This is a genomic window from Limnohabitans sp. MMS-10A-178, from assembly GCF_003063375.1.
Lineage (GTDB): Bacteria > Pseudomonadota > Gammaproteobacteria > Burkholderiales > Burkholderiaceae_C > Limnohabitans_A.
This window is the reverse complement of the sequence record NZ_NERY01000002.1, coordinates 287,205-344,875: the sequence shown is the minus strand read 5'-3', so window position 1 is coordinate 344,875 and position 57,671 is coordinate 287,205. Positions and strand designations below refer to the sequence as shown.

Here is a 57,671-nt window from a genome sequence, read left to right as displayed (position 1 = left end):
TCGCCCACAGCCACGATTTCGCCCGCAGCTTCCATGCCGATGGCCTTGGCCCCTTGGCTGCCATGAAGACCGTGGCCTTTGATGAACTCACCTCGGTTCAAGCCTGCAGCATGAACCTTGACCAAGGCTTGAGTAGGCCCCGCAACAGGCATGGGAGCGTCGCGCAATTCGATGGGGTTTGGCACATCGTCGATGTGCATCCAGTAGGATTTCATTTTCAGATGCCTTTGAAAATAGGTTTGCGTTTTTCCATGAAGGCTTTTCGACCCTCGGCGTAATCGGCAGATTCAAAACAGTTGCGAATGAGTTGTTGACAAAGCGCCATGTCCAATTCTGGAGAAGGTTTCAGAATTTCTTTGGTAATGGCTTTGGCGGCTGCGATGGTGATTGGCGCATTGGCAGCCAAGGCCGAGGTGTATTCGGACAACAACGCTGGCAATTTTTCTGTTTCACACACCCGACTGATCAAGCCCAATTGAAGAGCTTCTTGGGCGTCTAATCGCCTTGCCGTGAAAAACAGATCTTTGGCCGCGCCCGGGCCGATTAAATCCACCAAATTCTTCATGGCGGAATAGCGATAGCCTAGGCCAAGTTTGGCCGCTGGCACTGAAAAAACAGCATCACTGGCCGCAATGCGCATATCGCAACTGATGGCCACATTGACGCCTCCGCCAATGCAATAACCTCGGATACAAGCCAGTGTGGGTTTTGGAAAATTGTAAATACTCATGAGAGCTGTTTCGGCCATCTGCTCGTAGCGGGTGACGGCTTCTTTGGCCGCTCTCATGTCTTCAAACTGAGAAATGTCTGCGCCTGAAACAAAGGCTTTTTCGCCTGCTCCTGAAAAAACAACCAAGCGCACACGCATGTCTTGTTCAGCCTGCGATAAAAGCACTGGAACAGCCTCCCACATGTCGACCGACAAAGCGTTGTGCCGCGCCACATTGTTGAATCGAATGTGCAGGGTGGTTTGATCTAACCATGTTTCAACACGGTCGGTGGGGGAAAGATAGACAAAGTCGCTCATCAATAAACTCCAGTCGATTTGAGGCGCGGTAAGTCCTCAGCTTGCACGCCAATTTCTTTGAGTATTTCTTCTGTGTGCTCACCACGTCGTGGTGCGGCGCGTGCAATGCTGCTGGGTGTTCGTTCAAGCTGCACCGGCTGCCCAACCATGCGCTGAGGTCCTTGGTGGACTGACACCACATCTTTGACCATGTTCAGATGTTTAATTTGAGGTTCTTCAAACACTTGGTCCATGCTGTTGATCAAACCGCAAGCCACGCCTCCTTCGTTCAGCTTTTCGATCCAATAGGAACAATCTTTTTTCGCCAAGCGCTCATTGATTTCTTGATTCAATGCGTCTCGGTTCACGGAACGACTGGGCTTGTCGTGATAACGCGGATCTGTGACCCACTGAGGCGCTTCCAAAATGTCGCAAAAACGTTCCCAAATTTTTGAGCCAAAGACTGCGATGTTCATGTAGCCGTCGCGCGCTTTGTAGACGCCAGTGGGAATGCTGGTGGGATGAAAGTTGCCGGCTTGGGTGGCTACTTCTTGGTCAATGAGCCATCTGGAAGTTTGAAAGTCCATCATGTAAACCATGGACTCCAACAAAGATGTGTGAAGCCATTGTCCTTGGCCTGACTTTTCTCGCTCAAGCAAAGCGACCAAAATGCCTTGGGCTGCAAAGATGCCTGCACACAAGTCGGCAATAGGGATGCCAACGCGCATAGGGCCTTGCTCTGCCATTCCTGTGACAGACATCAAGCCGCCCATGCCTTGTGCAATCTGATCGAACCCTGGCCTGTTGGCCAAAGGACCAGTTTGTCCAAAGCCCGAAATGCTGGCATAGACCAATCCAGGATTGCTGACTTTCAAACTCTCATAGTCAATGCCCAAACGAAACTTCACATCGGGCCTGAAGTTTTCAACCACCACATCGGCTTGGTCGATGAGCTTTTTCAGCAGTTGAATACCTTCTGGCTCTTTCAAGTTGAGGGTGATCGAGCGCTTGTTTCTGTGGGTGTATTGGTAGTCAGAACCCTCTTGGCCGCCCAAAGTATCGTCGCCGCGCATGTGCTCTGGCATTTGAACTTGAACGACATCGGCGCCCCAGTCGGCCAATTGGCGGCATGCTGTGGGGCCAGCTCTGACTTGTGTGAGGTCAATCACTCGAAATCTGGACAGAGCAGAGGAGGCTGGTTGGTGTGGCATTTTGAAGAATTTTCAATGAATCAGGCGAGATTATCCGAAGAAATGCTTGAGAAAATCTCTCGCCTACTTGTTAGGAGAAATGCCGATAGCTTGAATTTGCTGGTGCATGGAACAGGTCATGAACCAAGAATTTCTTGCGCCATCAAAGTAAGGCATTCATGTGTTCTGTTTTTTGCATGAAGTGTTTGAGCACTTTGTATGTGTTCAAAGTTTCGCTTCATCGAAGCAAAATAGCTTGGATCGTAGTGCAGTGTGAGAAGATCTTTGACCACCAAATCAATTTGATCATTTTGAATTTGATTTTGCCAAGCCTCAACAACTTGCTTGCCGCGAATAGGCACCAGTGCATCTAGACGCCTAGAGAAAAGCTCAGGATCTTTGACAAAAAAATCGTAGTCTTCTAGCAAGAGCTTAACCCGTTCCTCGTCCGAGAGCTCAAGTTGATAGCACTTTCCCGAACGGATAGCCAAGATCAAAGACTCAGGGATGGCCAAATTTCCGACTTTCCGACTTTCCGATTCGACATAAACAGGCTTTGAGCTGTCCATTTGTCGCAAGGCGTCCCATAGGAGAGTGTCAAAGTTTTTCTGGCTAGGCTGGGGCTCACCTGGAATGAATCCAAGCACTGAACTGCGGTGATTGGCAAGGCCCTCTAAATCCAAAACCTGCGCTCCTTGAGCTTTCAAGCAATGTAAGAGCCTTGTTTTTCCAGAGCCTGTGGGGCCGCAAATGACGCGCCAGCGAAGGCGCTCAGCCAGGGGCGGGATGGCATTGATCAACTCACTCCGAAAGGCTTTGTAGCCGCCTTCGATGAGGGTTACCTTGAAGCCAATTTGTCCCAAGATGAGTGCCAAAGAGCCGCTGCGTTTTCCACCGCGCCAGCAGTAGACCAAGGGTTGCCAGTCTTTGGGCATTTCAATGACATGCTTTTGAATGTGCTTTGCAATATTGGCGGCCACCAAGCCTGCGCCTTTTTTCTTGGCCTCGAAAGGGCCTACTTGTTTGTAAAGTGTGCCAATGACAATGCGTTCTTCGTTGTTCAAAGAAGGCCAATTGACTGACCCTGGCAAATGATCTAGGGCATATTCATCTTCACTTCTGGCGTCAATGATGGCACTGTAGCCACCAGATTGGCCCATGGGAATGGACATCCGCTCCATGGCTTCTTTGGCGCTCACTGGATTCACACTCACAAAAGACCCTTCGTGCTGATTTTCAGGCCTTGTAAAAGGTTGGTGAGTTGGGGAGTGGTGAGCAATGGCGTGGTCATGTAGTGGTCAGCGCTCTTTGCGCGAAAGATCTCATAGAAAGTGTTGTCTGGCTTGATTATGGCAAACCCGACTTGGAGAAGTTTTGATTTCTAGGAACAATGTGAATGTTTTAAATTTTTAAAGGTTGGCCATGACTGATCGCAGATCCGCAATTTTGAAAATGACGCTATTGAGTTTGGGTATGTCTTTCACAGCACAAGCCATTGCGCAAGACAAATTTCCTTCTAGACCGGTCACTGTAGTGGTGCCTCAAGCGGCTGGTGGTGCCAATGACGCCATTGCTCGCGTCATTGCGCAAAAGCTATCGGAACTATGGGGTCAAACGGTGCTGGTTGAAAATCGGCCAGGTGCAGGCGGCAATGTTGGCACAGCATTTGCCGCCAAAGCCAAAAATGACGGTTACACCCTGTTGGTGAACGCAGACAGCGCGCAAGTGATCAATCCTTCTTTGTACGCCAAAACTGGATTCGATCCCATTAAAGATTTTGACCCCATCGCACCCTTGGCCAAAGCAGGTTATGTTTTGGTGGCCAACCCCAGTGTGCCAGCCAACAATGTGGCTGAGCTCATTGCCTTGGCCAAATCGAAGCCTGGTTCTTTGTCCATCGCCTCTGCAGGCAACGGCACATTGAACCATCTGATTGGTGAAATGCTCCAAAAGGCTACCGATATTCAGCTGCAGCACATTCCTTACAAAGCCGCCGCCGCAGCCGCCACCGATGTTGCGGGTGGGCAGGTTCCTTTGTCGGTTCAAAGCATGCCATCCTCCATTGCCTTGATTCGATCTGGCAAGCTCAAAGTATTGGGTGTTGTGAATGAAAAACGCCTTGCGGCCTTGCCAGATTCGCCCACCATTGGAGAGACCGTGCCTGGTTTTGGTGCAACCCCTTGGTATGGCATGTTTGCCCCAACTGGCACACCGAAAAACATTTTGGTTCAAATTCAGAATGATTTGGCCAAGGTGCTAGATGCCAAGGAAGTTCAAGATCGTTTGGCGACCTTAGGTTGCGAGCCCTTCAAAGGCACATCCGATCAGCTTGCACAAATTGTGAGAACTGATTTGGTGCGTTGGGCCAAAATTGTGAAAGATTCTGGCGCCAAGATCGACTGATTTTGATTAAACCCCGCCGTGTGGATGGGTGGGGTCAATCCACAGCACCTGCTCAGGTTTTTCGATAGGCTCAATGTCGAGGTTGACCGAGACTGCCTGTCCGTCACTCCTGCACAGCACGCATTCCAATACTTCTGTAGGGCTGGCGTTGATTTCTTGATGAGGCACAAAGGGTGGCACATAAATGAAATCGCCGGGGCCTGCTTCGGCAGTGAACTCCAAACGATCACCCCATCGCATGCGGGCGCGTCCCTTGATCACATAAATCACGCTTTCTAGTGGGCCATGATTGTGAGCACCCGTTTTGGCATTGGCTGAATGGTGACGGTGCCAGCCCAGAGCTTTTCTGCGCCAACCCTGGCAAAGTTGATTGCCGCTTTTCTGTCCATGCCTGGGGTAGAGGGAACATTCCCGTCCAATTGATTGCCAGGCACCACACGCACGCCGTCGTGTTTCCATGCAGCTGTTTCTGCTTTGTCTGAGTCTGAATGATGATGGTTTGTCATGGCAACTACCTGTTATTTAACATATTGTTTGTCAACTATAGGTTTTTAAGCAATATGTTGTTTGAATTGAAATGGTTTTGGTGTGAAATCTGTGCCTATTTTGCTTCAGCCATTGCATGTTTGTACAGTTTTATCGCACCAAGATAGGCATTTTGGGTTAGTCTGACATTTTCTAAAAACATCTTGAAAATGACCAGACAAGCTGCCATCGATCGAGCGTCCGAAGAATTTGACAATGGTTCCTTTCGTTCAACTCTTCAGAAAAGAATTTCTAGGCCCACGGAGAGCCAAAATCCAGCCAGATCTGCCGAACTTCTGGCTTATTTAACTGAGGAACTCCAGCCCGCTTTGCTAGACATGGGTTTTGAGTGTCGCCTCATTGAACACCCAAAAGCAAAAGCGCCATTTTTGTATGCCGAGCGCTTGGAAGACCAAGCTTTGCCAACCGTTTTGGGCTATGGCCATGGTGATGTCATTCGCGGGCTAGAGTCTGAATGGCGAGAAGGTGTTTCACCTTGGACCTTGACTGATTTAGAAGGGCGCTGGTATGGCCGTGGCATTGCAGATAACAAGGGCCAGCATTCTGTTAATTTAAAGGCGATGGCCTGCGTGCTGGCTGAGCGGGGTTGCTTGGGCTTCAATGCCAAATTCATCATTGAAATGGGCGAAGAAACAGGTTCTCCCGGTTTGAGAGACGTCTGCGCGGAGTATGCAGATTTACTTAAAGCAGACTTGTTGGTGGCGTCCGATGGGCCTCGGCTTAGAGCAGACCGACCCACTATCTTCTTGGGATCGCGCGGTTGTATCAATTTTGACCTCAGCATCGATGCCAGATCGGGTGCTCATCACTCGGGCAATTGGGGCGGACTGATCTCCAACCCAGGCATCCAACTGGCCCATGCCATAGCCTGTTTGGTCACAGACCATGGTGAGATCTTGGTGCCCGAATGGAAGCCAAAGTCATTGCCCGATGCGGTGAGGCGCGTATTGGCTGACTGCGAAGTCGATGGCGGCGCCAATGGCCCTCAAATTGAGCCTGATTGGGGGCAACCAGGCCTGAGTCCAGCCGAGCGCGTCTTTGGCTGGTGTTCGTTCGAAGTGTTGGCCTTCAAAACTGGCAACCCTGACAATCCTGTGAACGCCATTCCGCCCAGAGCCAAAGCCACGTGCCAGTTGCGGTTTGTGGTGGGCATCGACAGCACAGACATATTGGATGCTTTGCGCAGGCATTTAGACCAGCATGGTTTTTCTTATGTGCAAATTACGGCAGCGCGCGATGAAATTTTCAAAGCAACACGCATTGACCCAGACGATGCTTGGGTGACATGGGCCGCCAATTCATTACAACAGACCACCCACAAAACGCCTGCTATTTTGCCTAATTTAGGGGGCTCCTTGCCAAACGATATCTTCACAGAGGTGTTGGGCTTGAAGACCATTTGGGTGCCCCATTCGTATCCTGGCTGCTCTCAACATGCTCCCAATGAGCACCTTCCTCCGGAGCTTTTGAAAGAAGCTCTCCAGGTCATGACTGGTCTTTATTGGGATTTGGGTGCAGGCAACACCCCTCATGCCAATTAAACTGGTGGAATGGTTTCAAACTAGAGTTTCAAAGGACACACCATGAACGCTCGTTACGATTGTTTTTGTAAATTGACAGATCTGCTTGATGCCCAAGAGTCCTTGAGTGAAGCCAGGCGCCATTTGCACAGATACCCTGAACTTTCATTTCAAGAAAAATCAACGGCACAGTGGGTGGCTGACAAGCTCCAGGCTTGGGGTTATGACGTCACTCGCAATGTTGGCGGCCATGGCTTGGTGGCCACTTTAAAAAATGGTGAGGGCAAAGGGATTGCATTGCGTGCAGACATGGACGCGCTCCCCATACAGGAGGAGACGCAAAAGCCCTATGCCAGTGAACACACCGGCACCATGCATGCTTGTGGTCACGATGGCCACACGACCATGTTGTTGGGCGCTGCTCAGCAATTGGCCAAAACGCGTCAATTCAAGGGCACCGTGCACTTGGTTTTTCAACCGGCAGAAGAGGCCGGTAAAAACAGTGGCGCACAACAAATGATTGCCGACGGCTTGTTTGAACGTTTCCCTTGTGATGCTATTTTTGGCCTTCACAACCATCCAGGCGTAGACGTTGGCACTTTCATGTTTGGCACAGGCCCTTTCATGTCTGCCTCCGATACCTGCAAAATCAAAGTCAAGGGCAAGGGTGGGCATGCCGCCCGTCCGCACCAGACGGTCGACCCTGTTGTCATCATGGGCAGCTTGATCATGGCCATGCAATCCGTGGTGTCTCGCAACATTGATCCCCTGCAAACCGCCGTGGTCACCATTGGCACCGCCCATGCGGGCAGTGTGTCCAATGTCATTCCCGATTCAGCCAGTTTGTCACTCAGCATTCGCTCTTTCAGTCCCGAGGTGCGTGAATTGTTAGAGCAGAGAATTACAAGCTTGGTGCGCTCGCAGGTGGAGTCCTATGGCGGTGACGTTGAAATCATTTATGAGCGCGGTTATCCAGTTGTGATTAACTCGGTTCCCGAAACTGAATTTGCGCGTCAAGTGGCCATTGAATTGGTTGGGGAAGAGAAGGTGGTTTTCCCATTTGGACCCGTCACGGGCAGCGAAGATTTTGCTTATTACTTGATGCACAAACCAGGTTGTTTTTTAAGGCTAGGCAATGGTCGCGACAGCGCTTTGTTGCACAACCCCAAATACGATTTCAACGATCAAAACTTGTCCTACGGCGCTGCCTACTGGACTCGGCTTGTAGAGCGCTTTTTAGAAGAAGCTTGAAAAAAATTCTCATTTATCACTGACCCATCGGAGACCCCATGACCCTGTCTATGTTCCAAGCAAGCGTGCCCCGCTTGATCAATGGATTGACCAACTTATCTAACATTTTGGGCAAGGCCCAAGCGCATGCAGAAGCCAAAAAAATTGACCCCACCGTCTTTGCTTCGATGCGTCTTTACCCTGATATGTTTCCCTTGAGCCGTCAGGTTCAAATTGCGTGTGATGTGAGCAAGGGTCTGGTGGCCAGGCTTGCGGGGGTTGAGATTCCTAACCACGAGGACACTGAAAAAGACTTGAAAGACCTGCAAGCTCGAATTGCCAAAACCATTGCTTTCTTGGAAACCTTTAAGCCGGAGCAAATTGATGGCACCGAAGACAAGGACATTGTGGTGAAGCGCGGCGATAAAGAAGCCCATTACAAAGGCATGCAGTATTTACTGGGCCATGGCTTGCCCAATTTGCATTTCCACACCACCACCACTTACAGCATGCTAAGGGCGAGTGGCGTAGAACTGGGCAAGTCCGATTACTTGGGAAAAATCTAAGGCTTGCTTAGTCAGCGCTTTGGCATAAACGATTCAGTCGTCTAAGCCCGACATGCCAATTCGGTGTGCCAAGGGCTTGGGGCCTGCAATGCGGTACATCACTTGTCCTGGCCAAGACAAATAGCCGTCGAGCCTGCGAGAGAACAAGACGCCATCGGTTTGGCTTTTGTAGGTGGTTCGTGCTTTGGGTCCATTGGGGTTGGCTGGGTCGATGACGTCGCATATGGCTTGTCCTTTTTTGACCTTGGCACCAGGTTTGACATGAAACACGAGAAAACCTGTACCGCTGCTGTATCCCACGTCCATGCCGCTAATAGGGGAGGCAGGCGTTTTCATTTTGGACAGTGGTGCGGCTTTGCCTTCCAGTACCCCTTGCCTTACCAGCCAGCGATAGAGATTTTTAGCATCAGATTGGCCAAGTGCATCACTCACATCGTGCTGACTGCGCATTTCCAAGGTAACCGACATGCAAGCTTGGGGAATTTGGGCGTGTGGAAACTTGTTTTGGAGTCGGGCCCATAACGAGCTATTGACACCTGAAAAGGTGAGGGTGCTGGGGTAGGGGTCGTTGTAAAGGGTGGCCTCAACGCCCAAATCGGCTGCCAAAGCAGCCAAAGCACCTTGATTGCCCAGGGGGCCTGTGGGGCCCTTCAGCCAGTCGTTCTTCGCTGTAAACAAGTGCAGCGCCGCATAAATGTCGCAATGCAAGTCGAGAACATAGTCGGCATCTGTGCTGAGCTTTTGCATTTCAACGCGCAAGGTCTGAAGCTCATTCACGGGCTTCATCTCGTTCAGGGCTTGCAATGCGGCCTTTCGAATCATCTTCACATTGGCTTCAGGATGGGTGCCAATTTTTTTCCATACTTTTTCTGCAACAGGTTCTGACAAATCAATCCAGTTTCGATTGAAGTTTTCAAGACTGAGGTGGTTGTATCTACCGGCATGCGAGTTGCCGACCAACTGGGACTGGCCAATGGGGTTGACGGTGGGCACCAAAACAATTTCACCCTTGATCAAGCCTTTTTTGTCTGCTTCGGCCAACATGGGCATCAAATGGTGCAAGGCCATGGTGCCAGGCATTTCATTGGCATGAATGGCAGCTTGCATGTACACCTTGGGGCGAGCTCCAGCCTTGCCAAAGCTCAGCACGGTAACGGTGCGATTGGTGCCGGGCGTCATGCTTGGCAAATTGATAACTTTCTTTTTGATGGCCATTTTTGAACCTTGACTTGATGCGAAAGAATTTAGTTTATGCCGATTTCATCTAAATCAAAACCCTAATACGCAATTGATGAAATAGAGTTAGTGTGTTACCTATCTTTATTTTTCATTTTTCTGAGGAGAAGTTCATGAACGAAATTGATATCAACAGCCTGATTGACAAAGTTCGCGGCCAAGAAATGACTCGCCAACAATTCATTCGGCGGATGGTGGGTGTTGGTCTCAGCGTTCCGATGGCGGCTCAAATGCTCCTCACATCAGGCTTAGCCCAAGCTCAAACAAGTTCTAGCTACAAGCCAACCAAACGTGGAGGTGGTGGTGCCTTGAAACTATTGTGGTGGCAAGGTGCCACCCTGTTGCAACCCCACTTTGCCAGCGGAACCAAAGATCAAGAGGGATCGCGTATTTTTTACGAACCTCTGGCCGCCTGGGATCACGAGGGCAACATGGTGCCTATTTTGGCGGCTGAGGTGCCAAACTCCTCCAATGGCGGTGTATCTCGCGATGGCAAAACCATCACTTGGAAGCTCAAAAGAAACGTGCTCTGGCACGACGGCAGACCTTTCACAGCAGATGATGTGGTGTTTACCGCTGCCTATGCGGCCGACCCCGCAACATCCGCTTACACCAAGGGCTCTTACAGCGATGTCAAGGTTAGCAAAGTAGACAGTCATACGGTGAGAGTTGAGTTTCAAAAAGCCTCACCGTTTTGGGCCGATCCCTTGGTCAGCGCGGCGGGAATGATCATTCCTAAGCATATTTTTGAGTCTTTCAAAGGCGCAACTTCGCGCGATGCACCTGCCAATCTGCGGCCTGTGGGCACGGGTCCTTATAAGTTCACCGACTTCAAACCAGGTGACATGTTGCGGGGTGTAATCAACAACGACTACCACGAACCCAATCGTCCCTACTTTGACAGCATTGAAATGAAGGGCGGCGGCGATGCGGTTTCGGCTGCCCGTGCTGTCTTGCAAACGGGTGAATACGACTATGCATGGAATTTGCAAGTAGAAGATGAGTTGTTGTTGCGCTTAGAGCAAGGTGGCAGAGGACGCACCAGCATCACGCCTGGCGGCAACATTGAATTTATCCAATTGAACATGGCTGACCCATGGACAGAAATTGAAGGAGAGCGTGCACACCCCAGCTCTAAACACCCCATTTTGTCTGACAAAGCTGTGCGAGAGGCCATCAGCTTGGTGGTCGATCGGGCGGGTGTTCAAAAGTTCATTTATGGCCGCACTGGCATCGCTACATCCAACTTTCTGAACAACCCAAAACGCTTTGTATCTCCCAATACAAAATTTGAATTCAATCCTGACAAGGCAGCCCAAGTTTTGGAAGCAGCAGGTTGGAGAAGAGGCTCTGATGGCATTCGCGAAAAGGGTGGTCGAAAACTAAAGTTGGTGTTCCAAACCTCCATCAATGGACCTCGCCAAAAAACACAACAAATTATCAAGCAAGCCGCTCAAAAGGCCGGCATTGACATGGAGTTGAAGTCGGTTCCTGCTTCGGTGTATTTCTCATCGGATCCAGCCAACCCCGACACTTACACCAAGTTTTTTGCTGATATTCAGATGTTCACGACCACCATGCCACAGCCTGATCCCGAAGTGTTCATGAACCAGTACCAGAGCTCACAATTTGCGACCAAGGCCAATAAGTGGTTAGGTCGCAATTCAACTCGCTACAACAACCCCGAATATGACAAAGTGTATTTGGCTGCTCAATCTGAAATGGACCCCGTCAAGCGCGCGGCCATGTTCATCAGAATGAACGACATGCCTGTCAATGACATTGCCATCATTCCTTTGGTCTATCGACCCAGAACAGCCGGTATTGTCAACAACTTGGTTGCACCGCTGTCAGGTTGGGACAACGACTTGTGGCTATTGAAAGACTGGTACAAAACCACTTAATTCAGACGCTATGTTTCGTTATATTTTGCGGCGATTGATGATCGCTGTGCCCAGTTTGCTGGGCATCAGTTTGGTGTTGTTCACGGTTTTGGCCATGGCGCCAGGCGATCCATTTTCGGAATTGGTGTCCAACCCCAACATCCCACCCGAAGTGGCTTTGGCCCTGCGTCAGAAGTTTGGCTTGGATGACCCGCTTATGGTTCGCTATTGGAATTGGCTCACAGCCATGCTTCAAGGCGATTGGGGGTATTCTTTCATCAGCCGGATCAATGTCGAAACGCTCATCATGCAGCGTATTCCCGTTACCTTGCTGGTCATTGGGTCTTCACAGTTGCTGGCTTTGTGCATTGCCATTCCGGTAGGCGTTTATGCGGCAACTCGTCCATATTCCATCTTTGACCAAATTGCCAGTACCTTGGCCTTCATTGGTTTTTCACTGCCAACGTTTTTCACGGGTATTTTGCTCATTCTGTTTTTCAGTATCCATTTGGACTGGTTGCCTTTTGTTTACCGAGCCGATATTCCAGAAACAGGATGGCGATTTTTCTGGGAACATTTCAAGCAAATGATCATGCCTGTTGTGGTTTTGGGCATGTTCCAAGCTGGCGCTTGGACCCGGTATGTGAGGTCTGCTGTGTTGGACGTGATTCGTTTGGATTACGTCACCACAGCGCGCTCCAAAGGCTTGTCCGAAAAAGTGGTCATCACAAAGCATGTGCTTCGCAACGCTTTGATTCCGGTGGTCACTTTGGTTGCGTTGCAAATGCCAGCCATCTTTGGTGGCGCCATTGTCACAGAGCAAATTTTCCGAGTGCCTGGTATTGGCTCTCTGATTATCAGTTCCATGTTGGCCAACGACACGCCTGTCGTCATGGCCGTCACGTTTGTGTTTTCCACGTTGGTGATCGCGTGCAATCTTTTGGCAGATATTTTGTATGGCTGGCTCGACCCTCGCATCTCCTACAACTGAAGGCAAGTTGCCTGCGGTTGCTTCATCCAATCACTCGCCTGGGCGAGAGGCTTGGCGACGTTTTAAGCGTCACAAATTGGCAGTTTTTTGCAGTGTTATCCTTGGTTTCATTGTTCTGGCGGTTTTGCTGGGACCTTGGATATGGCGTGTTCCTATCAATGAAATTGACTTCAATGCGCGAATGCAGGGACCATCATGGGCCCATCCACTGGGTACCGATGATTTAGGTCAAGATTTGCTGGCTCGCATGCTTTACGGCGGGCGTATTTCTCTGGCTGTTGGTTTGGCCGCCATGCTCATTGCCATCAGTGTGGGGGTTGTGGTGGGAGCTGTAGCGGGCATGTCCAAGGGGCCCGTTGACGCATTTCTCATGTGGGTCACTGACCTTTTCTTGTCTTTGCCACAACTGCCACTGTTGCTGCTGATTTTTTACCTTTTCAACGACACGCTCAAAAAAATGATCGGACCCGAAGCGGGTGTGTTTGTTTTGGTGGTTGCGGTGATTGGGGGCTTGCGTTGGATGCCTGTGGCCCGCTTGGTTCGTGCTCAGTTTTTAACGCTGCGCGAAAAAGAATTTGTGGAGGCTGCGCGCGCGCTGGGAGCGAGCCCTTGGCGCCAAGTTACAGTGCATATTTTGCCCAACGCCATGGGGCCTGTGATTGTGGCCGCCACCATCGACGTTGCTGCGGCCATCATTGCAGAGTCCACTTTGTCCTTTTTGGGGCTTGGCTTCCCGCCCGATATCCCAACTTGGGGCCGTATTTTGTTTGATGCCAAAGATCACATGGACGTGGCAGTCCATTGGGCGCTTTTCCCTGGTGCACTGATCTTCATCACGGTGCTCACCATCAATTACATCGGTGACGGTTTGCGTGATGCCTATGATCCACGCCGTGTGCTTTAAAGAGATTTCTGAATGAGCAACCCCCTGTTGAGAGTTCGTGACCTGCAAGTTCATTTCGATACCGATGCAGGTGTGTTGCATGCTGTCGATGGTGTTAATTTTCACATCGATCGCAGCGAAACCTTGGGCGTCGTGGGTGAGTCAGGCTGCGGAAAAAGCGTCACGGCCATGACCATCATGAAACTTTTGGCAATGCCACCCGGACGCATTGCCAAGGGGCAAATATGGTTTGAAGAGCAAGACTTGGTGCAAGCGGATGCGCAAACCATGCGCAATTTGCGGGCAAAAGAAATCGCCATGATTTTCCAAGAACCCATGACTTCGCTCAACCCTGTCTTGAGTGTTGGCGAGCAAATTGCAGAATCGCTGCGATTGCATGAAGGCCTGACCCCCAAACAAGCGCTGGTCAAAGCCATTGAAATGCTGCGCATGGTGAATATTCCAAAACCAGACCAGCGGGTGAACGACTATCCACATCAATTTTCTGGTGGTATGCGCCAACGCGTGATGATTGCCATGGCCTTGGCTTGCAAGCCCAAATTGCTCATTGCTGATGAGCCTACCACCGCATTGGATGTGACCATTCAAGCGCAAATTCTGGATTTGTTAAACGATTTGAAATCTCAAATGGGCATGTCCATCATGCTTATCACACACGCCATGGGGGTGGTTGCCGAAACAGCTCAGCGTGTGGTGGTGATGTATGCCGGACGTGTTGTTGAGGAAGCCAGTGTTGAAAAATTGTTTGCAACACCCGCACACCCTTATACAAAAGGGCTAATTCGATCTATTCCTCGAATTGACTTTGACAGTGATCACAAGCAGCGTCTTGAAGCGATTCCTGGGTCAGTTCCCAAATTGATCAATCCCCCCATAGGTTGCCGTTTTGCACCACGTTGCCAATACGCCAGCGATCGTTGTTCGCAAGAAATGCCCGAACTGCGTGAAATTTCGGCGGGCCATTCAGTGGCTTGTCACTTCTCTCTCTAAATCACATGACCGATACGCCTTCAATGACCGCCAGTTCTGCACCGCTTTTAGAAGTTAAAGGACTGACCAAGTACTTTCCCATCAAGGGCGGTATCTTCGGTAGAGAAGTAGACCGGCTGCATGCTGTCGACGGTGTCAGCTTTAACATTGCGGCGGGTGAAACGCTGGGCATGGTGGGGGAATCTGGCTGCGGTAAATCGACCACAGGGCGGTGCATACTTCGACTGATTGAGCCCAGCTCGGGAGAAGTGCATTTTCAAGGTCAAAACGTTTCCACCATGGGGTCAGATGCCTTGCGCGAAGTGCGTCGAGACATGCAGATTATTTTTCAAGATCCGTATGCGTCCTTGAATCCGCGCATGACCGTAGAGGCCATTATTGGCGAAGCCCTGACCATTCACAAACTCACGCCTTCTCCTGAAAGTTATCGCGCACGCATTGTCGATTTGTTGGAAACCGTTGGCCTGAATGCCGATCACATGAAGCGTTTCCCCCATGAGTTTTCTGGCGGACAACGACAGCGAATTGGCATAGCACGCGCGCTGGCTGTATCGCCCAAACTCATTGTGTGTGATGAACCCGTTTCGGCACTCGATGTTTCCATTCAGGCACAGGTAATCAACTTGCTGGAAGACTTGCAAGCCAAGATGGGCTTGACCTATTTGTTCATTGCACACGATTTGTCGGTGGTTGAGCACATCAGCAATCGGGTGGCGGTAATGTACCTGGGCCGAGTTGTTGAAATTGCGCCATCGCGTCAGCTTTACACTCAGCCTAAGCACCCCTATACAGAAGCTTTGTTGTCTGCAGTTCCTATTCCAGACCCTAAGGCCAAGAAAAAACGCATTGTGCTCACGGGCGATGTGCCCAATCCAGTCAATCGGCCAAGTGGTTGTCACTTTCATCCCCGTTGTCCGAAGGCAATGGACAGATGTCGTACAGAAGAACCTGTTTTGAAATTGGTGGGCGATCAGCACCAAGCTGCCTGTCATTTAAACGATTGAATTTTGACGCATGTTGCGTCTCTCTCTGAAGGAATAATTGCGATGTTAAATTGGATTGATGAGCGGATACCTTTGCGCTATGCGGCATTTTTTGTGGTGGTTGCGCTTTGGGTTGTATCTGCTTTGCAGTTGGTGGTGGGGCAGGTCAGCCTTATTTGGGTTCTTCTTTTGTCAGCACTGGTCATTTTGGGGGTGCATGACCTTCAGCAAACCAAGCATGCAATATTGCGCAATTACCCCATCATTGGTCACTTGCGTTTTTTACTGGAATTCATTCGGCCAGAACTTCGTCAGTATTTTATTGAGGGCGATAGTGAAGCTGTGCCATTTTCAAGGTCGCAGCGATCCTTGGTCTACGCCAGAGCCAAGGGCGATTCTGACAAAAGACCTTTCGGCACGCAGTTGGATGTTCGAGCAGTGGGTTATGAGTGGCTAACTCACTCCATGAGTCCATCTGAGATCGAATCGCACGACTTTAAGGTGGCAGTTGGTGGCTCACAATGCGAGCAGCCTTACCAGATTAGTTTGTTCAATGTGTCTGCCATGAGTTTCGGCGCCTTGAGTGCCAACGCCATCATGGCTTTGAACAAAGGCGCGAAAAAAGGTGGTTTTGCACACGATACCGGCGAGGGTTCAATTTCAAGATATCACCGTGAACATGGTGGCGACTTGATTTGGGAAATTGGTTCAGGCTATTTTGGATGCCGCAACGATGATGGCACTTTCAGTGCCGAGCGTTTTGTTCAAAATGCCTTGTCGCCGCAAGTCAAAATGATTGAAATCAAATTGAGCCAAGGTGCCAAGCCTGGCCACGGGGGTGTCTTACCCGGACCCAAGGTGACACCTGAGATTGCAGAGGCGAGGGGCGTGCCAGTGGGCGTCGATTGCGTATCACCTGCATCACACAGCAGTTTTTCCACGCCCACTGAACTTTTGCAATTTATACAAAAGTTAAGAGAACTCTGTGGCGGCAAGCCCGTTGGCTTCAAGTTGTGTGTGGGCCATCCTTGGGAGTGGTTTGGAATTGCCAAGGCCATGCAGAAAACCGAAATCTATCCCGACTTTATTGTGGTGGATGGTTCTGAGGGTGGCACCGGTGCTGCCCCAGTAGAGTTCACCGACCACATGGGAATGCCCATGCTGGAAGGTTTGCGCTTGGTTCACAATACATTGGTGGGCTTGAAATTGCGCAAACAAATTCGCTTAGGTGCCAGTGGCAAAATTATCAGCGGATTTGATGTGATGCGCACCTTGGCACTGGGCGCAGACTGGTGCAACAGTGCAAGGGGTTTTATGTTTGCATTGGGTTGTATTCAAGCCCAAACATGCCACACAGGCAATTGTCCTACGGGTGTGACCACACAAGATCCAAAGCGTCAAATTGCCTTGGTTGTTCCAAGCAAAGCCGATCGTGTGTTTAATTTCCACCATCAGACTCTAGAGTCTGTCAAAGAGATGCTTCAAGCGACCGGATTGCAGTCTCCTTCAGAATTGCGCTTGCACCACATCATGCGCCGAGTGAGTGAGCATGAAATTCAGAACTTATCCGACCTGATGCAAAGTGTGCCAGGCGGTGCTTTGCTTGAATCTCAAAGCCTTGAAGGCTTGTTTGCCAAATACTGGGAAGCTTCTAGCCCCGACAGTTTTCAGTTAACGACATAACTCTGGCCAGCACCCAGCGCAATCTACAACACTGCATTGGACAGCACCCATGCCTCTAGTCCTTTGGCTTGATCAATGTCAAAGAGCTAGAAATTTCATTGCTGTATATTGAAGTTGATGCTCATTTTTCCATGATCACGATGCCTGCAGTTCGTTAAGTCAATCCACTTGAAAGATACTGTGATTTACAAATTCAAATCCAAAGTGACAGGCGACCTCATCATGCTGGAGCCCGATGCCAAAAGGCTTCTTCACATCATGGGCAAAGCTGATCAAACCAAAGGTATTTTGCTTGCAGCCCAAATTGCCGATGCCATGGCTGCCATTGAAAAGGCAGTTGCTTATGAAGAGATGGAGGGCATCCAAGATCCCAAGCAAGTGAGCTTGCGACAAAGAAGCTTGCCTATGATGAAAATGCTAAAGAAGTGCCACGATCAATCTGAGGACGTGGTTTGGGGCGTCTAGGCTTGGTATCTCTACATGCTTATCGCTCACTTGCTAAACATGGGTCCTGTGAGCTTGAAGCCAGCTTGAATGTTTCTTTTTGCAAACCACGCTAGGTTCATTTCCAAAACAAATCGAACGGGCTTTGTAGAGCAGTGTGAATCATCGCTCATCGGTTTCATGTCAACCAAATTGACAATGGTGCCATCGTCTGCCACAAAAGCTGCAGTCAGTGGCAACAGGGTATTGCGCATCCAAAAACATTGCACCGAGGGTTGCTCAAAGATAAAAAGCATGCCCTCGTTTTGTGGCATTTCTTTGCGCCACATGAGACCAATTTGGCGTTGTTCAAAGTTTTGGGCCAACTGAACTTGAATGAGGTGCATGCCTGCGCTCAGGCTGGCTCTTTGTAGGTTCATTTGGGGGCTACCCTGTGGGGTACCTTGTGCACTAACTTGTGTGCTTGCAGCAAAGTACATCACAGCAACAAATAGGCAGCCTAAAGTCTTTTTGAGGATGGCAAGCAAATGGCCGAATTGAATGAATCGAAGATGGGTCATAAGGAAGCTGAGCTGAACCAAGGGTGTGGTCAATTGTGACTTATTTTGTCCTAGAATGAATCAACGGAGATTTTGTCCATGTACCAACACATTCAAGTTCCAACGCAAGGCGCCAAAATCACGGTCAATGTAGACAATTCATTGAATGTGCCTCTGAACCCCATCATCCCTTTCATCGAAGGCGATGGCACTGGGGTAGACACCACGCCCGTCATGATCAAGGTGGTCAATGCAGCGGTCAAGCATGCCTATCAAGGGGCGCGTGAAATTCAATGGATGGAAGTTTTTGCCGGTCAAAAAGCCACTCAGTTTTACGGTCCTGATGTGTATTTGCCATTGGAAACATTGGCGGCTCTCAAAGAGTTTGTGGTGTCAATCAAAGGCCCCCTGAGTGCGCCTTCCTCGGGCCACATTCGATCTCTGAATGTTGCAATCAGGCAAGAGCTTGATTTGTTTGCTTGCGTCAGACCCCTGCGGTATTTCAAAGGCGTTCCATCGCCAGTTCGGGAGCCTGAAAAAACCAATGTCACTTTATTCCGTGAAAATTCTGAAGATATCTACGCGGGCATTGAATACGCTGCGCACAGTGACGCAGCTCAAAAGTTGATTGCTTTTTTAACCACCGAATTGGGTGTCAAAAGCATCAGATTCCCAGAATCTTCCGGTATTGGCATCAAGCCGGTTTCCAGTGAAGGCACTCAGCGCTTGATGCGCAAGGCCATTCAATATGCCATTGATCACGACAAACCCAGTGTCACTATTGTTCACAAGGGGGGCATCATGAGGTACACAGAAGGTGCTTTTCGTGATTGGGCTTTCCAATTGGCAGAAACTGAATTTTCAGCTCAACGCATCGATGGCGGTCCTTGGTGCCTTGTTCAGAATCCTAAAACGGGTCAGAGCATCACCATCAAAGACATGGCCATGGATGCTTTCTTACAACAAATTTTGATGCGTCCCCAAGAGTTTTCGGTGGTGGCCACTTTGAATCTCAATGGTGACTACATCTCTGATGCTGTGTCCGCTCAAGTGGGGGGCATCGGAATTGCCCCTGGCGCCAACATGTCTGATACTGTGGCTTGCTTTGAGGCCACCGTTGATGCTTTCTCAAAGTTTGCTGGCAAAGACTATGTCAACCCTGGCTCAGAAATTTTGTCTGCAGAAATGATGCTCAGGTACATGGGTTGGACTGAGGCTGCCGACCTCATTGTTCACGCCATGGAAGCTGCCATTCAGAGTAAAAAAGTAACCCACGACTTTGCAAAGCTCATGGATGGCGCCTCTCAAGTGAGTTGCTCTGGATTTGGTCAGGTGATCATTGATGAAATGTCGGCCTAGTAGCCTCTGTTGCAAAGCCTGACCGTCATGTATGAAGAGAATCAAAGCTTTGTCGCCGATTCGTTCATGGCTTTGTATGTCAAACCTGGCCACTACAAGCCCAGCTTGCCACGCACTGAGCTTTTACAAAGATACGAATTGTGCGAAGACTTGGCCACCATGTTGCAAGACACCGTCAGTGCCCAGCAATTTCAGCTTGGGATTACCGAAGACGATGCTTTGAATACATGCTGGCAAGGCCTGTTGGCGCAGCCAGAATTGGTTCAGCCCCCCGAGGCGTTTTGGGTTGTTTGTCGGCTGGCAGAACTCTTATCTTGGCCTATTCCTGAGCAACAATGGAATTCTCCATGACACCCCTTGGAGGAGCCGCCCTTCACTAAAACTCATGCCAAAGCAAGAAATCGTGAGCTTAGTTAAGATCGGGGTATGAGAAAACTTCCACCATTGAACGCTGTCAGGGCATTTGAGGCAGCTGCGCGTCACATCAGCTTTACCAAAGCCGCCAAAGAACTTTTTGTCACCCACGGCGCTGTTAGCAAACAAGTTGCAAGTCTAGAAACGTGGTTGGGAACGGCACTTTTTAATCGAGCGCAATCGCAGTTAAGTTTGACGGATGCTGGCAAGACCTTCTTGGCTGCAGTCACGCCGGCATTGGATCGAATTGCCATCACTTCCATGCAATTGTTGGAGCACACCGAGCCAACAGCCTTGCGAATCAGTGCGCCCCCCACCTTCACCATGAGGTGGTTAATTCCTAGAATTTCGGCTTTTCAGAGAAAGCGCGGGGGTGTTGAAGTCAAATTAACAACTTCAACTGCGCCCGTTAATTTTGAAGATCGCATTTACGATGTTGCCATCCGGGGCTCTAACCAACCTATCCCTGGCATGCTTTCTGTACCTTTCATGACAGAGACCATCGTACCTGTCTGCCATCCAGATTTGATGGAAAACGGTCAATTGGATTATCCCAAGCTGCTCGCAAACCACACCCTGATCAGCTACGACACAGAGCCAATGGCCTGGTCAGAGTGGTTGTCTATGGCATCACAGCCCGATCTGCGCATCTTTCATTCCTTGCAGTTTGAGCAAATGTATTTTGCGCTGCAAGCAGCAGCAGAGGGCCTGGGCGTTGTGCTTGTCCCCTTGTTTTTGGTAGTCGATGACATCATTGCTGGTCGCATGTGTGCTCCATTTGGATTGCTGGGAGCTAGGCAACGCCGCTATTACGCCAATGCGTCTCTCAGTACCCACGAAAGTCCCATCATTGCTGGTTTTTGTGAATGGCTCTTGAAAGAGGGCCAAGATACTGAACAATCGATTGATCAGTGGTCTTCGGCCATGGGCTGGACGCCTTCCATGCCTTCATAGTTTTGAATGCACAGACCACCACCCCCCTTTGAATGAGTATTGCCTTTTATGCAACAAGATATCCTAATTAATTGGTCACCTCAAGAAACACGTGTTGCGGTCGTGGAGCAGGGCGCTGTCCAAGAGTTGCATGTCGAGCGATCGTTGGAGCGAGGCTTGGTTGGCAATGTTTATTTGGGTAAGGTGGCACGTGTTCTTCCCGGTATGCAGTCTGCGTTCATAGACATTGGGCTTGAACGTGCGGCCTTCTTGCACGTGGCCGATGTGTGGCAACGACAGCCTGAAGGAGAGCCCCCCCAATTGGCCCGCAGCAGCCAAGCCTTGGTACCGATTGAAAAACAAGTTTTTGAAGGGCAATCCTTGATGGTTCAAGTGGTGAAGGATCCCATCGGCACCAAAGGGGCTAGGCTTTCAACACAAATCAGCATTGCAGGGCGACATCTTGTTTTCTTGCCACAAGATGATCACATTGGCGTCTCACAAAAAATTCCTTCAGAGCAACGTGACGCACTGAGGGAGCGCTTGCAAAATTTGGTGGGACAGCAGGGAGGTGGTTTTATTCTTCGAACCAATGCTGAAGATTCTTCTGATTCAGAATTGGGAGAAGACATCTCCTACTTGCGCAAAACTTGGGCGCGTATCAAAGATGCTTCAGTGCGCTTATCCGTGAAGTCATTGCTCCATCAAGACCTCACCTTGTTGCAGCGGGTTTTGCGCGATTTGGTGGGTGAAGGTACACAAACTATTCGCATTGATTCCAAAGAACAGTTTGAACTTTTGTCAGCTTTCGCCAAAGAATTCATGCCAGATGCTGCCACCCGTTTGCAACTTTACAAAGGTGAAAGGCCCATCTTCGATCTTTACGCCATCGACGAAGAAGTGGCCAAGGCCTTAGGACGGCGTGTTGATCTCAAGTCGGGCGGCTACCTTATCATTGATCAAACAGAAGCTCTCACCACTGTAGACGTCAATACAGGAGGGTATGTGGGTGCGCGCAACTTCGACGACACAATTTTTAAAACAAACTTAGAAGCGGCCCATGCCATTGCAAGGCAATTGAGATTGCGCAACCTTGGTGGCATCATCATTGTTGACTTCATTGACATGAGCCGTGAAGAACATCAAAACGCTGTTTTAGAAGAATTTAAAAAACAACTGGGTCGAGATCGTGTGAAAACCATGGCGGGTGGATTCTCCCAACTTGGCTTGTTAGAGATGACAAGAAAACGCACCAGAGAGTCTTTGTCTCACATGCTGTGTGAGCCTTGCCCTAGTTGCGAGGGCAAGGGCATTGTCAAAACCACCCGCACGGTGGTCTATGACATTTTGCGAGAAATTTTGCGCGAAGCCAGGCAGTTCAATCCTCGAGAATTTAGGGTTGTGGCTGCGCCTGCCGTGATTGAACTTTTGCTAGATGAAGAGAGTCAGCATTTGGCTGCTTTGTCAGACTTTATTGCAAAGCCTGTGTCGCTTCAAAGTGAAGCTGCCATGGGTCAAGAGCAATACGACATTGTATTGCTCTGATTCAACCAGTTTGACCTTTGGCGTGAAGCCGCGAATAAGTGCCGCCTGCTTTCAGAAGATCTTCGTGGCGGCCTTGCTCCACAATTTCGCCTTGCGACATCACAATTACTCTGTCAGCATGTTCAATGGTGGAAAGTCTGTGAGCAATGATCAGGGTTGTGCGTCCCTTCATGAGGTTTTGTAGAGCTTCTTGAACCCAACGCTCCGACTCATTGTCTAGCGCAGAAGTGGCTTCATCCAAAATCAAGATAGGTGCGTTTTTATATAGCGCACGGGCAATGGCCAACCTTTGTCGTTGTCCGCCTGAGAGTTCGCTGGCGTTGTGGCCAAGAAGGGTGTCAATGCCGAGTGGAAGCTTGTCTACATGCTCTGACAGGTTGGCAGCCAGCAAGCAGTCTGAAACTTTGGCTCGGTCGATGGTTTGACCCAATGCCACATTGGCTGCAACCGTGTCATTCAACATGATGACATCCTGGCTAACCATTGCAAATTGTTTTCGCAACTCACCGAGTGGCCAATCTTGAACAGGTATTCCATGCAAACGCACTTGCCCAGCACTGGCCTGTACAAAGCGGGGGAGCAAGTTGACCAAGGTGGTTTTGCCTGAGCCGCTGGTGCCAACGAAGGCCACGGTTTCCCCTGCCTGAATGTTGAGGTTTAAATTTTTCAAAGCTGGTGAAGCATCAGAGGCATAGCGAACATCGATGTTTTCAAATTCAATTGTGTGGCCAACAGAGCTCTGTTGATGGCCATCGGTTTTTTCACCATGCTGACGCGTGGAAGAGCCCTCCGTTTCAATTTGAACTTCTTCCAATAAACGCAAGCCTCTCTCAAGTGCAGCCAAACCTCTGGTTATGGGGGTTGCAATGTCTGCCAAACGTTTGATGGGCGAGACAAGCATCAGCATGGCTGCAATAAAGGCGACGAACCCTCCCACCGTGGCGCCTTGCATTCCCGTTCTGCTTTGAATCAAGGCGACTACCAAAACGGTGGACAAGGCTATGGCCGCCATCAGTTGGGTGAGAGGCGACATGGCAGCTGAGGCGATGGTTGACTTCAGCGCCAAACCTCTAAGTCGACGGCTCAAAGCCTGAAAACGCGAGATTTGGTTGTCTTGCGCGTCATGCAAGCGAACGACACGATGGGCCAAGACGTTTTCTTCAACAACGTATGCCAAATCGTCCGTGGCTTTTTGGCTGTCCTTGGTCAGTGTGTAAAGTCTTTTCGAAAGATATTTCATGATCCAGGCAGTGCCTGGAACCACAATAAAAACGAGCATGGTGAGTTTCCAGTTCAGAAACATCAAATACCCGATCAGAGCAATAAGCGTAAAGCCGTCTCTGGATAAACCTAAAAGCGCAGAAATGAGTTGCGTCGCCCCTGTTTGAACTTCATAAACCAAAGTGTTGGACAAAGAGCTTGCAGATTGTTGACTGAAGATGGACATCTCCGCCTTGATCAAGCGCTTGAAAAGTGCCTCTCGAAGCGCTTGCATGCCGTCGTTGGCAATGCGCGCTAAGGCATATTGGGAAACGAAAAAAGCCAGGCCCCGCACAAGAAAAATACCAATGACTGCAGCAGGAACGACCCAAAGCGGAAGGCTGTTTTCAGCAAAACCCTTGTCGAGGAGGGGCTTAAAGAGGGCTGGAATCAGAGGCTCCGTGGCCGCTGCCACCACGGTAGCCAATATGGCAAGCGCCCAAACGCCTCGTTGTTGGCCGAAGTAGGGCCAAAGACGGCGCATCCGTTTCAGGTAGCTTAAGTCCTGTGGCTTGCTGTCGTGGGCTGTTTGTGTCATTGAAATGATTTTACTGCGTGTCAAAATGCTAAATTAGCGGTGTACAGACCAATATTTCATATGAAGCACATCTCATTTTTGACCTTTTTCTTCCCTGCGAAGTGGTATTTGAGCGCCTCCTTGCTCTGTCTTTCCTTGATTTCCAACTTGGCTTGGGCTCAGTTCAAAGTGGAAGTTTCAGGCGTTGGTTTGACGCAAGTGCCCATCGCCATAGCTTCTTTCAAGGGCGAAGAGTCTGCACCGCAAAAAACATCAGTCATCTTGTCTGCCGATTTAGAGCGAAGTGGGCAGTTTAGAGTGGTGCCCAATTTGGGCTTGTCCATGGACGAACTTTCTCGCCCAGACCACGCCATGTTGCGCCAAAGAAGTGCCGATGCCTTGGTGGCTGGAAGTTCAACCCGCTTGGCTGACGGCCGTTATGAAATTCGCGCTAGGTTGTGGGACGTGGTGTCGGGGCAAGCGCGAGGAGATTACCGAGAAACTGTGGCTGCGGCAGATCTGCGTTTGTCGGCACACCGCTTAGCCGATTGGGTTTATGAAAGGCTCACGGGCGAGAAGGGCGTCTTTGCCACTCGCATTGCCTACATCACCAAAACATCCAACAAATACACCCTTTGGATTGCTGACTCCGATGGTGAGAACGCACAAATGGCACTCACCAGTGCTGAGCCCATCATTTCGCCTTCTTGGTCACCCAATGGAACTCAACTGGCCTACGTTTCCTTTGAATCCCGAAAACCAGTAATTTATGTGCACGAGTTGGCAACTGGCAAGCGCAAAGTGATGGCCAATTTCAGAGGTTCAAACAGTGCGCCAGCTTGGGCGCCCGACAGCAACTCGCTGTTGGCCACATTGAGCCGCGATGGTGGTTCACAGTTGTACCAAATTGATGTAGCTTCAGGTGAGGCCAAGCGCTTAACTCAAAACCCAGGTATCGACACGGAACCCAGCTATTCGAAGGATGGTTCTAAAATCTATTTTGTCTCTGACCGGGGTGGCAGTCCACAAATTTACCGAATGAATGTTAACGGTACAGGAGCAGAAAGAGTCACATTCACCGGAAGTTACAATATCTCACCTGCACTTAGCCCAGATGGGCGGTGGTTAACGTACATCTCACGCGTTGGGGGGCAGTTCAAAGTTCAAGTCTTGAATTTGAGCACCGGCCAGGCAAACGCCATCACTGAAACTTCAGCCGATGAGCGCCCTAGCTTTGCACCCAATAGCAAGTTGATCGTTTATGCCACGGTGCTGCAAGGCCGAGAGGCACTCATGACAAGTACATTGGACGGCAAAATCAAAGCCAGATTGGCCGGTCAAGGTGGCGACATTCGTGAGCCTGCTTGGGGCCCTTACCGATAATTTATTGAATTTGGAGTTTTCATGATCAAACGTAGTCTTTGGATTCTGGCGACAGCTGCCTTTCTCACCGCCTGTTCTTCTGGTGTGAAGCTAAACGATATTCCAGTCGAGGACAAAAATGCTTCTGCTGCCTCTTCTCCTGCTGCAGATACCAATGCAGCTCCTTCACCTGTCCCTACCGCAGCCCAAAGCAGTGTGGCAACGGTTGTGGGTGGAAAGGCTGGATCACAAGGTGTAGCACCTGCTGGCGTCAATGTGGTTTACTTTGATTACGACAGCTTCACTTTGTTGCCTGAAGCTCGTGCTGTCCTGGAGCGCAATGCCGCTCATCTACAGGCCAATAAGCAATTCAAAGTTCAACTCGAAGGCCATACCGATGAACGCGGAGGTCGCGAGTACAACTTGGCTCTGGGCCAAAAACGTGCTGAGACCGTCCGACGTGCTTTAACGTTGTTGGGCGTCAGTGACTCTCAGCTTGAGGCTGTGAGCTTTGGCAAAGAAAAACCTGCAGCTCAGGGCGCTGACGAAGCTTCTTTTGCAAAAAACAGACGTGTTGAAATTAAATACTAATCTTAATTACTAATCGGTTTGCACCATGAGCTCATTCGCCAGTCAGTCCATATTCAAATTGACGTTGGTCCTTGCACTGTCAAGTTTGAGCTTTGTAACCAACGCTGCCTTGTTTGGAGATGATGAGGCGCGCAGAGCAATTTTAGATTTGAGGCAAAGGTTAGAGGCTACCCAGAAAAAGCTGGATGCTACTCAGCAGAAGCTCGACGCTACTCAGCAGAGGCTGGAGACGACTCAGCAGTCAGTCAAATCGCAATCTGATGACAATGCCATCCTAAGGCGCTCTTTGCTTGAACTTCAAAATCAAATTGACAGTTTGAAAAGCGATCAAGCAGTGATGCGCGGTTCATTTGAGCAGTTTTTAAAAGATCTGTCGGAAGTCCAAGTCAAGCAGAAAGACGTCTTGCAAACTGTAGATTCTCGACTGAGCAAGTTTGAACCCATCAAAGTTACTCTAGATGGTCTAGAGTTTCAGGCAGATCCTGCAGAGAAAAATCAATTTGATGGGGCATTGACTGTTTTCCGAACAGGCGACTTTGCTGCCGCTCAAAATAGCTTGTCGGCTTTCTTGCTTAAGTACCCTTCAAGTGGCTTTGCACCATCTGCATTGTTTTGGTTGGGCAATGCGCAATACGCCACCAAAGACTACAAAGAGTCCATTGCCAATTTCCGCAAGCTTCTCAGCATAGCGCCTCAGCACGCGCGCGCGCCAGAAGCCATGCTGGCTATCTCCAACAACTGGGTAGAACTGAAAGATTTGAAGGCGGCCAAAAAAGCCATGGAAGACCTGGTGAAGCTTCATCCAGCCAGTGAAGCCGCTCAAACTGCCAAACAGCGCCTGACTCGTTTCAAGTAAACCGATATGAACGAGCTTCAACTGGCACAGTTGCAGTGGACGGTTCTGGCCGCGACTGCTTTGGTATCACTTTTTCTGGGTGTTCTGTTGCATCGCTCACACTTCTGCACCATGGGTGCCGTCAGTGACATGGTGGTGATGGAAAATTTTGACCGCTTGCGTCAATGGGCCCTGGCTTTGGCAGTTGCTGTCTTGGGTTTTGCTTGCATGACCTATGCGGGCCTGATCAATCCGCTCCAATCGATGTACGCCACCAAAGATTTGTTATGGCTCTCTACTTTGCTCGGGGGCTTGCTATTTGGCTGGGGCATGGTGTGGGCTTCAGGCTGTGGCTCCAAGTCTCTGGTGAGGCTGGGCGCAGGCAATTTGAAATCCTTGTTTGTTTTGCTTGTCATGGGCCTTGTAGCGCTTTCGGCCATGAAAGGTGTATTGGCCGTTGCGAGAGTTCAATACATTGATGTCTTCAAAATTCAATTACCCCAAGGCCTTTTCTTGGGAGAGTGGTTCAGCCGTTACTTCAACATGAGCTTGCAAACGGGTAGTTTGTGGGCTGCGTGTTTGGTGTCTTTCATTTTGCTTTTCTGGGTTGTGAAAGACAAAAGCTTCTTAACTCTCCATCACCTGTCAACGGGTATTGGGGTCGGACTTGTGATTTGTGCCGTTTGGTTCATCTCTGGCGTGCTGGGTCACGGCATGGAGCACCCTGAAACATTAGAAGAGTTTTTTCTGGCTACATCTAGCCGAAAAATGGAAGCACTCAGTTTCACCAGCCCAGTTGCGCAAGCCATTGATGCCTTGGCTTACTTCAGTGATGGCACCAAGCGATGGACCATTGGACTTGTCAGTGTCATGGGTGTTTGCGCAGGTGCTTGGCTCAGTGCTTGGCAACAAGGCACACTGAGGCTTGAAGGGTTTACCAATGTGGCAGACATGCGCAGACATTTGGTGGGTGCAAGCCTCATGGGCCTGGGCGCAGTGCTGGCCATGGGCTGTTCGATTGGTCAAGGCTTGAGTGGGTTTTCGACGCTCAGCATTGCCAGCTTCATAGCCACTTTGGCCATTATTGCGGGCGCCTACGCTGCTTTGCAATACGACATGCGGCAAGCTTGATTAAGCCGCCAATTTCTCGATCGAAATTTGTGAATCAAGCATCCTTATCGAGTCGACGGTTTGGTGGGATGGCCAGACTGTATGGTGTCAAAGGGGCAACTCAAATTGCCAGTGCGCATGTCGTGATTGCAGGCATTGGAGGGGTTGGCTCGTGGACTGCAGAAGCTTTGGCCAGATGCGGCGTTGGTGAAATCACTTTGATCGACTTGGATCACATTGCTGAATCCAATATCAACCGTCAAATTCATGCCTTAGAGAGCACGCTGGGTCAAGCCAAGGTGCTCGCCATGAAGGACCGAATCGCTCAGATCAATCCTGATTGTCATGTGCATTTGGTGGACAACTTTGTCACGCCTGAAAATTGGTTGCAACTTGTGACTGACGCCAACTGCGTTCCGCCGCATTTTGCGAAAGTCAGCGCAGTGATTGATGCTTGTGATCAAGTGAGAGCCAAAGTTGCCATGGCAGACTGGGCCATTCGTCAGAATGTTTTTTTTGTGAGCTTGGGCGCAGCCGGCGGCAAAAGAGAAGCACACCGTGTGGAGCAAGCTGACCTTTCGCAAGTGACCCATGATCCCTTGTTAGCGCAGCTGCGCTACAGGCTCAGAAAAGAAAAGGGCGCCCCCAAAGATGGCAAAAAGATGGGTGTGCATTGTGTGTTCAGTCGTGAGAATGTGGCGCCTCCCGATGCTTCCTGCATGATAGAAGGTGATGTACTTGGGGATGTGCAAGGCGACGGCTCACTCAATTGCCATGGGTACGGTTCGGTCGTGACCGTGACCGCTACTTTTGGCTTGGTAGCTGCCTCAATGGTGGTAAATTTTCTTGCAACTGGCTTGGCAAAGCCAAAAAAATGACGCTATAATTTAAGGCTTGAGTAGATGGGTCGGTAGCTCAGTCGGTAGAGCAGCGGACTTTTAATCCGTTGGTCGCGAGTTCGAATCTCGCCCGACCCACCAAATACTCAAACCCTTTCAAAACCCTGCATCGCCAGCCGATGTAGGGTTTTTTCTTGGGCTAATTAAACTCAGCATCAAACTCAGCAAGCAGACAGTTCAAGCCGATCCTGTCTCTAGGTCTAGCTTTTCAAGTGCCTCCGACCAGGACAGCCATTGAGCTTCCAATTCTTCCAATGCCACATTCACTGATTTGAGTTGTTTTCCTGTTTCTGCAATTTCGGTTGGCGACAGAGGCGAGGCTAGTTTGTTCTCAAGGCTCAGCTTTTGTGCTTCTAGTTGAGCCATTTTTTGATCAGCTTGCTCTATCGATTTTTTCAAAGGTTTTTTCAATGCCGACTTTTGTTGGCGTTGCAAAGCATCTTCTTTTTTTTGTTCGGGTGTTCGATTGACTTGCTTGCTGGTGTTATTGACGGGTGCCAAAGGTTTTGCAAGCACTTCGATTGCAGGGCTGCTTGGAAAAATTGTCTGAATCTGTGAATCTTTTTGTGAGTCGCTGGCCTTGGCCTCTTCCCGAAGTCGTTTTGATTCTTCAAGCAAGTAGCGTTGGTAATCATCCAGGTCGCCATCGAAGGGTTTAATCTCACCCCGTCCCACCAGCCAAAATTCGTCGCATACTGCGCGCAAAAGCGCTCGATCGTGGCTCACCAGCATGACGGTGCCTTCGAACTCATTGAGCGCCATTGAGAGAGCTTCACGCGTGGCTAAATCCAAGTGGTTGGTAGGTTCGTCAAGCAACAACAAGTTGGGCCGTTGCCAAACAATCATGGCCAAGACCAGCCTGGCTTTTTCGCCACCGCTCATGGAGCCGACACTTTGCTTGACCATGTCGCCGGTGAAGTTGAAGGTGCCTAAAAAATTTCGGAAATCTTGTTCGCGGCCAGACTGGCCTGGCGTGGGCCCGAGTTCTTTGACCAATCGAATCATGTGCTCTAGCGGGTTGTCTGCCGGATGAAGAACGTCAAGTTCTTGCTGTGCAAAGTAACCAATGTTCAAGCCTTTGCCTTCTGTGAGTTCACCCGACAATGCTTTGATACTTCTTGCAATGGTTTTGACCAAGGTCGATTTACCTTGTCCATTGGCACCCAAAATACCAATGCGCTGGCCAGCCAATACCGACTTGTTAACTTGCCGCACAATGATTTTTTCTTCGCCATCTACTTTATAGCCCAGATTGGCTTCGCTGATGGCCAGCATCGGGTTGGGTAAATTGACGGGCTCTTTGAATTCGAAGGTGAAGTCTGCATCGGCAAGCACGGGTGCAATTTTTTCCATGCGCTCTAGCGCTTTCACACGGCTCTGAGCTTGTTTGGCTTTACTGGCTTTGGCTTTGAAGCGGTCGATGAATTTTTGCAAATGAGCAATCTTGTCTTGTTGCTTAGAGAAAGAGGCCTGTTGCAATTCAAGTTGTTGTGCTCTTAGGGTTTCAAACGAACTGTAGTTGCCACCATATCGATTGAGCTTGGCGTGCTCAATGTGCAAAGTGACATCTGTGACTGCGTCCAGAAATTCTCGATCGTGACTGATCACAATCATGGTGCCTACATAGCGCTTTAGCCAAGCTTCAAGCCAAACCAAAGCGTCTAAGTCCAAGTGGTTGGTGGGTTCATCCAGAATTAACAAATCGGATGGGCACATGAGAGCGCGAGCCAACTGCAGACGCATGCGCCAGCCACCTGAGAAGCTGTTGACTGGCTGATCTAACTCGGCTGTTTTGAACCCAAGACCTAAAATGAGAGATTGAGCACGAGGTACCGCGTCGTGCTCGCCAGCATCGGCCAAGTCGACGTGTGCATGAGCCATTGCCATGCCATCTTCTGCCAGCTCGGCAGCGTGAAGTATGGCCCTCAATTCTGCCAATCGAGTATCACCACCGAGCACAAAGTCTGTGGCACTTTCTTCTGTCTCCGGCATGTTTTGTGACACTTGGGCTAAGCGCCATTGCTTTGGCATGGAGAAGTCGCCGCTGTCTTCATGCAGCGTGCCATTGAATAGAGCGAAGAGGGTCGATTTGCCAGCGCCATTGCGGCCCACCAAGCCTACTTTTTCACCAGGATTCAAAGTGACGGAAGCAGCATCGAGCAACACTTTGGCGCTTCGGCGCAAGGTGACATTTTTGAGTTGAATCATGAAAGGGTTTTAAACTTAAGAAGTGCTTCTTTGGTAAGCAATAAGACTTGATCTTCGCCAGCACTGGTGTCTAACCAGACCGCTTCAAGTCGGGGAAAAGCGGCTTCAAAGTGTTCTCGTTCGTTGCCAATTTCCAGAACCAAGATAGCTTGATCGTTCATGTGAACTGGCAGATCAATGAGCATTTCTTGAATGAAATCCATGCCATCTGATCCACCCGCCAAAGCCAGGGAAGGCTCTGCCAGAAATTCTTCTGGCAGCTTTTGCATGCTGGCCTCACACACATAGGGCGGATTGCAAATGATGCAATCAAACTTCTGGCTTAGGTTTTTCAGGCCATCACTTTCAACCAGCTGAATGCGATCGGTAAGTTGATGTTTTTCGACATTGATTTTGGCAACATCCAATGCATCTTTTGAGATGTCTGCTGCCGTGACCTGAATGTCTGGGTAGGCCATGGCGCACAAAATAGCCAGGCTGCCATTGCCAGTGCAGAGGTCTAAAAATGAATGCGAACTTTCAGAAAGCCAGCCATCAAATGCACCATCGGCAATGAGCTCGGCGATGAAACTGCGCGGCACAATGCTTCGTTCATCGACATAAAATGAAATCCCTTGGAGCCAGGCTTCTTGGGTGAGGTAGGCTGCAGGTTTGCGAGTTTGAATGCGCTTTGCAATGAGCGCTTGGCATGCTTGAACGTTTGCCAATGAAAGGTTGACAACATCTAGCTTAGGCTGCCAGGCCAAAACCTGTGCTTGGAGCTGCTGAAGATCTTCGGTGAGGTCAAGGTCTAATGGCAGTTGAAGTTGCCACAAAACAAGCCATGTAGCTTCGTCTATGGCAGTCAATGTGCCTTGGCCGAAGGCAATTTGCGCTTGTTCCAGTTGGTCAGCGCTGGTTTGTATGAGTTGTTTCAAATCCATTGCGAAGAAGCCTTAAGGCGCGTGACCCTTGTCCAGTGCGCAGGCTTGGTTCAAATTCAGCAAGACTGATTTGTAGATGTTCTTCAATGGCTCGATATCGGCCAGAGCGACATGCTCATCAATTTTGTGAATGGTGGCATTGGGCGGGCCCAATTCGATCACTTGAGGACAAGTTTGGGCAATGAACCGGCCATCGCTGGTACCTCCCGTGGTAGACAGTTCTGTTTGAAGACCCGTCACAGTATGGATGGCATCTTGCACCGCTTTCACCAAGGTGCCTGGTGTTGTGAGAAAGGGCAGTCCACCCAGTGTCCAATCGATTTCAAATTTCAAATGGTGCTTGAGCAAAACATCTGTGAGCCTCTTTTTCAAAGTGGCTTCTGTCGACTCGGTGCAAAAACGGAAGTTGAAGTCAATAGTCATTTCGCCTGGAATGACGTTGGTAGCGCCCGTTCCAGCATGGACATTGCTAATTTGCCAACTTGTAGGAGGGAAAAATTCATTGCCTTCATCCCACACCATGCTGGCCAATTCGGCCAACGCGGGAGCTGCACGGTGAACCGGGTTATCGGCCAATTGTGGGTAGGCGATATGACCTTGTATGCCTTTCACAAGCAACTTGCCACTGAGCGAGCCTCGGCGGCCATTTTTGATCATGTCGCCAGTTTGTTTGACGGAAGTGGGTTCGCCAACGATGCAGTAGTCGGGCATATCCCCGCGTTCGTGAAGAATTTTGCAAATGCGCACGGTGCCATCCAGCGCGGGACCTTCCTCATCGCTGGTGAGCAAAAAGGCAATGCCCAGAGCAGGGTTGGGACATTCTTGATAAAACTCTTGGGTGGCGACCACCATGGCAGCCAGCGAGGTTTTCATGTCACTTGCGCCGCGTCCAAACAATTTGCCATCGCGGTGAGTGGGTGTAAAGGGGTCGCTGGTCCATTGCTGTAGTGGGCCCGTGGGCACAACGTCAACGTGACCTGCAAAAGCCAATGTTTGACCCGAAGTGCCCGATTTTTTGGCCCAAAGATTGCGAACCCGAAAGTTGTCGGGTCCTAAATCAATTACTTCACACTGAAACCCCAGAGGTTCAAGCTGAGCATTGATCAATGCCGTACAGCCGCCATCCTCGGGAGTGACCGAGGGCCTTGAGATCAGTTGCTCTGCCAGCCTGAGTGTGGCGCTCATGATGACCTTCCCGAACGAATGAAGCGAGCAATGCGCTGTGCAGCTTCCAAGCACTCGGAGGTCTCGGCTACCAAGGCCATTCGAACGCGGCCTTGTCCGGGATTGGCCCCGTTCATGGTTCGTCCGATAAAGCTACCTGGCAATACAGTGACGTGCTCCTTGGCATACAGTTCGCGCGCAAAATCGGTATCGCTGTTATGCCATGCGGCTGGAACACCCGCCCACAAATAAAAGCTGGCATCTGGCAATTTGACATCCATCACTTCGCTCAGAACGGGCGTGACTTGTGCAAATTTAGTGCGGTACAAATTGCGGTTTTCAATGACATGGGCTTCATCGTTCCAAGCTGCAATGCTGGCAGCTTGAACCACGCCACTCATGGCGCAACCATGGTAGGTGCGGTACAGCAAAAAGTCTTTGATGATGGCGGCATCGCCGGCCACAAAACCGCTTCGCAAGCCAGGCACGTTGCTGCGCTTTGACAAACTGGTAAATGCAATCAAGCGTTTGAAATCTTTGTAACCTAAAAGAGAAGCGGCTTCTAGCCCACCGAGAGGCGGCTCATCTCTGAAATAAATTTCGCTGTAGCACTCGTCGGAAGCAATCACAAAGCCGTATTTTTCGCTCAGTTCAAACAGTGTTTGCCACTCTGTCAGGGGCATGATTTTTCCGGTGGGGTTGCCCGGTGAGCAGACAAACACAAGCTGTGTTTTTTGCCAAATATCATCAGGTACGGCTTTCCAGTCGGCCGTAAAGTCGTTTTCTGGGGCATTGGCTACGTAGTAAGGCTCAGCCCCTCCCAAAAGGGCGGCGCCTTCATAAATTTGATAAAAAGGATTGGGGCTGACCACGCGAGCGCCAGCTTGGCTTGGGTCTAGGACGGCTTGGGCGAGGGAAAACAGGGCTTCCCTCGATCCATTGACCGGCAAAATTTGCGTAGCGGCTGCAATTTCAATTCGATAACGGCGCTTGAGCCACTCAGCGCAGGCCTCCCTCATGCGCAATTCGCCCGCTGTGGCTGGATATCCAGACAGTGCTGTATCGAGAGACTTTTCTAGCGCTCTTTTGATGAATTCAGGGGTGGCGTGTTTGGGTTCGCCAATGCCTAGGCTGATGTGGGCGCGGTCAGTTGGAGGTGTTACACCAGCAAACAATTGACGCAGGCGCTCGAAAGGGTAGGGTTGGAGGGTGGCCAGTAGGGGGTTCATCCCCCAATTATCCGGGATTGTGATGTCAATTTTGCTCTCAATTTCAAGTGATTTCTGGCCTGATGGGCTCATCGGGTCGGTTAACATGGCATCTTTGGGCACAAGGTGTGCCCCTCGACCCTATTTCTGATTGCTGTGCGCCTCAATTCCATCAAATTATCTGGATTCAAATCCTTTGCAGAACCCACCAATTTTGTGTTGCCTGGGCAATTGGTCGGTGTCGTCGGACCTAACGGTTGTGGTAAATCCAACATCATGGATGCCTGTCGCTGGGTTTTAGGCGAGTCAAAAGCCTCGGAATTACGGGGCGAGTCCATGCAAGACGTGATCTTCAATGGCACCAACACCCGAAAAGCGGCAAGCCGAGCCAGCGTTGAATTGGTATTTGACAATTCTGACCATCGCGCTGGCGGTCAATGGGGCCAGTTTGCAGAAATTGCAGTCAAGCGTGTTTTAACGCGCGATGGCAATAGCAGTTATTTCATCAACAACCAGCCCGTTCGCCGACGGGATGTTCAAGACGTTTTCTTAGGCACAGGACTTGGTCCGCGCGCATACGCCATCATTGGTCAGGGCACCATCAGTCGAATCATTGAATCAAGGCCCGAAGAGTTGCGTCTGTTTCTCGAAGAGGCTGCTGGTGTTTCCAAATACAAAGAGCGTCGACGCGAAACAGAAAACCGGCTCTCTGACACGCGAGAAAATTTAACGCGGGTTGAAGACATTCTGCGTGAACTCAACGCCAACTTAGATAAATTGGAAAAGCAGGCTGAAGTGGCTCAGCGCTTCAACGATTTAAAAGCAGACAGTACGTTGAAGCAGCAACAGCTTTGGTTTTTTAAGCGTGCTGATGCTGAGTCCGACCAGGTCAAAATCAAAGCCGATGTTGACAAAGCGATGCTCGATTTAGAAGCTCGAATTGCTGATCTTCGCCACGTAGAAGCAGAGCTCGAGACAGTTCGTCAAGCGCATTACACGGCTGGCGATCAGGTCAATCAAGCACAAGGTCTTTTGTACGAAGCCAGTGCCGAAGTTGGCCGACTTGAGGCGGAAATTCGCTTCGTGGTGGAAGGACGTCAGCGTGCCGAGCAGCGTTTGACCCAATTGCAAGCGCAAACTGCCGACTGGTCAGACCGACAAGTTCAAGCACAAGCCGAACTTGAGTCCTTGGCAGAACAAGCATTGCAAGCTGAAGATCAGACTATCACGCTGGCGGCCCAGGTAGAAGATCAAGCGCAAGCATTGCCAGAATTGGAAGAAGCTTTGCGTCAAGCGCAAGCCAAAGCCAATGAACAACGCAGTAGCGTGGTGCAAGTTCAGCAGCAAATTCAAGTTCTAGCAGCCGATCAACGCAACATTGAAGACCAAACACGCCAACTCACTCTCAGGCGCGAACGCCTGGTGGCTGATCGAAATGCCTTGGATGCTCCCGATGAGCTAAAACTCGCCCAATTGAAAGAGCAACTGGCTCAAGCAGACGCCTTGGCCAAAGAGAGCCATGCTCGACTAGAAGAGTTGGAGTTGCAGACCCCCTTGCTTGATCAAGAGCGCCGCGACCAACAACAGGCAGTGAACGATGAATCTGCCAAGTTGGCTGACCTCACTGCCAAAATTGAAGCGCTTAAATCCCTCCAAGAAAAAGTGAAAACCGATGGCAAGCTCAAGCCTTGGCTTACCAAGCATGGATTAGAAGGGCTTCAGGGTTTGTGGAGCAAGATTCACATGGAGCCCGGCTGGGAAAATGCCATGGAGTCGGCACTTCGGGAGCGCTTGTCCTCTCTTGAAGTCTCTCGCTTAGACATGGTGAAGTCTTTTGCGCTTGACTCGCCTCCCGCCAAACTTTCGTTTTATTCCCCCCCTAATGCAAGTCAATCGACTGCCCGCAAAGGCTTGCCAGCAGCGTGTCGTCCACTTTCTGACTTGCTCAGACTTTCTGATGCGGGCCTCTCGGCCTTATTGACAGATTGGTTGCAGGGGTACTTTACGGCGCCGTCGCTAGACGATGCCATGGCTTGGCGTGACCAACTTCAGGGCTCCGAGTGTTTGGTGGTTCAAGCAGGGCACGCCATCGGAAAGCACAGCGTCAGTTTCTACGCGCCCGATTCAGAACAAGCAGGCTTGTTGGCTCGTGCCCAAGACATCGAAAACTTTGAAAAACAGTTGCGTGCCCAAACCCTCATTGCGGAAGAGACTCGAACGGCTTCAGTGCGCGCAGAAGCCGCTTATTCCGATGCGGCACAGCGATTGGTCTCTGTGCGCCAAGAAGCATCAGAGACTCAATCCAAAGCGCATGAGCTTCAAGTAGAAACTCTTCGCCTCTCACAATGGGCTGAACAAACTCGCGCACGCACCGAGCAAATTGCCAGTGACATGTCTGAAGTTGACCTGAGCTTGGAAGATTTGCAAGAGCGTCGAATGACGGCTGAAGGTCGCTTTGAAGAACTCGATATGCAATTGGCGGACAGCCAAGAAAGGCATGCTCAATTGGATGAGCGTGTGATAGAGTCTGAGCGAAAATTGTCTGAGTGTCGTGAACAACAACGCAGCTTAGAGCGATTGGTGCAAGAAGCTACTTTTTCCCAGCGCAGTCTTGACGCCAGACGATCAGAATTGCAGCGTGGACTTGAAACTGCCAGCCAGCAAATTCAAAGCATTGCACAAGAGCAAGAACGTGCTCGAGAAGAGTTGTCGCGCCTTACCGATGCTGCGGCCCAAGCGGGTTTGCAAAATGCACTGGCCATCAAACTCGAGCGTGAAAAGGTATTGGGCGTCAAGCGCAGCGAATACGATGATCTGACTTCACGTTTGCGCGCCAGTGATGAACGCCGTATGAGTTTTGAGCGTGAGCTTGACCCTCTGCGTCAAAAAATTACGGAGCTGCAACTCAAAGAGCAAGCTTCGCGCTTGGGCCTTGAGCAATACACGCAGCTGTTGGTAGACGCAGAGGCCGATCTAGAGTTGCTGGCTAAGTCCATTGAAGATGGCAATGTGCGACTAACAGGCCTGCAATCTGAAATTGATCGACTCAATCGGGAGATTGCTGCCCTAGGTGCGGTTAATTTGGCGGCTTTGGATGAACTTACTGTTGCGCGTGAGCGCAAAATTTTCCTAGATTCTCAAACTGCTGACTTGACCGAAGCCATGACCACACTGGAAGACGCAATCAAGAAAATTGATGCAGAAACCAGAGATCTTTTAGGTGGAACATTCAAAATTGTGAACGAGCATTTCGGCCGCATGTTCCCCGAATTGTTTGGCGGTGGCAACGCACGCTTGGTCATGACGGGTGATGAAATTCTGGATTCTGGAGTTCAGGTTATGGCCCAGCCGCCAGGCAAAAAGAACCAAACCATTCACCTTTTGTCGGGTGGCGAAAAAGCACTGACTGCCATTGCCTTGGTTTTTGCCATTTTCCAGCTCAACCCCGCACCATTCTGTTTGTTGGATGAGGTGGATGCCCCCCTTGATGACAGCAACACCGAGCGTTATGCCAAGTTGGTCAAGAGCATGGGCAAGGAAACCCAATTTTTGTTCATCAGTCACAACAAGATCGCCATGGAAATGGCCGAACAATTGATCGGTGTGACGATGCAAGAGCAGGGTGTCTCTCGCATTGTGGCGGTTGACATGGAGGCCGCAGTGTCTATGGCCGAGTTGACCTGATTGAACTGATTTTTTTAAACACTCCTTAAACACCCCGTTTTCATCTCAACCATGAACTCATTGCAAAACAGTCTGTTAATCGTAGGTGGTTTGACTTTGGTGGGCGTTGTTTTGTACAACATTTGGACTGCACGCCAAAATTCACCACGACAAGCTGCACCTGATTTGTCGGGTGCTGGTCTTGACCAAGGGCTAGATGCTTCACTCGCAGAACGCAAAGGCCCCCAAGATCCTTCCTTTTTGGAAGATGCTATCGACATTCTTCCTACACCTGAAAAGAAACCGCCACTTGACGCACTCATTGACGTCATTGCCGCCATTGAGGTGGATGCTCAGGTTTCTGGCGATGCAGCTTTGGCTGCTTTGCCGGCTACACGCCGTGTTGGCACCAAGCCTTTTGCAGTGGAAGGCCTGAATGACACAACGGGTGAATGGGAAATGCCTGTTGCAGGTCGTCGGTATCACGCATTTCAAGCCGGCGTTCAGTTGGCCAATCGTGTTGGCCCTTTGAATGAAATTGAGTACTCAGAATTCGTGATCAAAGCCCAAGCCTTTGCCGATTCTGTGGGGGGGGCGCCAGAGTTTCCAGAGATGTTGGAAGAAGTTGCTCGCGCTCGAGAGCTCGATCAATTTGCCAGCGCTCATGATGCGCAATTGAGTTTTACCGTTTGTGCCACTTCAGCAGCCTGGAGTCCTGGGTATATTCAACAACATGCAGCTCGGTTGGGATTTGTTGCTGGGGTTATTCCGGGTCGAATGGTTTTGGCTGCGGCAGTGCAAGGATTGCCGCCCATCTTGTCTCTTTCGTTTGACACGCAAGCGGCGATGGCCGATGACCCTGCTTTGTCAGCCATTCGTGAATTCACATTAAGTCTAGATGTACCTCAGGTGCCCCGCGAAGAGCAAGCGTTTGCGCGCTTGCGTGAAGCTGCCCGCATCTTGGGCAAGGAAATGGATGGCGTGATTACCGATGGTGCGGGTCATGCCTTGAGCGAGTCCGACTTGAACGCCATCGCCCTCGATTTAGAACAACTCTATGATGCACTAGACCAGCGCGAATTGTCAGCCGGATCGCCTCAAGCACGTCGTTTATTTTCGTAATTGAGTTTAGCTTGTCACAGTGAACTTAGATTTGTTTTCAGATTCGCCAGAAGACAAGCCGAAAGCGCTTAACGCTTTCGAACTTGCCAGTCAAAAAGCTTCTGAGCTTCGCCAAATATTGCATCGATACGCGTATGCCTATTACACATTGGATGCGCCAGAAGTTCCAGACGCAGAATACGATCGACTGTTTCGACAACTCCAAGAAATAGAGCATCAGCATCCCACCTTGGCCACGGCTGATTCTCCCACTCAAAGGGTTGGCGGCGCAGTGTTACCTGAATTCACCTCGGTACGACATCAAGTTCCGATGTTGAGCATTCGAACTGAAACCGACACTGGCGCCTCTGGTGCAATTGCTTTTGATGCGCGAGTTAGAAAAGAATTGGGTCTGACAGAAGATGCGCCCCAGGTCAGCTATGTGGCTGAACTCAAGTTTGATGGCCTGGCCATGAGCTTGCGCTACGAAAAGGGTGTTTTGGTTCAAGCGGCTACAAGGGGTGACGGTGAGCAGGGCGAAGATGTGACTCACAACATCCGAACCATTGGTCAAATTCCATTGCTACTGCCATCAGATGTTCCTGTCGTGCTGGAAGTTCGCGGCGAAGTCTATATGCGACGCGACGACTTCGACACGCTCAATCAAAGGCAGCTCCAAAAGATTGCTGATGGCATTAAGGGTGAGAAAACCTTTGTCAATCCTCGCAATGCTGCAGCGGGCGCTGTCAGGCAGCTCGATTCCAATATTGCGGCTCAGCGGCCCTTGAGTTTTTTTGCTTATGGTTTAGGCGAGGTGGCGGGTTGGCCTGTAGGTCATCCGCCGTTTCAGAATCACTATGCCTTTTTGCAAACCCTCAAAGCTTGGGGCTTTCCCGTGGCCATTCAAACCAAGTGTGTCTTGGGTGCATCTGGCCTCGTTGCGTTTCACCAAGAAATTGCTCAGCAACGTGATGCTTTGCCCTACGACATTGATGGCGTTGTCTACAAAGTCAATGAACTGGCGCTGCAAGAAAAGCTGGGATTTGTCACCCGAGAGCCGCGTTGGGCGGTGGCCCACAAATATCCCGCACAGGAAGAACTAACCACTGTGCTGGACATTGATGTGCAAGTGGGCCGGACAGGCAAGTTAACACCCGTAGCTAAATTGGCGCCTGTTTTTGTGGGCGGCGTCACGGTGACCAATGCCACCCTTCACAACGAAGACGAGGCGCGCCGCAAAGATGTTCGCATTGGGGATACCGTCATTGTGCGACGTGCTGGCGATGTGATTCCGGAGGTGGTTGGGGTGATCATTGAGAAGCGCCAATTGGGCACTGAAATTTTCACCATGCCCCATATCTGTCCTGTGTGCGCAAGCCCTGCTGTGAGAGATGAGGACGAGGCCGATTACCGGTGTACGGGTGGTTTATTTTGTGGGGCTCAACGCAAGCAAGCCTTCTTGCATTTCGCCCAAAGAAGAGCCGTTGAAGTCGATGGCTTGGGTGAGAAACTGATTGATCAATTGGTCGATGCAGGCGTGATTCGCACTTTGCCTGATTTGTACAAATTAGGTTTAACTGCTTTGGTTCAACTCGACCGCATGGCGGAAAAATCTGCGCTCAATATTTTGAAAGCCTTGGAAGCCTCCAAGGAAACGAGCTTGCCAAGATTTATTTATGGTCTTGGCATCCGACACGTGGGTGAAGCTACTGCCAAAGAATTTGCGCGGCACTTTGGAACGCTAGATGCTTTGATGAATGCTTCGCTGGAGGAGCTGTTGCAAGTTGCCGATGTGGGGCCCATTGTGGCGCAAAGCGTCTTGACCTTTTTTGCTCAGGCGCACCACCAAGAAATTGTGGCTCAGCTCAGGGCTTGCGGTGTTAGGTGGCCTGAAGGGCCGCCTGCAGAAAGAGCGTCTTTGCCTTTGGCAGGAAAAACCATTGTGCTAACTGGCACATTGCCAAACTTAGGACGCGATGAGGCCAAAGCCATGTTGGAAGCTGCGGGTGCCAAAGTCGCTGGCTCAGTTAGCCAAAAAACAAGCTATGTGGTTGCGGGTTCTGAAGCGGGAAGCAAGCTAGAGAAAGCCATGGCTTTAGGGGTTCCAGTTTTGGATGAGCCTGGCCTTTTGGCATTGTTAAAGGGAGATTCAAATGACAGTCCGTGAAATATTGAAGATGGGCGATGAACGTCTGTTGCGTCAGGCGAAGCCGGTCACGGCATTCAACACGCCAGAATTGATTCAAGGTATAGCCGACATGAAAGAGACCATGATTGCAGCCAGTGGTGCTGGGCTGGCTGCACCACAAATTGGCTGGGATATTCAATTGGTTATTTTTGGTACGGGCCAGGTCATTTCTCGCTACCCCGATGCGGCGCCTATTCCTTTCACCATCTTAATCAACCCGGTTATCACCCCTATTGGGGAAGAGCTTCAGCATGATTGGGAAGGGTGCCTCTCTGTGCCGGGTTTGCGGGCTGTTGTACCTCGATGGCAGCACATCCAATACACGGGTTTTGATGAGCAGGGGCAGCGCATTGAAAGAACGGCAAGTGGCTTCCATGCCAAAGTTGTACAGCATGAGTGCGATCACTTGATCGGTATTTTGTACCCACAGCGTGTTCGTGATTTCACCAAGTTTGGATTCAATTCTGTTTTGTTTCCCAATCTGGCGCCCGAAGCAGACGATTAAAGTTTGGCCAGTCTTTCGATGGCCGCTTGAAGCGTACTGTCTTTCTTGGCAAAACAAAACCGAATGACATTTTGGTCAAATGCGTCGCCATAAAACGCCGACATGGGTATGGCTGCCACGCCAATTTCACGGGTTAACCATTTGCAAAATTCAGCTTCGCCCAAGTCCTTCTCAGGTACCGAGAGGCTAGAGATGTCGGCGCATTGGAAGTAGGTTCCTTCGCCCGGCAATAGCTTGAATTTGGTGGCTGACAGGCCTTGCCTAAAGAAGTCTCGTTTGCGTTGATAAAACTTGGGTAAATCCAAATATGGCTTTGGATCTGACATGTAGCGCGCCAAACCAAACTGAACTGGCGTGTTCACTGTAAACACATTGAACTGGTGGACTTTGCGAAATTCAGTGGTCATGGAAGCGGGCGCAGCAACGGTGCCAACTTTCCAGCCCGTCACATGGTAACTTTTGCCAAAACTTGAAACCACAAACGCGCGTTGTGCCAGTCCTGGGTAGGAGCTTGCACTGTGATGCTGAAGAGGTTCATAGACCATGTGCTCATACACTTCATCGCTGATGAGCAAGATGTTGGTGGGGGTCAAAATTTCTTGCAACTTCAACATGTCCTCATGGCGCCAAACCATGCCACTCGGGTTGTGTGGAGAGTTGATCAAAATGGCGCGAGTCTTTGAAGAAATAGCGGCTTGAATTTTGTCAAAATCTGGCTTGAACGTGCCGGGCGTCAATGGCACGCGTACCACCACACCACCCGCCATTTCTACATTGGGCACATAGCAATCGTAGCAAGGCTCCAACACAATCACTTCATCACCCGGATGAACCACGGCCAGCATGATAGTGATCAAAGCTTGGGTGGCGCCGGCTGTGATGGTGATTTCGGTTTGAGCATCGTAGTGATATCCATACAGTGACTCAATTTTTTTTGAAACAGCTTCGCGCAAAGGCATGGCGCCAGGCATGAGCGGGTATTGGTTCAGCCCGTCTTGCATGGCCTGGGTTACCGCGTTCACCAAGGCTGGGTCGCATTCAAAATCTGGGAAACCTTGCCCAAGATTGACAGCGCCTGCTTCGGCAGCCAATCCAGACATGACGGTGAAAATGGTGGTCCCCATGTTGGGGTGTTTGGAAATAAGCTGTGGCGTCATGGAGGGGCTATCTTCAAATTTCATAATCATTGACATGACCCGTCATTGCTTTGGCCACCAAAGCTGCAGTTAATCTGTCGCTCAACAATTCAGCAAATTGATAGACAAAGTTTCTGAGATAGGCTCCTCGTTTGAAAGCAACTCTTGCTACGTTCTTTCCCAATAAATCACCCAAAGGGCGCGCAATCAAATCGCCCACAGGGTCATCTTTCATGGCCATTTCGGCCACAATGCCAACGCCCAAGCCCAACCGAACATAGGTTTTGATCACATCAGAATCAATGGCCTCAAGTGCAATTCGAGGGTGCAAATTTTTACTTGCAAACGCGATGTCAATTTTTGTCCGGCCCGTGAAGGATGGGTGGTAAGTGATTAAAGGTTCTTTGGCAATGTCTTCTAAATGAAGGTGTTTTTTGTGAACCAAAGGATGGTCTTTCGGAAGTACCAACATGTGCTGCCATTCATAACATGGCAGTGTGACCAGGTCTTCATAATTGGCCAATGATTCTGTAGCCATGCCAATCTCAGCTGTATCGTCTAAAAGCATTTTGGCCACTTGATCGGGCGATCCCTGATGCAAGCTGATGTTGACCTGCGGATACAGTTCGCGCAATTTGGCAACTGGCAGTGGCAACACGTACCTTGCTTGAGTATGGGTGGTAGCGATCGACAAAGTGCCGTTGTTTTGTTCACTGTATTGGTCCCCAATTTTTTTGAGATTTCCAATTTCCCGCATGATGACTTCAATGCTTTTCAGAACGTGTTGACCGGGCTCTGTGATTCGTTTGAGTCGCTTGCCGTGTCGTGCGAAGATATCAATGCCCAGTTCTTGTTCCAGCTCAATGATGGCTTTGGACACTCCTGGTTGTGAAGTGTGCAGTGCTTTGGCCGCTTCCGTCAGATTCAAATTCCGACGCGCCGCTTCTTGTACAAATCTAAATTGATGAAGGTTCATATCAATAAGCCCTGTAAGTTTGGGTTTATTATGCCTTACAGATCTAAAGAGGGTGGCGATGGATCAGTTTCTAACCCATGTCAGATGGTCGGCGTCAGTTCACTCGCAAAGCAATAGCCGCCATAGATTGGATGAGTTCAGGCTCTTCGCCAACGGCCTGCCTTAACTCAAAAGACACATGGGGATACAGACCCTTCAGGTCTTGAACCAGTTGGGGCAAATCTTCCCTCGCATGTTTACCCACCCCCAGAAACATGGGAACAATGCGAATGTTGCCAATTCCATGAGAGACCAATTGTGAAACGGTGGAAGGCAAATTGGGGTCGGATAACTCCAGATAAGCGCAAGCTACTTCTGTTTGGGGCGAGAGTTGTTTCATTCGATGTGCCACAGCCTCAATAGGACGCCGCCAAAGCGGGTCACGGGAGCCATGCGCAAACAAAATGACGGCTTGTTGGTTAGCACTAGTGGCCATGAATTGCTTTTCCTTATTGACGCAAAACAAGCCACCCAAAAGTAGCCAGTGAGATCAAGCTGTAAATCAGGGCGGGGGCAGCAGCCGTGAGCCAAGGTTGCCAGTTTTGCAGGTTACCCATGTAACCAAAAACGTTGTTCAGTAGGTAAAAACTGATACCCGCCATCACGCCACCAAAGACATAGCCTGCAATGTTGCCAGAACGAAAATGGAGGTATGCAAAAGGCAATGCCAAGGACAACATGACCAGGCAACTCAAAGGATAGAAAACTTTGCGCCAGAATTGAATTTCATAACGTTGTGCATTCTGACCATTGTCAGCCAAGTGGCGCATGTATTGAAACAAGTCGATAGTCTTCATGCGATCAGGCCTCAACAAGGCCGCAGAGATCATTTCTGAAGTGATTTCCGTTTGCCAAGACCATTGCGGCAAATTCAAGGTGTCAATCCGCGACCCTTTATTTTTATCCTCGATAAAAATTCTGCGATCAACTGTTTGTAAAAGCCAAGTCCCATCCACCATGATTTGCGCTTTGGGTGCCGAGGTCATGGCTTTGAGTCGCCCTTCATTGTCAAACTCATGGATGCGAACGTTCTCCGGTTGACCTTCGCTGCTTAAAGATCTGACATTGACAGCAAATCTTGAGTCGGCTTGTTTTTCTCGCAACCAAGCACCCGTCTGTCCAACAGTAATTTGACCTTGGTAATGGGCTTTCAACAATTGCGCTTGTTTGTCCGTCCAAGGTGAGATGTAGTCACCAAAAATGAATGTGACAAATACGAAAACCAAGCCCAATTGAAAGAGAGTTTGAAGAGCACGCCAAGGTCCTAAGCCACCCGTTCGCAAGATGGTGAATTCAGAGTTTTGTGCAAAGCGTGCCATCACAAAAATAGAGCCAATGAGCACGGAGATGGGTAGCAATTCGTAAAAATGGCTTGGCATCAGCAGTGCCACATACATCAATGCATGCTGAATTTGATAGCCCTGATATGTGTTGCGACTCAAGTTTTGAAGCTGGTCAACCAAGTCAAAAAAAACAAACAGTGCTAAAAATCCAAGAACTACAAAGCTCACAGCTCGAATGATTTCACCGTGAATGAGCCGACGAATGGTTTTCATGTTGAAACCTTTGCAATTCGACGAAAGGGCAAATACCAAAGATGGCGCCAAGACAAATTGAAATGTCTTAAAAGCAGCCATGCCATGGCTAAGCAAAACGCGCCGCCATGCAAGCCGATCATCAAAGTCGTAAATTCGGTTTTACCTGTGCCAATCCAGTTTTGTCCAACATTGACCATGTTGTAGTAAGAGATGAAACAAAACAAGGCAACCGCTAGGTGGTAACTTTTGCCAATTCGGGGGTTCACACTGGCAACTGCCAGACCCAAGATGAGTAGATTGAATGCTGCAATGGGTAAGCCCACTCGCCACGACAACTCACCCAGATGAATTGCTGTGGGGTCTTTAATTAGGCCTAGCGTACTCACAGTGCGAATGTGAACGTCATACGCGGCTATTTTTGAAGTTGGGTCAATTAACAATTGATAGTCTTGGAAACCAGTCACTCGAACTTCGCCGGTTTGGTGGTTGAGCAACATTTGCTGCCCAGACTTCAAACTTAAAAAACGTTCACCTTTTTGAATTTCAATTTGGCCTTGCTGCGCAGTGGTCACCGACTCTATAGCGCCATCTACACTGGACACAAAGACATTGCGACCTGTTTGATTGTTGGGGCTGTCTTTGTCAATGAAAAAAACCCGCTTGCCGCCAGACGATTCTTGAAACTGTCCAGGTGCAACGCGTTCAATGTCATTTCGCTGTTCGTACCGATTTTTGAGTTCTTGAATTTGCTTGTTGCTCCATGGCCATACAAAAAAGGCCAGCAAAGCGATGGACAGAAAGATGGGGCTGGCAAACTTGAGAAGTGGCTTGGCAAAAGAAGTGAGGCCTTTGCCGCTTGAAAACCAAATGACCATCTCACTGTCTGCATACATCCGAGATAATGTCGAGACCACTGCAATGAACAAGCTCAGTGCCAGAATGGTGGTGAGGTGACCGATGACGGTCAAACCCATCACCAGCATCACTTCTGAGGGATTGACTGACCCCTTGCTGGCTTGGCCCAAAGTTCGGATCAAAATGATGGTCATCACAATTGTGGCCAAAACCACAACGGTGGCACCAAAACTTCGGGCCAATTCTTTTTGTATGGAAGAATGGAATAACATTGTCGCGTTAGAAAACCTCAATTATGAACTTCGAATTAAAAGCACTCAGCCTGGCCGCTGCCAGCAAACTCCGCACGGACACCCTGATTGTCCTCATTTCTGATCAATTTCAAGCCGGTCAAGACCCGCTTTCAGCATTGATTTCAAAAGCCATCAAGGCCAAGGACTTTTCATCGAAGTCGGGTCAAATGCTTCAGGCCTATGCCAGCCCTGGCATTTCTGCCTCCAAAGTTATTTTTTTAGGCATTTCAAAGGGCACTCCTCAAGACATCAAATCGGGTCTCAACGCCCTGATTCCAAGCTTGAAGGCAAGCGAAACGCAAGCATTGTGCCTTGTGTCAACCGACTCTGGCAACGCTCAGCGCATACAAAGCTTGCTTGTTTCTTTGGCCGATGGCACCTATGTGTACGGCACAACCCAATCTAAACCCGTTTCGCGCAGTTTGCGCCAAGTCACTTTGGCCTTGCCAAGCGTCACAGCTGCGTTGGAAACTGCATTTAAAACCACGGTAGCCATGATCCGAGGCATCGAGTTGGCCAAGGAGTGGGCCAACCGACCCGCCAACCATGCAACTCCTAGCATGCTTGGCAAAGCCGCCCAGGCCCTTGCCAAATCTGCTGCTATCAGCTGTGAGGTTTTGGGCCCTAAGGATGTGGCCAAATTGGGAATGGGCTCTTTCATGTCCGTTGCCCAGGGCTCGGCCGAACCTCTCCGGTTCATTGTTTTGAAATACCAAGGCGGCGCAAAAACCGATGCGCCAACCGTGTTGGTCGGTAAGGGAATTACCTTTGATACAGGTGGTATTTCTCTCAAGCCTGCGCCTGAAATGGACGAGATGAAATACGACATGGGTGGTGCTGCAAGTGTTTTAGGCGTGTTCCATTCATTGAGTCAAATCAAGCCTAAGATCAATGTCGTGGGACTGATTCCTGCATGTGAAAACATGCCAGATGGATTGGCCGTTAAGCCTGGCGATGTGGTCACCAGCATGAGCGGTCAAACGATTGAAATTTTGAACACCGATGCAGAGGGCCGCTTGATTTTGTGCGATGCCTTAACTTACGCTGAACGCTTCAAACCCAAAGCTGTAATTGACATTGCCACCCTCACTGGGGCTTGTGTCATTGCATTGGGAGCTGTTCGTTCTGGCATGTTTGCAACCGAAGACGATTTGGCCCATCGCTTGCAGCAAGCCGGAGACGATGCCAACGATCTTTGCTGGCGTCTGCCCTTGGACGATGCCTATTCAGAGGCCCTGAAGAGTAATTTTGCAGATGTGGCCAATGTCGGCGGACGAGCCGGCGGCGCCATTACCGCTGCCAAGTTTCTTCATCGCTTTGCCAAAAAATACCCATGGGCGCATTTGGACATTGCCGGCACCGCCTGGAAAGGTGGCGCAGCCAAAGGTGCAACAGGTCGTCCCGTCGGATTGTTGTTGCATTACTTGCTTTCGCAAGCTTCAACGGCCACCAAATCACCTAAGTGATGGGCATCCCCCGAGGCCTGCCAGCCACCTATGACGCAAGTTGATTTTCATTTCAATGCGCCTGAAAAGCTGCCCTACGTTTGTCGTTTGTTGCGAAAGGCAACGGGTCAGGGCCGCAAAGTAGGCGTTTTGGCAGACCAAGACACTTGCCACCTGTTGAGCCAGGCCTTGTGGAATTTGAATCCCACTGATTTTGTGAGTCATTGCTCTGTCAGAGACTCAACCCATCTGTTGGCGCATTCCAGCGTCATTTTTTCATCAGATTGGGCCGTTTTAACCCAGCAATCTCAAATCGACGTGTATCTCAACATGAACGATTTGGCGCCTGAAAACCTAACAGGGGTGAATCGATTGATTGAGGTGGTAGGTCCAGAGGAGCGGGACAAAGCAAGTGCAAGGCAACGCTGGAAACAATATGCTCAACTGGGTTTTCAAATCAATCGATTCGATTTGGCCGCTGCGGGCCAGAATCAAGCAGCCTGACTTTTAGGCTATTGCGCCGTAGGGCTATTTAATCTGATCAGAATTTGCGTTATCGTTACGACTTGCTTGTTGGAAGCAAAATTTATTTTTTTCGGAGCTATTTATGAAAATGTCTTCTTTTAAGATGCCTCTTACAGCGGTTGCAATAGCTGCAGTTGCTTTGACTCTCGTTGCCTGTGGCAAAAAAGATGGTGGCGTTCAAGTCATCAAAATTGGTCACGTTGGCCCCACCAGTGGTGCCATTGCCCACTTGGGTAAAGACAACGAAAATGGCGCGAAAATGGCCATTGAAGAATTGAACGCGGCTGGCATCAAAATTGGCGACAAGCCAGTCAAATTCGAACTTCTTGCTGAAGACGATGCAGCTGATCCTAAGCAAGGCACGGCTGCTGCCCAAAAACTGGTTGATGCCAAAGTCAATGGCGTGATCGGCCACCTCAATTCAGGCACTACCATTCCAGCATCTCAGTTGTACAACGCTGCTGGTATTCCCCAAATTTCTCCCTCTGCCACCAACCCCAAGTACACCCGTCAAGGCTATGCAGGCGCTTTCCGCGTTGTGGCTGACGATGTGCACTTAGGCGGAACATTGGGCAAATACGCCGTCGAAACACTCAAGGGCAAAAGCATTGCAGTGATTGATGATCGCACGGCTTATGGCCAAGGTGTGGCGGAAGAGTTTGAAAAAGCAGTGAAAGCTGCAGGCGGCAATTTGGTCGGTCATGAGTTCACCACCGACAAGGCCTCTGACTTCAATGCCATCTTGACCACACTCAAGGGCAAGAAGCCCGACATCATTTTCTTCGGTGGCATGGATGCCGTTGCAGGTCCCATGCTCAAGCAAATGAAACAACTCGGCATCAACGCCAAGTTCATGGGTGGTGACGGCATTTGCACCGCTGAATTGGCCAAGTTGGCTGCTGAAGGCATGTCAGACGAAAACGTCTATTGCGCTGAAGCTGGTGGTGTTGAAGGCGAGCAAAAGGCCGGTATGGATAAATTCCGTGCCGACTTCAAAACCAAATACAACGCTGAAGTTCAAGTTTATGCACCCTATGTCTATGACGCAGTCAAAGTCATGGCTCAAGCCATGGTTACAGCTGGTTCAGCAGATCCTGCCAAGTACTTGCCAGCTTTGAAGTCCATCAACTACAAAGGTGTGACAGGCAATATTGCATTTGACGAAAAAGGCGACATCAAAAATGGCGCTCTGACTTTGTTCACTTACAAAGGCGGTAAGCGCGAGCAAATCGCAGTGGTGCGTTAATCACTCAAGCTCAAAAAAACCCCGCTTTGGCGGGGTTTTTTGATGGGCGCTAATCAGATTTAGACGCTGAGCCCGCGTTTGGTGAGCAAAGGTGACACAGTAGGCTCCCTGCCTCTAAACGCAACATAAGCCGACATTGGGTCTTGGCAATTGCCAGCCGAATAAATGTGCTCGTATAGCTTTTGGGCGGGTTCTTTGGCAAACAGATCGCCTGCTTCTAAGAAGGCATCAAACCCATCTGCATCCAACACCTCCGCCCACATGTAAACGTAGTAAGCAGAAGCGTAGCCGTTGGACGAAAACAAGTGGGAAAAATGCGGCAGTCTGTGCCGCATGCCAATGGCCGGAGGCATTTGGATGGCACTCAGTGATTGGTCTTCGAATTTTTGGAAATCCAAGTTGTCTAAGTCGGTGTTTTCGTGCAAGGCCAAATCGACCAAAGCACAAGACACATATTCAACGGTTGCAAAGCCTTGGTTGAAGGTTTGTGCAGCCAGGATTTTTTCAATCAGCTCGTTTGGCATGGGCTGCCCAGTTTCGGCATGCAAGGCAAACTCTTTCAAAATTTGCGGTTGCATCAACCAGTTTTCATAAACCTGAGAAGGGAACTCTACAAAGTCACGAAGTACGCTGGTGCCTGATAGGCGAGGGTACTTTACTCTGGACAACAAGCCGTGCAAACCATGGCCAAATTCGTGGAACAGGGTTCGGGCATCGTCCAAGCTCAAAAGTGTGGGCTTTCCAAGTTCGCCCTGGGAAAAATTGTTGTTGTTCACCACAATGGGGCGCACTTCTTGCGTCAAGTTCATGGGGTCGCGATAGGTGCTCATCCATGCGCCAGATCGTTTGCTACTGCGCGCAAAGTTGTCACTCAAAAACAAGCCGACGTGCTTTCCTTCGCTATCGGTCACATCCCAGCCTGTCACAGACTCATGGTATTTGGCGATGTTGGTCACTTGCTTGAACTGAACGCCAAACAAGCGGCTTGCCACGGCAAACATGGCTTCCATGAGTTTGTGAAGTTGCAAATAAGGTTTGATTTCTGCCTCATTCAAATCGAATTTCTCTTTTCGAACTCGCTCGGTCCAGTAGTGCCAGTCCCATGCGGCCAAATCAGAAAGGCCGGAAAGTTTTTTCAGGTCTTGTCCTTCCTGAATGGCTTTCAACCTGGCAGGACTCCAGACGCGCATGAGCAAATCTCTGGCTTTGGCTGGGCTGCCAGCCATGGTGTCTGCCAATGCATAGTCTGAGAAGTTTTGGTAACCCAGAAGGCGCGCTTGGGCCAAACGGATTTTCAAAATTTCGTGCATGACCAAGTGATTGTTGTGAGGGCCTGCGTTTTCACCGCGCTTGCACCAAGCCTTCCACATGATTTCACGCAGGTCGCGTCGCTCGGAAAAAGTCATGAACGGAGTCAGGGACGATCTGGACAGCGTGAAGGCATGGGCATTGGTTTGCGTCAGGCCACGGTCTCGAGCCTGTTGCTTGGCAGCGCTTATGACAAAATCTGGCAGCCCTGCAAGCTCTTCTTCTGTGGACAAAACCATGCAAAAAAGGGCTTCATCGGCCAACACGTTTTGAGAAAACTGAGTGAAGCAGCTTGCCAGTTTTTCTGCATAAGCTGCAAATGTTTGCCGATCTTGGTCCTTGAGTTTGGCGCCTGCACGAACAAAATCTAGGTGGTACCTTTCAATCAAGCGAACACTGACCGAATCTAAACCGAGAAGCTGTCTATTTTGGTGCAGCTTTTCAATCCTTTGAAAAAGCGCTTCGTTCAGAAACAAGGCTGCATTGTGTGCGGCAAGTTTGGGGGCAATGTCACGCTCAATGCTTTGGATATCTTGAGAAGTATGGGATGCGCTGAGGTTAAAAAATACGGAAGTGGTTTGATTCAGCAGGGCGCCACTTGCTTCAAGCGCTAGCAAAGTGTTTTCAAAAGTAGGCTCTTCCGCTCGATTGGCAATCTCTTGAATTTCAGTTTGATGCTTTGCCAATGCAATGTTGAAGGCTTCAGGAAAATGATTGGCTTGGATGCTTTCAAAGGGAGGCATCTCAAAGGGGGTTAGCCAAGTTTGCAACAATGGATTCGTCATGGTTCACTCAAAAATAAATAACGTTGAATATTTCACTTTTAGGTTTAACTTGCAATCAAGGCATGCGTGTAAGTAATAACCCTTCATGGCGTCGATTTGTCAAGATTTTGCATCAAGTTAGATTATTCTCCACCCTTTGGTTTCAAGTGAAATTTGTACCTGTACTGACAGAGGAAAAATGTGCATCTAGTTGTTGGTTCAATAATGACGTCTAGCTCCCTTGCTCGGCTAAAGCTCTCAAGCTTGGCTTTTCAGACCTTGATAGCTAGTCTGCTGATAGGCTTGTCGGTTTCGATGGCCTTGGCCGGTCCAAACCCTAAAGCAAATCCTGCCGACCCAGACAAGGTTTTGAAGGTGGCTTTTCCCGTGCCTGAAACAGGGTTTGATCCTGTTCGGGTGAATGACTTGTATTCCAACACCATCACGGGTGTTATTTTTCAGTCGCTTCTGACTTACGACTGGATGGCCATGCCTACCCGTCTGGTGCCAAATGCTGCAGAGTCGATGCCGGTGGTGTCGGATGACCAAACAACTTTCACATTCAAAGTGAAAAAAGGTTTGTATTTCACACCCGATGATGCTTTCAAAGGACAGCGGCGCGAACTCACGGCACAAGATTTTGTGTATACCTTGTTGCGGCATGCCGATCCCAAAAATCGGAGCCCCCAAGTTTCAGACTTTGACGACAAGATTTTGGGATTTGCCGAGTCACGCAAAAAGGCCGTGGCTTCTGGACGATTTGATTACGATCAGAAACACCCTGGTATGTATGCGACTGATCGCTACACGCTGGTCATTAAATTGATCCAGCCCGACCGCAATTTTTTAACGCTGCTTACAAACCCATTTTCGGGCGCTATGGCCCGCGAGGTCGTAGAGAAGTATGGCTTTGAGGGCATCATGGCCAACCCCGTTGGAACTGGGCCTTACATACTTGAGAAGTGGGTTCGTGGTTCCAAAATTATTCTCAAAGCCAATCCTGAATTTCCAGGATTTGTTTGGGACTTTCAAGCCCCCCCTAACAACCCTGTCGAAATTCGCATCGCCAATCAAATGCAAGGCAGAAAAATGCCTCAAATTGGGCGTGTTGAAGTGAGCATCATTGAAGAGCCTCAATCGATGTGGCTGGCTTTCAGCGGCAAGGAGATTGATGCGGTAGCGGTACCACCTTCTTTCATTGAGAAGGCACTCACCCCCAAAAACGATTTGCTTCAGTCATGGGTAGCGCAAGGCGTGAACATGTACCGCAGTGTTGAGCCCGACATTCGTTACCAATTCTTCAACATGAGGGATCCGGTGATTGGGGGCTACACACCCGAAAAAATTGCGCTCCGCCGCGCCATCATCATGGGCTTTGATGTTGATGAAGAAATTCGAGTGATTCGAAAAGGGCAAGCCGTCAAGGCGCAGCAAATGGTTTCGCCTGTTGTGGCGGGACATGACCCCAACTACAAAAGCATTGTGAAGTTCAGCCCATTGTCTGCCAATGCCTTGCTAGATCAATTTGGCTACAAGAAGGATGCCAAGGGTTATCGAAACATGCCCGACGGCAAACCGCTGGTTTTCACCATTTACTCTTCTACATCGTCCATCGATCGTGAGAGGGATGAGCTTTGGAAAAAATCGATGGACCGCTTGGGTATTCGGCTCAAGGTCAAAAAAGACAAGTTTCCTGAAATGCTCAAGCAGGGTAAGCAATGCGCCATTCCCTCTTGGTCGCTGGGTTGGACGCGTTCTTCTGAAGCAGAATTTGTGATGAAGTTGCTTTACTCAAAAACCATTGGGCAAAACAATTACGCTTGTTTTGAAAGTGCCGAGTACGACGCCTATTTTGAGCAACTCAAACGACTGCCAGATGGTCCTGAACGCACGCGCGTTTTGCACAATATGTACCGCTTGATGGAACTCAACGGGGTTTTGGGCTTGAGCTCAACAGGTATTGCTACACGCCTGAGCCATCAGCGTTTAGAAGGTTTTCGCAAGCACCCTCTCATTTTGGGTGATTGGATTTACTATGACATTCAAAAACCATAAGGGGCATTGAAGCATGAGTGCCTATATTCTTCGCCGCATATGGCAAATGATTCCCACGATGGCTGGGGTGATTTTGTTGGTATTTTTTCTGTTCAATTGGATCGGTGGCGACCCTGCCTATGTGTTAGCCGGCCTGTTTTCAAATCAAGAGCAAATTGACAGTATCCGTGCTGAATTGGGACTGGATCAACCACTTGTTGTTCAGTTGTGGATTTTTGTCAAACAAGTGGCCACCTTTGACTTTGGCAACAGTTGGACAACGGGGGAGTCGGTTGCAGATATTTTTGCAACGCGTTTGCCCGCTTCCTTGACCTTGATGGCGCCCTTGCTGGTGATTGAAACGCTCGTTGCTTTGGTTTTGGCTGTGGGCCTTGCTTGGGTGAGAGGATCGTCAATTGATCGTGGCACCATGGTGGTGTTCACAGCGCTGATGTCTGTCAGTATTTTGGTCTTCATCATCTTGGGTCAATACGTGTTGGCTTATCGTCTGGGTTGGTTTCCAGTTCAAGGTTGGAGTGACGACTACTGGAAAAACATCAGCACCTATGCACCGCTGCCCATCTTGCTCGGTTTGTTGGTGAGCATTGCCCCCAATACGCGCCTGTTCAGAAGCTTCGTGCTAGATGAAGTAGATCAGGACTACGTACGCACCGCACGTGCCAAAGGACTGTCTGAGCCCCGCGTGATGTTTGTGCATGTGTTGCGTAACGCGCTCATTCCGGTCATTACATTTGTTATTTCCAATTTGCCAGGTTTGTTGTTAGGTGCCTTTTTGTTGGAAAGATTCTTTGGCATTCCGGGTGTTGGCCGTGAAATTATTTTGGCCGTTGAGCGAAGTGATTTTCCTGTGATCAAGGCCGTGACGGTCTATGTGGCCATTGCCACCATGATTTTCAATTTGATTGGTGATGTTTTGTACCGCCTCACCGATCCTCGTGTGCAATTGCGCTGAGACCAGTCTTTCGTTTTATATATATGCAAAGTCAATCAACTGTCGTAACCAATGTGAGTGAAGGTGCTTGGGCGCTGGCCTGGCGTCGCTTCAAATCTGACCGTGTGGGCGTTTGGAGCGGTATCACAGTCATCCTCAGCTTGGCCTTGGTTTTAAGCACTCTTCTGGGGTCCTTGGCTTCCGATTGGGAAAAGGAAGTGGCCATCAGCCATGCACCACCTTCATGGGCCATGGGCGGCATTCAGGGTGAAGATGCATCTGCCAGTACGCCTGAGGTTGTGTTCTACGAACCCACCCCCACTGACGTGGTCGACCCCATTGCTGCCCAATGGGAGTTGGCGCAAAAAGCAGTTAAGCCTGCTGGCGAAAAAGTCAATGCCCTCGCAACGAACCTGCCCATGGGATCTGACAAGTGGGGCCGGGATGTTTTGGCGAAAACCATCAAAGGTGCAGAAACCAGTATTTTGGTCGGGTTGGCCGCCGCCCTGATGGCCACACTGCTGGGCTCGGTGTTAGGGGCTGTGTCGGGTTGGTACGGGGGTATCGTCGACGACTTGAGCAATTGGCTCTACAACGTCTTTCACTCCATTCCTGGCATCTTGCTTATCTTGGCCATTGCTGCAGTTCTCAACACCAAAGGGACCATGGCCGTGGTGCTCATTTTGGGCACCACAGGTTGGACAGGAACCTATCGGCTGATGCGAGGTGAATACCTCAAGCACCGCAACAGAGATTATGTCCGTGCTGCGGATGCCATTGGCGCTTCTAACAACAGACGCATGTTTGTGCACATCTTGCCCAATGTCAGCCACGTCATTTTGGTTCAGTTTTCCTTGCTCACGGTAGCCTGTATCAAGGCTGAGGTCATCTTGTCCTTCTTAGGATTCGGTGTGCCAGTCGATGGAGTTTCTTGGGGCACGATGCTCACAGAAGCCCAAAATGATTTGTTGGTTGGCAAATGGTGGCAACTGCTTTCCGCCACGGTGGCCATGTCCATTTTTGTGACCGGCCTGTCTCTTCTTACAGACTCATTGAGGGATGCCTTAGATCCCAAAGTGATTCACTGAGCTTTATCGATTGTTTTTCTCATGGCGACACGCAGACCACCCCCCCCCATCGCTCAAATTTCTGACAATTTGTTGGAAGTGAAGAACCTCACAGTCGATTTCATCAGTGCTTCTAAAGCACCGGTTCGAGCGGTTGAAGAGGTTTCATTTGTGATTCCCCGAGAACGAACTGTTGCATTGGTAGGAGAGTCTGGCAGCGGCAAGTCTGTCAGTGCTTTGGCCATCATGGGCTTATTGCCTTCTCAGAATGCCAAAGTCGCCTTGCATTCTTCCATTGAGTACGACAACCGATCCTTGTTGAATCTCTCAAGGTCTGAATGGCAGTTGATCCGGGGTTCCCGCATTGCCATGATTTTTCAAGATCCCATGACTTCCCTGAATCCGGTTTACACCGTTGGCTTTCAGTTGGCAGAGATGTTGAAAATTCACAAAAACATACCCAACAGAGAAGCCGGGCAGAGGGCGTGTGAACTTCTCGAAGAAGTGGGCATTCCAGAGCCCCGCAAACGAGTCAATGCTTATCCACACGAACTTTCAGGAGGGCAGCAGCAAAGGGTCATGATTGCCATGGCACTGGCTTGCGAGCCCGAATTGCTGATTGCAGACGAACCCACCACGGCCTTGGATGTGACGGTTCAACGCCAAATTTTGTTGCTTCTCGCAGAATTGCGCGAAAGACGCCGAATGGCTATGCTGTTCATTACCCATGATCTTGGGTTGGTTAGTGAAGTGGCCGATCAAGCTGTGGTCATGCGCAAGGGTACCGTGCGCGAGGCGGGTCCGGTTAGAACACTTTTTACTCAACCGCAAGATCCGTATACCAAGGCACTTTTGAGCTGCCGTCCTAGCGTAGAGCGTCAGGGTCAAAGGCTCCTGACCATTGACGATTGGATGTCGGCCAACAACTCAGAGGCCGTAGCGTCTTCTGTTGCCCCACGAACGATTGAACCTATTTCCGTTGTCAAATCTTCTGAATCAGACAAGCCCTTGTTGGAAGTTCAGGGCCTGCGCAAAGTTTTCAAACGCTCGGGACCTTGGTTTCAGAGTGACGACTTTGTGGCCGTTGAAAATGTCAGCTTCCAATTAAAGCGTGGACAAACAGTTGGACTGGTGGGCGAGTCTGGTTCTGGTAAAACCACGGTCGGCCTTTGCTTGCTGAGACTCCATGAGGCCACGGCCGGCAAGGTTCTGTATGAGGGCAAAAACTTGCTTGAAATGAGCAATACAGAGTTTGCCTCTTACAAACGCAGATTGCAGATTGTTTTTCAAAATCCGTATGCATCTTTGAATCCGCGATTCACAGTGGGTGAAATTTTGAGCGAACCCATGCAGCTTCACGGGATTGGTCAGAACAGCGCAGACTGGGAGAAAAAATCTTTGTCATTGCTCGATAAAGTGGGTATGCCGTCTTCAGCTCTCAAACGCTATCCATTTGAATTTTCTGGTGGCCAACGCCAACGCATTGCCATTGCCCGGTCTTTGAGTTTGTCGCCCGAGGTGGTGGTGTTGGATGAGGCTGTTTCTGCTTTGGATGTTTCGGTTCAAGCCCAAGTACTCAACTTGCTGAAAGATC

48 protein-coding genes, 1 tRNA gene and 1 pseudogene (2 of these 50 cut by a window edge) are annotated in these 57,671 nt (G+C 49.9%); 32 read left to right on the top strand and 18 right to left on the bottom strand.

Going from position 1 to position 57,671, the window contains the following annotated elements; genetic code table 11:
• From B9Z32_RS10525 to mnmH, 4 genes are all read right to left on the bottom strand, one after another.
• A protein-coding gene (locus tag B9Z32_RS10525) for a zinc-binding dehydrogenase (RefSeq protein ID WP_108421377.1) crosses the window boundary here: on the bottom strand, nucleotides 1–215 show its start. Its footprint begins 772 nt before the window's first position; 215 of the gene's 987 nt are visible here — the first part of the coding sequence; the start codon lies at nucleotides 213–215; its stop codon lies beyond the left edge, outside the window.
• 2 nt (nucleotides 216–217) lie between these two features.
• The gene (locus tag B9Z32_RS10520) at nucleotides 218–1,027 is read right to left on the bottom strand and encodes an enoyl-CoA hydratase (RefSeq protein WP_108421376.1); all 810 of its coding nucleotides are present in this window, start codon (nucleotides 1,025–1,027) and stop codon (nucleotides 218–220) included.
• Nucleotides 1,027–2,217 carry a CaiB/BaiF CoA-transferase family protein gene (locus B9Z32_RS10515; protein WP_108421375.1) on the bottom strand — a complete coding sequence of 397 codons (1,191 nt, stop codon included), beginning with the start codon at nucleotides 2,215–2,217 and terminating at the stop codon, nucleotides 1,027–1,029. Before B9Z32_RS10515 ends, B9Z32_RS10520 begins: the two co-directional genes overlap by 1 nt.
• Nucleotides 2,218–2,333: 116 nt before the next feature.
• On the bottom strand, nucleotides 2,334–3,410 hold the full coding sequence (gene mnmH / locus B9Z32_RS10510; RefSeq protein ID WP_108421374.1) for a tRNA 2-selenouridine(34) synthase MnmH: 1,077 nt from the start codon (nucleotides 3,408–3,410) through the stop codon (nucleotides 2,334–2,336).
• Nucleotides 3,411–3,648: 238 nt separating this feature from the next.
• Here mnmH and B9Z32_RS10505 point away from each other — a divergent pair, with 238 nt between their 5' ends.
• Nucleotides 3,649–4,599, top strand: a complete 951-nt coding sequence (locus B9Z32_RS10505) for a tripartite tricarboxylate transporter substrate binding protein (protein WP_233248286.1) — start codon at nucleotides 3,649–3,651, stop codon at nucleotides 4,597–4,599.
• Nucleotides 4,600–4,605: 6 nt separating this feature from the next.
• Here the strand turns inward: B9Z32_RS10505 and B9Z32_RS10500 are convergent.
• Nucleotides 4,606–5,105, bottom strand: a pseudogene (locus B9Z32_RS10500) (cupin domain-containing protein).
• Between the two features lie 189 nt (nucleotides 5,106–5,294).
• On the opposite strand from B9Z32_RS10500, the gene B9Z32_RS10495 reads away from it, so the two are divergent.
• Genes B9Z32_RS10495 through B9Z32_RS10485 form a run of 3 tightly spaced genes read left to right on the top strand, consistent with a single transcriptional unit; the run spans nucleotide 5,295 to nucleotide 8,461 of the window.
• A complete protein-coding gene (locus tag B9Z32_RS10495) occupies nucleotides 5,295–6,686 on the top strand; it encodes a M20 family metallopeptidase (protein ID WP_108421372.1) in 1,392 nt (463 codons plus the stop codon).
• Nucleotides 6,687–6,728: 42 nt separating this feature from the next.
• Nucleotides 6,729–7,916, top strand: a complete 1,188-nt coding sequence (locus tag B9Z32_RS10490; protein ID WP_108421371.1) for a M20 aminoacylase family protein — start codon at nucleotides 6,729–6,731, stop codon at nucleotides 7,914–7,916.
• A 38-nt stretch (nucleotides 7,917–7,954) separates the two neighbouring features.
• Entirely contained in the window at nucleotides 7,955–8,461 is a 507-nt protein-coding gene (locus B9Z32_RS10485) for a DUF1993 family protein (RefSeq protein WP_108421370.1), read from the top strand.
• Between the two features lie 33 nt (nucleotides 8,462–8,494).
• On the opposite strand, the gene B9Z32_RS10480 is transcribed toward B9Z32_RS10485, so the two are convergent.
• Entirely contained in the window at nucleotides 8,495–9,676 is a 1,182-nt protein-coding gene (locus tag B9Z32_RS10480) for a succinylglutamate desuccinylase/aspartoacylase family protein (RefSeq protein WP_108421369.1), read from the bottom strand.
• 134 nt (nucleotides 9,677–9,810) lie between these two features.
• On the opposite strand from B9Z32_RS10480, the gene B9Z32_RS10475 reads away from it, so the two are divergent.
• The 7 genes from B9Z32_RS10475 (at nucleotide 9,811) to B9Z32_RS10445 (ending at nucleotide 17,596) form a co-directional block, all read left to right on the top strand.
• Nucleotides 9,811–11,601, top strand: coding sequence for a peptide ABC transporter substrate-binding protein (locus B9Z32_RS10475; RefSeq protein WP_108421368.1), 1,791 nt, complete (start codon nucleotides 9,811–9,813; stop codon nucleotides 11,599–11,601).
• Between the two features lie 10 nt (nucleotides 11,602–11,611).
• Complete coding sequence (locus B9Z32_RS10470; RefSeq protein WP_108421367.1) at nucleotides 11,612–12,571, top strand: ABC transporter permease; 960 nt, start codon at nucleotides 11,612–11,614, stop codon at nucleotides 12,569–12,571.
• Entirely contained in the window at nucleotides 12,537–13,475 is a 939-nt protein-coding gene (locus B9Z32_RS10465; RefSeq protein ID WP_108421366.1) for an ABC transporter permease, read from the top strand. Before B9Z32_RS10470 ends, B9Z32_RS10465 begins: the two co-directional genes overlap by 35 nt.
• Before the next feature lie 12 nt (nucleotides 13,476–13,487).
• Nucleotides 13,488–14,465 carry an ABC transporter ATP-binding protein gene (locus B9Z32_RS10460; RefSeq protein WP_108421365.1) on the top strand — a complete coding sequence of 326 codons (978 nt, stop codon included), beginning with the start codon at nucleotides 13,488–13,490 and terminating at the stop codon, nucleotides 14,463–14,465.
• A 23-nt stretch (nucleotides 14,466–14,488) separates the two neighbouring features.
• Nucleotides 14,489–15,469 carry an ABC transporter ATP-binding protein gene (locus B9Z32_RS10455; RefSeq protein ID WP_199219982.1) on the top strand — a complete coding sequence of 327 codons (981 nt, stop codon included), beginning with the start codon at nucleotides 14,489–14,491 and terminating at the stop codon, nucleotides 15,467–15,469.
• 42 nt (nucleotides 15,470–15,511) lie between these two features.
• Nucleotides 15,512–17,131 (top strand): FMN-binding glutamate synthase family protein, encoded by a 1,620-nt coding sequence (locus B9Z32_RS10450; protein WP_108421363.1) that lies wholly within the window; start codon nucleotides 15,512–15,514, stop codon nucleotides 17,129–17,131.
• Between the two features lie 168 nt (nucleotides 17,132–17,299).
• A complete protein-coding gene (locus tag B9Z32_RS10445; protein ID WP_255416648.1) occupies nucleotides 17,300–17,596 on the top strand; it encodes a DUF1840 family protein in 297 nt (98 codons plus the stop codon).
• Nucleotides 17,597–17,622: 26 nt separating this feature from the next.
• Here B9Z32_RS10445 and B9Z32_RS10440 read toward each other — a convergent pair whose 3' ends face one another.
• Nucleotides 17,623–18,054 (bottom strand): DUF192 domain-containing protein, encoded by a 432-nt coding sequence (locus tag B9Z32_RS10440; RefSeq protein WP_108421600.1) that lies wholly within the window; start codon nucleotides 18,052–18,054, stop codon nucleotides 17,623–17,625.
• Between the two features lie 153 nt (nucleotides 18,055–18,207).
• Here B9Z32_RS10440 and icd point away from each other — a divergent pair, with 153 nt between their 5' ends.
• From icd to rng, 4 genes are all read left to right on the top strand, one after another.
• Nucleotides 18,208–19,473, top strand: a complete 1,266-nt coding sequence (gene icd, locus B9Z32_RS10435) for an NADP-dependent isocitrate dehydrogenase (protein ID WP_233248245.1) — start codon at nucleotides 18,208–18,210, stop codon at nucleotides 19,471–19,473.
• A 27-nt stretch (nucleotides 19,474–19,500) separates the two neighbouring features.
• Nucleotides 19,501–19,824, top strand: a complete 324-nt coding sequence (locus B9Z32_RS10430; protein WP_108421599.1) for an ATPase with chaperone activity — start codon at nucleotides 19,501–19,503, stop codon at nucleotides 19,822–19,824.
• A 75-nt stretch (nucleotides 19,825–19,899) separates the two neighbouring features.
• The gene (gcvA, locus tag B9Z32_RS10425; RefSeq protein WP_108421360.1) at nucleotides 19,900–20,841 is read left to right on the top strand and encodes a transcriptional regulator GcvA; all 942 of its coding nucleotides are present in this window, start codon (nucleotides 19,900–19,902) and stop codon (nucleotides 20,839–20,841) included.
• Between the two features lie 48 nt (nucleotides 20,842–20,889).
• Nucleotides 20,890–22,365 (top strand): ribonuclease G, encoded by a 1,476-nt coding sequence (gene rng / locus B9Z32_RS10420; RefSeq protein WP_108421359.1) that lies wholly within the window; start codon nucleotides 20,890–20,892, stop codon nucleotides 22,363–22,365.
• 1 nt (nucleotide 22,366) lies between these two features.
• Here the strand turns inward: rng and msbA are convergent, their stop codons facing one another.
• Complete coding sequence (gene msbA / locus B9Z32_RS10415; protein ID WP_108421358.1) at nucleotides 22,367–24,163, bottom strand: lipid A export permease/ATP-binding protein MsbA; 1,797 nt, start codon at nucleotides 24,161–24,163, stop codon at nucleotides 22,367–22,369.
• Between the two features lie 60 nt (nucleotides 24,164–24,223).
• Here msbA and tolB point away from each other — a divergent pair, with 60 nt between their 5' ends.
• The 6 genes from tolB to B9Z32_RS10385 all read left to right on the top strand — a co-directional run bounded on the left by tolB (nucleotide 24,224) and on the right by B9Z32_RS10385 (nucleotide 29,020).
• Nucleotides 24,224–25,525 (top strand): Tol-Pal system beta propeller repeat protein TolB, encoded by a 1,302-nt coding sequence (tolB, locus tag B9Z32_RS10410; protein ID WP_108421357.1) that lies wholly within the window; start codon nucleotides 24,224–24,226, stop codon nucleotides 25,523–25,525.
• 21 nt (nucleotides 25,526–25,546) lie between these two features.
• The gene (gene pal, locus B9Z32_RS10405; protein WP_108421356.1) at nucleotides 25,547–26,095 is read left to right on the top strand and encodes a peptidoglycan-associated lipoprotein Pal; all 549 of its coding nucleotides are present in this window, start codon (nucleotides 25,547–25,549) and stop codon (nucleotides 26,093–26,095) included.
• Between the two features lie 286 nt (nucleotides 26,096–26,381).
• Nucleotides 26,382–26,951, top strand: coding sequence for a tol-pal system protein YbgF (gene ybgF, locus B9Z32_RS10400; protein WP_233248244.1), 570 nt, complete (start codon nucleotides 26,382–26,384; stop codon nucleotides 26,949–26,951).
• Between the two features lie 6 nt (nucleotides 26,952–26,957).
• Nucleotides 26,958–28,061 carry a YeeE/YedE family protein gene (locus B9Z32_RS10395; protein WP_108421354.1) on the top strand — a complete coding sequence of 368 codons (1,104 nt, stop codon included), beginning with the start codon at nucleotides 26,958–26,960 and terminating at the stop codon, nucleotides 28,059–28,061.
• A 68-nt stretch (nucleotides 28,062–28,129) separates the two neighbouring features.
• Nucleotides 28,130–28,918 (top strand): ThiF family adenylyltransferase, encoded by a 789-nt coding sequence (locus B9Z32_RS10390; RefSeq protein WP_108421353.1) that lies wholly within the window; start codon nucleotides 28,130–28,132, stop codon nucleotides 28,916–28,918.
• 26 nt (nucleotides 28,919–28,944) lie between these two features.
• A tRNA-Lys gene (locus B9Z32_RS10385) sits at nucleotides 28,945–29,020 on the top strand.
• A 96-nt stretch (nucleotides 29,021–29,116) separates the two neighbouring features.
• On the opposite strand, the gene B9Z32_RS10380 is transcribed toward B9Z32_RS10385, so the two are convergent.
• The 4 genes from B9Z32_RS10380 to dapC are packed head-to-tail and all read right to left on the bottom strand — an operon-like array spanning nucleotide 29,117 to nucleotide 34,463.
• Entirely contained in the window at nucleotides 29,117–31,147 is a 2,031-nt protein-coding gene (locus B9Z32_RS10380) for an ABC-F family ATP-binding cassette domain-containing protein (protein WP_108421352.1), read from the bottom strand.
• On the bottom strand, nucleotides 31,144–32,070 hold the full coding sequence (prmB, locus tag B9Z32_RS10375; RefSeq protein ID WP_108421351.1) for a 50S ribosomal protein L3 N(5)-glutamine methyltransferase: 927 nt from the start codon (nucleotides 32,068–32,070) through the stop codon (nucleotides 31,144–31,146). The genes B9Z32_RS10380 and prmB overlap by 4 nt, the downstream gene beginning before the upstream one ends.
• Nucleotides 32,071–32,082: 12 nt before the next feature.
• A complete protein-coding gene (dapE, locus tag B9Z32_RS10370; protein WP_108421350.1) occupies nucleotides 32,083–33,255 on the bottom strand; it encodes a succinyl-diaminopimelate desuccinylase in 1,173 nt (390 codons plus the stop codon).
• Nucleotides 33,252–34,463: a succinyldiaminopimelate transaminase gene (dapC, locus tag B9Z32_RS10365; RefSeq protein ID WP_108421349.1), complete on the bottom strand. Its 1,212-nt coding sequence runs from the start codon at nucleotides 34,461–34,463 to the stop codon at nucleotides 33,252–33,254. Before dapC ends, dapE begins: the two co-directional genes overlap by 4 nt.
• A 135-nt stretch (nucleotides 34,464–34,598) precedes the next feature.
• Here dapC and smc point away from each other — a divergent pair, with 135 nt between their 5' ends.
• The 4 genes from smc to def are packed head-to-tail and all read left to right on the top strand — an operon-like array spanning nucleotide 34,599 to nucleotide 41,899.
• Complete coding sequence (gene smc, locus B9Z32_RS10360; RefSeq protein WP_108421348.1) at nucleotides 34,599–38,126, top strand: chromosome segregation protein SMC; 3,528 nt, start codon at nucleotides 34,599–34,601, stop codon at nucleotides 38,124–38,126.
• 51 nt (nucleotides 38,127–38,177) lie between these two features.
• A complete protein-coding gene (locus tag B9Z32_RS10355; protein ID WP_108421347.1) occupies nucleotides 38,178–39,227 on the top strand; it encodes a cell division protein ZipA C-terminal FtsZ-binding domain-containing protein in 1,050 nt (349 codons plus the stop codon).
• Nucleotides 39,228–39,246: 19 nt separating this feature from the next.
• The gene (gene ligA / locus B9Z32_RS10350) at nucleotides 39,247–41,373 is read left to right on the top strand and encodes an NAD-dependent DNA ligase LigA (RefSeq protein WP_108421346.1); all 2,127 of its coding nucleotides are present in this window, start codon (nucleotides 39,247–39,249) and stop codon (nucleotides 41,371–41,373) included.
• Nucleotides 41,360–41,899 carry a peptide deformylase gene (gene def, locus B9Z32_RS10345; protein WP_108421345.1) on the top strand — a complete coding sequence of 180 codons (540 nt, stop codon included), beginning with the start codon at nucleotides 41,360–41,362 and terminating at the stop codon, nucleotides 41,897–41,899. Before ligA ends, def begins: the two co-directional genes overlap by 14 nt.
• Here def and B9Z32_RS10340 read toward each other — a convergent pair.
• The 5 genes from B9Z32_RS10340 to lptF form a co-directional block, all read right to left on the bottom strand.
• Nucleotides 41,896–43,056, bottom strand: coding sequence for a pyridoxal phosphate-dependent aminotransferase (locus B9Z32_RS10340; protein ID WP_233248242.1), 1,161 nt, complete (start codon nucleotides 43,054–43,056; stop codon nucleotides 41,896–41,898). The two genes, def and B9Z32_RS10340, sit on opposite strands and share 4 nt — an antisense overlap.
• Nucleotides 43,057–43,069: 13 nt before the next feature.
• A complete protein-coding gene (locus B9Z32_RS10335; protein ID WP_108421343.1) occupies nucleotides 43,070–44,011 on the bottom strand; it encodes a CysB family HTH-type transcriptional regulator in 942 nt (313 codons plus the stop codon).
• 94 nt (nucleotides 44,012–44,105) lie between these two features.
• Complete coding sequence (locus B9Z32_RS10330; RefSeq protein WP_108421598.1) at nucleotides 44,106–44,486, bottom strand: sirohydrochlorin chelatase; 381 nt, start codon at nucleotides 44,484–44,486, stop codon at nucleotides 44,106–44,108.
• Nucleotides 44,487–44,499: 13 nt separating this feature from the next.
• Entirely contained in the window at nucleotides 44,500–45,606 is a 1,107-nt protein-coding gene (gene lptG, locus B9Z32_RS10325) for an LPS export ABC transporter permease LptG (protein ID WP_108421342.1), read from the bottom strand.
• Nucleotides 45,603–46,715 carry an LPS export ABC transporter permease LptF gene (lptF, locus tag B9Z32_RS10320; protein WP_108421341.1) on the bottom strand — a complete coding sequence of 371 codons (1,113 nt, stop codon included), beginning with the start codon at nucleotides 46,713–46,715 and terminating at the stop codon, nucleotides 45,603–45,605. The genes lptG and lptF overlap by 4 nt, the downstream gene beginning before the upstream one ends.
• A 23-nt stretch (nucleotides 46,716–46,738) precedes the next feature.
• Between lptF and B9Z32_RS10315 the strand changes: the two genes are divergently transcribed.
• From B9Z32_RS10315 to B9Z32_RS10305, 3 genes are all read left to right on the top strand, one after another.
• Nucleotides 46,739–48,202, top strand: a complete 1,464-nt coding sequence (locus B9Z32_RS10315) for a leucyl aminopeptidase (RefSeq protein ID WP_108421340.1) — start codon at nucleotides 46,739–46,741, stop codon at nucleotides 48,200–48,202.
• Nucleotides 48,203–48,232: 30 nt separating this feature from the next.
• Nucleotides 48,233–48,685, top strand: a complete 453-nt coding sequence (locus B9Z32_RS10310; protein ID WP_108421339.1) for a DNA polymerase III subunit chi — start codon at nucleotides 48,233–48,235, stop codon at nucleotides 48,683–48,685.
• 109 nt (nucleotides 48,686–48,794) lie between these two features.
• The gene (locus tag B9Z32_RS10305; protein ID WP_369909939.1) at nucleotides 48,795–49,952 is read left to right on the top strand and encodes a branched-chain amino acid ABC transporter substrate-binding protein; all 1,158 of its coding nucleotides are present in this window, start codon (nucleotides 48,795–48,797) and stop codon (nucleotides 49,950–49,952) included.
• A 59-nt stretch (nucleotides 49,953–50,011) separates the two neighbouring features.
• On the opposite strand, the gene B9Z32_RS10300 is transcribed toward B9Z32_RS10305, so the two are convergent.
• Complete coding sequence (locus tag B9Z32_RS10300; protein ID WP_108421337.1) at nucleotides 50,012–52,045, bottom strand: M3 family metallopeptidase; 2,034 nt, start codon at nucleotides 52,043–52,045, stop codon at nucleotides 50,012–50,014.
• Nucleotides 52,046–52,303: 258 nt separating this feature from the next.
• On the opposite strand from B9Z32_RS10300, the gene B9Z32_RS10295 reads away from it, so the two are divergent.
• The 4 genes in view from B9Z32_RS10295 to B9Z32_RS10280 are tightly spaced (at most 23 nt apart) and all read left to right on the top strand, a layout consistent with a single transcriptional unit that may run on beyond the window.
• Complete coding sequence (locus tag B9Z32_RS10295; RefSeq protein WP_158268205.1) at nucleotides 52,304–54,079, top strand: ABC transporter substrate-binding protein; 1,776 nt, start codon at nucleotides 52,304–52,306, stop codon at nucleotides 54,077–54,079.
• Nucleotides 54,080–54,092: 13 nt separating this feature from the next.
• Complete coding sequence (locus tag B9Z32_RS10290; RefSeq protein WP_108421335.1) at nucleotides 54,093–55,031, top strand: ABC transporter permease; 939 nt, start codon at nucleotides 54,093–54,095, stop codon at nucleotides 55,029–55,031.
• A gap of 23 nt (nucleotides 55,032–55,054) precedes the next feature.
• A complete protein-coding gene (locus B9Z32_RS10285; RefSeq protein ID WP_108421334.1) occupies nucleotides 55,055–56,098 on the top strand; it encodes an ABC transporter permease in 1,044 nt (347 codons plus the stop codon).
• Between the two features lie 21 nt (nucleotides 56,099–56,119).
• Nucleotides 56,120–57,671, top strand: partial view of an ABC transporter ATP-binding protein gene (locus B9Z32_RS10280; RefSeq protein ID WP_108421333.1) — the 5' portion only. Its footprint extends 203 nt past the window's final position; only the first 1,552 of its 1,755 coding nucleotides appear in the window; it begins with the start codon at nucleotides 56,120–56,122; its stop codon lies beyond the right edge, outside the window.

Bases quoted from the DNA above. Each gene is read 5' to 3' on its own strand.
- B9Z32_RS10505 (WP_233248286.1), top strand. From the start codon at position 3,649: ATGACGCTATTGAGTTTGGGTATGTCTTTCACAGCACAAGCCATTGCG.
- B9Z32_RS10310 (WP_108421339.1), top strand. From the start codon at position 48,233: ATGACGCAAGTTGATTTTCATTTCAATGCGCCTGAAAAGCTGCCCTAC.
- def (WP_108421345.1), top strand. From the start codon at position 41,360: ATGACAGTCCGTGAAATATTGAAGATGGGCGATGAACGTCTGTTGCGT.
- gcvA (WP_108421360.1), top strand. From the start codon at position 19,900: ATGAGAAAACTTCCACCATTGAACGCTGTCAGGGCATTTGAGGCAGCT.
- tolB (WP_108421357.1), top strand. From the start codon at position 24,224: ATGAAGCACATCTCATTTTTGACCTTTTTCTTCCCTGCGAAGTGGTAT.
- B9Z32_RS10285 (WP_108421334.1), top strand. From the start codon at position 55,055: ATGCAAAGTCAATCAACTGTCGTAACCAATGTGAGTGAAGGTGCTTGG.
- msbA (WP_108421358.1), bottom strand. From the start codon at position 24,163: ATGACACAAACAGCCCACGACAGCAAGCCACAGGACTTAAGCTACCTG.
- dapE (WP_108421350.1), bottom strand. From the start codon at position 33,255: ATGAGCGCCACACTCAGGCTGGCAGAGCAACTGATCTCAAGGCCCTCG.
- B9Z32_RS10315 (WP_108421340.1), top strand. From the start codon at position 46,739: ATGAACTTCGAATTAAAAGCACTCAGCCTGGCCGCTGCCAGCAAACTC.
- B9Z32_RS10355 (WP_108421347.1), top strand. From the start codon at position 38,178: ATGAACTCATTGCAAAACAGTCTGTTAATCGTAGGTGGTTTGACTTTG.
- B9Z32_RS10440 (WP_108421600.1), bottom strand. From the start codon at position 18,054: ATGTACTTTGCTGCAAGCACACAAGTTAGTGCACAAGGTACCCCACAG.
- B9Z32_RS10335 (WP_108421343.1), bottom strand. From the start codon at position 44,011: ATGAACCTTCATCAATTTAGATTTGTACAAGAAGCGGCGCGTCGGAAT.
- lptG (WP_108421342.1), bottom strand. From the start codon at position 45,606: ATGAAAACCATTCGTCGGCTCATTCACGGTGAAATCATTCGAGCTGTG.
- B9Z32_RS10340 (WP_233248242.1), bottom strand. From the start codon at position 43,056: ATGACGCCACAGCTTATTTCCAAACACCCCAACATGGGGACCACCATT.
- lptF (WP_108421341.1), bottom strand. From the start codon at position 46,715: ATGTTATTCCATTCTTCCATACAAAAAGAATTGGCCCGAAGTTTTGGT.
- B9Z32_RS10470 (WP_108421367.1), top strand. From the start codon at position 11,612: ATGTTTCGTTATATTTTGCGGCGATTGATGATCGCTGTGCCCAGTTTG.
- prmB (WP_108421351.1), bottom strand. From the start codon at position 32,070: ATGGATTTGAAACAACTCATACAAACCAGCGCTGACCAACTGGAACAA.
- rng (WP_108421359.1), top strand. From the start codon at position 20,890: ATGCAACAAGATATCCTAATTAATTGGTCACCTCAAGAAACACGTGTT.
- pal (WP_108421356.1), top strand. From the start codon at position 25,547: ATGATCAAACGTAGTCTTTGGATTCTGGCGACAGCTGCCTTTCTCACC.
- B9Z32_RS10330 (WP_108421598.1), bottom strand. From the start codon at position 44,486: ATGGCCACTAGTGCTAACCAACAAGCCGTCATTTTGTTTGCGCATGGC.
- B9Z32_RS10460 (WP_108421365.1), top strand. From the start codon at position 13,488: ATGAGCAACCCCCTGTTGAGAGTTCGTGACCTGCAAGTTCATTTCGAT.
- dapC (WP_108421349.1), bottom strand. From the start codon at position 34,463: ATGAACCCCCTACTGGCCACCCTCCAACCCTACCCTTTCGAGCGCCTG.
- B9Z32_RS10520 (WP_108421376.1), bottom strand. From the start codon at position 1,027: ATGAGCGACTTTGTCTATCTTTCCCCCACCGACCGTGTTGAAACATGG.
- B9Z32_RS10450 (WP_108421363.1), top strand. From the start codon at position 15,512: ATGTTAAATTGGATTGATGAGCGGATACCTTTGCGCTATGCGGCATTT.
- B9Z32_RS10430 (WP_108421599.1), top strand. From the start codon at position 19,501: ATGTATGAAGAGAATCAAAGCTTTGTCGCCGATTCGTTCATGGCTTTG.
- B9Z32_RS10475 (WP_108421368.1), top strand. From the start codon at position 9,811: ATGAACGAAATTGATATCAACAGCCTGATTGACAAAGTTCGCGGCCAA.
- B9Z32_RS10465 (WP_108421366.1), top strand. From the start codon at position 12,537: ATGGCTGGCTCGACCCTCGCATCTCCTACAACTGAAGGCAAGTTGCCT.
- B9Z32_RS10480 (WP_108421369.1), bottom strand. From the start codon at position 9,676: ATGGCCATCAAAAAGAAAGTTATCAATTTGCCAAGCATGACGCCCGGC.
- B9Z32_RS10495 (WP_108421372.1), top strand. From the start codon at position 5,295: ATGACCAGACAAGCTGCCATCGATCGAGCGTCCGAAGAATTTGACAAT.
- B9Z32_RS10490 (WP_108421371.1), top strand. From the start codon at position 6,729: ATGAACGCTCGTTACGATTGTTTTTGTAAATTGACAGATCTGCTTGAT.
- B9Z32_RS10380 (WP_108421352.1), bottom strand. From the start codon at position 31,147: ATGATTCAACTCAAAAATGTCACCTTGCGCCGAAGCGCCAAAGTGTTG.
- B9Z32_RS10455 (WP_199219982.1), top strand. From the start codon at position 14,489: ATGACCGCCAGTTCTGCACCGCTTTTAGAAGTTAAAGGACTGACCAAG.
- B9Z32_RS10300 (WP_108421337.1), bottom strand. From the start codon at position 52,045: ATGACGAATCCATTGTTGCAAACTTGGCTAACCCCCTTTGAGATGCCT.
- B9Z32_RS10395 (WP_108421354.1), top strand. From the start codon at position 26,958: ATGAACGAGCTTCAACTGGCACAGTTGCAGTGGACGGTTCTGGCCGCG.
- B9Z32_RS10305 (WP_369909939.1), top strand. From the start codon at position 48,795: ATGTCTTCTTTTAAGATGCCTCTTACAGCGGTTGCAATAGCTGCAGTT.
- B9Z32_RS10290 (WP_108421335.1), top strand. From the start codon at position 54,093: ATGAGTGCCTATATTCTTCGCCGCATATGGCAAATGATTCCCACGATG.
- B9Z32_RS10515 (WP_108421375.1), bottom strand. From the start codon at position 2,217: ATGCCACACCAACCAGCCTCCTCTGCTCTGTCCAGATTTCGAGTGATT.
- B9Z32_RS10390 (WP_108421353.1), top strand. From the start codon at position 28,130: ATGGCCAGACTGTATGGTGTCAAAGGGGCAACTCAAATTGCCAGTGCG.
- B9Z32_RS10485 (WP_108421370.1), top strand. From the start codon at position 7,955: ATGACCCTGTCTATGTTCCAAGCAAGCGTGCCCCGCTTGATCAATGGA.